The sequence below is a fragment of the Vibrio sp. Isolate24 genome (genome assembly GCF_022398215.1).
GTDB classification, from domain to species: Bacteria; Pseudomonadota; Gammaproteobacteria; order Enterobacterales; family Vibrionaceae; genus Vibrio; species Vibrio coralliilyticus_A.
Genome location: NZ_JAKEUU010000006.1, coordinates 1 through 57671 on the forward strand (window position 1 = coordinate 1; position 57671 = coordinate 57671).

Genomic DNA, 57671 nt, shown 5'->3' on the forward strand with positions numbered 1-57671 from the left:
CTCAATGAATACTGAACATTACATAAAGTAATGTTTGAATTGACTGTGCTCTTATTGGTTTTCACTTTTGAAAAAGTAAAACAAAACAGCTCAAGGCTGCTTCCCAATTCGAATGGTCACTTCGTATCATTGAAACCTAAATTGTTTCCGAAGAAACCATTTGGATTATCATCAACGAGTGCCCACACAGATTGATAGGTTTATATTGTTAAAGAGCTGTGCTTTTCAAGAAACTTTCTCTCAAAGCGGAGGTGCATTCTAGCGAGATAATTTGAAGAGTCAAACACTTTTTCAAACTTATTTTCTCAGAAGCTTTTCACCTCTCTAACACTGCTGAAGCCTTGTGGCGTCTGCCGTGTCAGTGGATGCGCATTATAGGGAGTCCTTCTGATAGCGCAAGCCCTTTTTCAAAAAAAATTGAAAAAACTCATCGTTCGTTGAAAATGTGTTCAAAACAACAAAAAAGAGGGCAAAAAGCCCTCTTTTATCTATCTATTTCATTCAGTTTTAAATGAATGCGTACGCGTCAGCAAACATGCGGTCGCTGTTAGCACCTTTGTTCTGGGTAAATTGTTCACGAGCCGCACCCGCCATTTCAAAACGTCCAGCAATGTAGATGTCATATTCTGCAAGAGAATCAAAATCGTCACTGACGGCTTGAAGTACGTTTCCGACTTTGCCTTGCCATTCAGAAGTCGCTTCTTCTACTACTGGAATAAAGTGAACGTTGCGGAACTGAGCTGCGATACCATCCAGTTCATCCTTAGCATATAGCTGGCGCTCATCTCGGCCACCCCAGTAAAGGTGGATCTCATTGGTTTTGTTTTGAGCTACGCAGTGATCCAATATCGAACGCACGTAACTAAAGCCTGTCCCACCAGCAATCAAAAGTAGAGGACGTTCGCTCTCTTCTTTAACCCAGGCATCACCATGAGGTGCATCAATACTGATGTCACCATTATTTTCTAATGCGTTTTGCATCGCTTCGACAACTTCAAGAGCATACGCGTTATGCTCTGCTGCACCAATGTGAAGCTCTAACTCGCCTTCATGACGGCAAGGGCTGCTTGCAATAGAGAATGGACGTTTATCTTTTTCTCCCATCACAACCATTAGATATTGGCCAGCTTTGAAGCTGACTGGTGTCTCTGGATGCAACAGAATTCGATGGGTATTACAAGCTAACGGCTCAATAGACTTTACTTTACATTGGATGGTCATGTTATTCCTCTTACTTACTCCTCAAAAGTAAGTACCAAATTACTTTCTGCGAAGGCCTGACAAGCAAACACCCAGCCTTGTTGCTGCTCTTTCTCTGTGAGCATTGGCTCAAGCTGGTAAGTGACTCGACCTTCTATTTTCCGACACAGACACGCTGTGCACGCTCCCACTTGGCAACGGTTTGGGAAGCTGATGTTATGGTTGAGCGCAGCTTCCAATACCGTTTCCCCTACCTGCACATCGAACTGTATATTCTGCGGCTGCAAGGTCACCAAATGGCTCATAATATTCCCAGCTTACTCCATTTTGCATCGACCTGCGCAACTAACTGAGAATCTTTCTTGATTGGGATGCCCCACTCTCGCTGGACTTCTCCCTCAAACTTGTTGGTCGCATCCAAACCTAACTTAGAACTGCGACCTTCTTTTGCTGCTATTTGTACGGTGTCACGATTAGGATCCATTCTGGTGGTGATCGCCCAGATAATGTCATTCCAATCGTGCACATTGACGTCATCATCGCAGAGAATAACAAACTTGGCATCCGTATACTGCTTGAGAAACTCCCACACACCATTGAGCACCGCTTTCGATTGCATAGCATGCGTTTTCGTCATCGATACCACCATGAAACGATCGGCGCCAGCAGATTCTGGTAAAGCAATATCAACAATTTCCGGGAATGCCTGACGAAGCTGTTGTAGATCCTCACCTGTAATCGCTGTTTGGCTTGCGGATATTAACTCTGGGTCAGAGGCCTTTTCGGCATCCCATTTAATCGTTGCATCCAAGCCCATCTTAGAGCCAAGCCCTACAACTGGTGAGGCGAAGTCGAGAGAATCAATAGGCGTGTTGTCAATCATTAAGGTATCGCGAACAGGTTCCATATGCTCACACATGGCCTTCACGACATCATCCCAACTTCGCGCATTGACACTTTCATCACACACTACAACAAACTTGGTATACATAAACTGGCGAAGGAAAGACCATACCCCCATCATGACTCGCTTAGCATGCCCTGGGTATTGCTTTTTCATTGTTACCACCGCCATGCGGTACGAACAGCCTTCTGGTGGCAAATAGAAATCTTCTATTTCAGGAAACTGCTTTTGCAGAATAGGAACAAACACTTCATTTAACGCAACACCCAATACAGCAGGTTCATCTGGCGGACGCCCTGTGTAGGTGCTGTGATAGATCGGGTCCTTACGCATGGTAATGTGAGTAATGGTAAAGACGTGGTGTTTTTCTTTTTCGTTGTAATAACCAGTGTGGTCACCATAAGGCCCTTCGTCCGCATACTCATTCGGGTCAATATAACCCTCAAGCACGATCTCTGCGCTAGCAGGCACCTCAAGATTATTACTTACAGATTTAACCACTTCAGTTTTGCTGCCACGAAGCAAACCCGCAAACGCATACTCAGATAAGGTATCTGGTACTGGTGTTACCGCGCCTAATATAGTGGCTGGGTCAGCACCAAATGCGACCGAAACAGGGAAAGGCTCTCCTGGGTTGGTTTCCATCCAGTCACGCAGATCAAGGGCGCCACCACGGTGTGCTAGCCAGCGCATGATGATTTTGTTCTTACCAATTTTCTGCTGACGGTAAATTCCTAGATTCTGGCGCTTTTTATGTGGTCCTCGAGTCACGGTTAACCCCCACGTAAGCAGAGGCGCCACATCATCTTGCCAGCAACTCATCACCGGGATTTTATCGAGATCAACTTCGTCACCTTGCCAAACAATCTCCTGACACGCAGCTTTACGTAGCCTTTTGGCAGGCATGTTCAAGACTTGTCTAAAAACAGGCAGTTTCTCTAACGCGTCCTTAAAGCCACGTGGTGGCTCCGGCTCCTTGAGATAAGCCAACAATTTACCCACTTCACGCAGATCTTTGACGTCTTCGCGCCCCATACCTATCGCGACCCGCTCAGGGGTGCCAAACAGGTTGGTCAGCACAGGTACATCGTAGCCAATGGGATTTTCAAACAACAATGCCGGGCCACCTGCACGTAAAGTACGGTCGCTAATCTCTGTCATTTCATAATGTGGATCGACAGGCTCGGAAATGCGTTTAAGCTTCCCCTCCTGCTCAAGGTGAGCGATAAAGTCGCGTAAATCCTTAAAACTCATAGGTCTTCTGTGACTGATTAAAGTGCAAGCAGTATAACAAAAAGAGGAATCTTCCGATCCCTCTTTTCTATAAGGTTATTTTTATTGTGATAATACGTTCAAAATCGCGCTGCTACGTACCTTTTGATTATGGCTAGCAAGCTCTTCTAGCCAAGTGGAATAACCCTGGTTGGCTAATTCCGTGGCCACCATGGAGGCCTCATCACGAATCGCCATTCTATCGATCAAGAAGGCTTTCACTTCTTCAGTCATGGGTTTAATTCGAGTCAACTCTTTAATGGCTTGCTCTTTAAGACTGGGGTTATGAGCAGCATGCATGATCTGGTTAACTGCAAAGACATCACCCACCTTAGCTAATCGGCTTAGCTCCGACTCGCTGTGGAAATCTGCTCGCATCAACCAAAGCAGTTTGTAAACATCAGGGTTTTCACTCACCTGAGCTAAACGAACCATGACTTGAGAAGAGGGTAACCAGCTGGTAACCGCTTCTCCGGTCAACTGAACGACTAAATTATCAACCGCCTCAGGTGATAAGCTGTCCAACTCACGGATGAGTAATGCTTCCCGAGCCTGTACCTGGTAATCACTACCAGACAGCCACTTTTTCAGTTCCAATTCACCGCGCTCGGCACTCAGAACAAAATCGAGCGTGGACTGATCTTGGTGCCACTGCTTGAGCAACCGACTGGCTATTGCCGGATAATTAAACGCAGGAACAGAAAATTCATAGCCGTCCCCTCTTTCCAGCACCTGATAGGTCGGCACCATGGCTTTTTGCTGTTCAACGAACAAAGCCATTTTTGGCGTCAAGATGACGTTTTGATCTTCAATTTTTTTGAGCAGTAGGAAACGCGCCACTTCTTGTTGAGGAAGCGACAATCTTTCGAGAGCGAAATTGAGCGAGTCGATATTATTTTCGACAGCGTATTGGAGAAGTTCAGCGACTTTATAGTGAATCTGCTGATCCTGAAGTAACTGTTCGGCTTTGTCTGGATGCATTTCCATCGCAGCAACCGTTGGCGCTCCAATCAATAAAGATGTGCATAGGAGAACCGACGACAACATTCCTTGTTGCATGTTAACCTCCTCTTAACATTCTCGCTCATTGTGAGCCCTATCAAATGAGAATGCAAACAAAAACGCCACCGACAATGTCGATGGCGTTTGGAATCACAAATTCTTACTGACGACGCATAGCATCAAAGAACTCATCATTGGTCTTAGTCATTGCGAGCTTATCGATTAGGAATTCCATCGCGTCGATCTCACCCATCGGATGAACAATCTTACGCAAAATCCACATCTTCTGCAGCTCTTCATTCTTAGTCAAAAGTTCTTCACGACGAGTGCCTGAACGGTTGAAGTCGATAGCAGGGAAAACACGTTTCTCAGCGATCTTACGGTTCAGGTGGATTTCCATGTTACCTGTACCTTTAAATTCTTCGTAGATAACTTCATCCATCTTAGAACCAGTATCAACTAGAGCCGTTGCTAGAATCGTCAGGCTACCACCTTCTTCTACATTACGTGCAGCACCGAAGAAGCGCTTAGGTCGATGTAGGGCGTTTGCATCGACACCACCAGTCAGAACTTTACCTGATGAAGGAACTACCGTGTTGTATGCACGAGCTAGACGAGTGATAGAGTCAAGTAAGATAACCACGTCTTTTTTGTGTTCAACCAAGCGTTTCGCTTTCTCGATCACCATTTCAGCAACTTGTACGTGACGAGACGCTGGCTCATCAAACGTTGACGCAACCACTTCACCTTTAACCAGGCGCTGCATCTCAGTTACTTCTTCTGGACGCTCGTCGATAAGCAGTACCATTAGCTCACACTCAGGGTGGTTGTAAGCAATGCTTTGAGCAATGTTTTGCAGCAGCATTGTTTTACCCGCTTTTGGCGGAGCTACGATTAGACCACGCTGACCTTTACCGATTGGAGAGGCTAAGTCTAAAACACGAGCTGTAATATCTTCTGTCGAACCGTTACCACGTTCCATCACCATACGCTCATTGGCGTGCAATGGCGTTAAGTTTTCAAATAGAATCTTATTACGTGCGTTATCCGGCTTGTCATCATTAACTGTATTAACTTTCAACAGAGCAAAGTAACGCTCGCCGTCTTTTGGTGGACGAATCTTACCGGCAATCGAGTCACCAGTACGAAGGTTGAAACGGCGGATTTGACTTGGAGAGACATAGATATCGTCTGGACCTGCCAAGTAAGAACTGTCTGCGCTACGCAAGAAGCCAAAACCGTCTTGAAGTATTTCCAGAACCCCGTCGCCAAAAATATCTTCACCACTTTTTGCATGTGCTTTAAGGATGGCGAAGATGATGTCTTGCTTTCTTAGACGTGCCAGGTTTTCAAGGCCCAAGCTTTCGCCAAGTTTGACAAGATCAGACACAGGTCTGTTCTTCAGTTCTGTTAGATTCATTGTGGTGGATACTTTTTTAGTCAAAATAGGATCTGTTATTTAGTTAAGATGAATTTGGTCACAGGATCGACCAAGAAGAGATACTTGTTTATTTAACGTGCGATAAATTAGCACTAAATACTAGCCTAGTCTAGATTTTGTTAGCCTTCAAAAACAAAACCGCACATTGAGGTCAATGTACGGTCTTATCTGAACAACTTATTTATAGGTTCGCGTCCAAAAACTCTTTTAGTTGAGTCTTAGATAAAGCACCTACTTTCGTCGCTGCCACGCTACCATCTTTGAAAAGTAGTAACGTTGGGATACCACGAATACCAAATTTCGGTGGAGTACCTGCGTTTTGGTCGATATTCAGTTTACCGATAGTGAGTTTGCCTTCGTACTCGTCGGCGATTTCGTCCAAAATAGGAGCAATCATCTTACAAGGACCGCACCATTCTGCCCAAAAATCAACAAGAACCGGGCCTGCAGCGTTTAGCACGTCGGCTTCAAAACCTTCATCAGTTAGCTGCAAAATCTTATCACTCATCTTCCACTCCAATGTGTTTTTTCGGAACTGGTTGGATGATAACCAGTATTTAGATGCCCTATTGGAATGTATTTACTTTCGTATTGCAAGCTTAAGCTGATATTCTATAGCCATGAAAAAGACGCATATCACAGAGCAAAAGTTCGCCAATTTGGGTTTACACCCCCAAGTTACTGAAGGTTTGGAGAAAAAAGGGTTCGAGTTTTGCACCCCAATTCAAGCTTTGGCGTTGCCGGTACTGCTCACCGGCCAAGACATCGCAGGTCAGGCTCAAACAGGTACAGGGAAAACCCTTGCCTTCCTGACGGCTACTTTTAACCATTTGCTGAACACTCCAGAGCACGAGGGTCGTAAACCAACGCAACCACGTGCCATCATCATGGCACCGACCCGTGAACTGGCAATTCAGATTTACAACGATGCAGAACCTCTCACCCAAAGCACAGGCATCAAAGCAGCTTTAGCTTACGGTGGTGAAAGCTACGACAAGCAGTTGGCGAAGCTTGAGCAAGGCGTCGATGTACTCATTGGCACCACAGGTCGCATTATTGATTTCTATAAGCAACGAGTCTTCAACCTGAACAATATTCAGGCGGTTGTGCTTGATGAAGCTGATCGCATGTTCGACCTTGGTTTCATCAAAGACATCCGTTTCCTATTCCGCCGTATGCCTGAACCCAAAGAGCGCTTGAACATGTTGTTCTCAGCAACACTGTCATACCGTGTTCAAGAGCTGGCTTTCGAACATATGCACAACCCAGAGCACGTTGTGGTGGAACCGGAAGTCAAAACCGGTCACCGCATTCAGGAAGAGCTGTTTTACCCGTCTAACGAACACAAGATGTCTCTGCTACAAACTCTTATTGAAGAAGAGTGGCCAGAGCGCGCGATCATCTTTGCTAATACCAAACACAAATGTGAATCCGTATGGGGTCACCTAGCCGCTGATGGCCACCGTGTAGGCCTATTGACGGGCGATGTACCACAGAAGAAGCGCGAACGCATCTTAGAGCAGTTCACTAAAGGTGAAGTTGACCTGCTAGTGGCGACAGACGTGGCAGCTCGTGGTCTCCACATCCCTCAAGTGACTCACGTGTTTAACTTCGACCTACCTGACGATTGCGAAGATTACGTACACCGCATCGGTCGTACAGGTCGAGCAGGAGCCAGTGGTCACTCAATCAGCTTTGCGTGTGAAGATTATGCGATTAACCTTCCGCCAATTGAAGAGTATATTGAACACACGATTCCTGTGTCTGACTACGACCCAAGTGCTTTGATTGAAGATCTACCAGCACCGTTACGTCTGCGCTCTAACCGTCCGCAGCAACGTCGCACTAATACTGGTGGCTCACGCTCAGGCAACCGTCGTAACCACAACCGCTCTCGTCAACGTCAACAAAAGGATTCTTAAGTCGTCTATGAGCCAAGCAGTTTCTTCTCCGCTCTACGCTGCCATCGACCTCGGGTCGAACAGTTTTCACATGCTCGTTGTGCGTCATATTGATGGCAGCGTTCAAACTATGGCCAAAATCAAACGTAAGGTTCGTCTTGCCGCAGGGTTAGACAGCAACAATGCGTTAAGCCAAGAGGCCATGCAACGCGGGTGGGACTGCTTGAGTCTCTTTGCCGAGCGACTTCAGGATATCCCAGCTCAACACATTCGCATTGTGGGTACCGCTACACTGCGCACCGCAACCAATGCGGATATCTTTGTTGAGAAAGCGAATCAGATTCTCGGCCACAAGATTGACGTTATCTGCGGTGAGGAGGAAGCCGCGACCATTTATAAAGGGGTCGCCCACACATCAGGTGGCTGCGGACGACGTTTGGTGGTCGATATTGGCGGTGCCAGTACTGAACTTATTATCGGTCAAGGTTTTGAAGCCAAAGCGCTGACCAGCCTGAAGATGGGTTGTGTTACTTGGCTAGAGCGTCACTTTAAAGACCGTCAGCTCACCGTAACCAACTTTAACAATGCAATAGAAGCCGCTAAAGAAACGCTGAGACCTATCCTTGAGCAATACACTCAAATTGGTTGGGACGTGTGTGTCGGTGCTTCTGGTACGGTTCAGGCTTTGCAAGAAATTATGCTGGCACAAGGTATGGACGAGGTCATTACTCACGCCAAACTCAAGCGTCTGCAAAAACAAGCCATGCTGGCGGATCATTTGGAAGAGTTGGAGATAGAAGGGCTAACACTAGAGCGCGCATTGGTATTCCCAAGCGGTCTTTCGATTCTCATCGCTATCTTTGAACTGCTTGAAATTGATTCGATGACACTAGCTGGCGGCGCACTGCGCGAAGGCCTAGTGTATGAAATGGTCGATGAACTCAAACAAGACGACATTCGTGCGCGCACAATTGCCAGTGTACAAAGTCGCTATCAGATTGATACCGCATACGGGGAGCAAGTGGCTACTTTAGCCAGTAAATTACTTGAGCAATGTGAAGCCCAGTGGATTACAGAAGCTCAGGGAAGTATTTTGCTCGAAACGGCGGCCAAGCTGCACGAGATCGGTCTGACGATTGATTTCAAGAAAGGCGGCGAACACAGTGCTTACCTGCTACAAAACCTTGATCTTCCGGGTTATACCCGAGCACAAAAACACTTTCTAGGTGAAATCTCGCGTCGTTACCGTGAGCAGCTCACGTCTCTACCAGAGCAACACGCCCTGTCGGGTAATAGTGCTAAACGAGTCCTGCGCCTGTTGCGTTTGGCGGTTCTTCTCACTCATCGTCGCAACCCAGATTTAGAACCAAGCATCACTCTTCAATCTCAAGGCGATAAGCTAACTTTGACTATCGCGGAACAATGGCTGAAAGCCAACCCTCTGACTGCCGCAGAGTTAGAAATTGAAGCCAACCGCCAAAGTGATATTGGCTGGCCCTTAAATATCATTGCTAAGTAGCAAGCCCAATAAAAAAGCCCGGTCAGAGTATTCTCTACCGGGCTTTGTTTTGATTCACACTTACTGAGCGCCGACCACTTTAAATTCTGGGTTAACGGCTGTCAGCTTCTTCACCAAATAATTCAATAAGACGCCATACATAGGCACAAACAGACCTAAGCTGATCACCAGTTTGAATCCATAATCCACCAGCGCAATTTCTGTCCAGTGCTCGGCCATAAATGGATCAGGACTCTGGTAAAACGCAATCGCAAAAAACGCGATGGTGTCGAGCGCATTACCAAATAAGGTTGAACACGTTGGGGCAACCCACCACTGCTTTAGCTGGCGTAGACGGTTAAATACGTGCACATCCAAAATCTGACCCAGCAAATAAGCCATAAAGCTCGCAATCGCGATTCGTGCCACAAACAAGTTAAACTCGCCTAATTGGATAAAGCCTTGGAATGCGCCTTCATAGAAGAGAACGGATAGGCCGTAAGACACCGCAAGAGCTGGCAGCATCACCAAGAAGATAATCTTACGAGCTAGTTGCGCGCCAAAGATCCGCACCGTCAAATCGGTCGCTAGGAAGATAAATGGGAAAGTGAAAGCGCCCCAAGTGGTATGAAACCCGAACACGGTAAACGGAAGCTGAACCAGATAGTTACTTGATGCAATAATGATCAGGTGGAACAGGACTAATAAGAAAAGGGCTTTGCGCTGCTGCGCAGGGGTAAAGTTACTCATGCGATACCTTTTTAGTTTGGTTTGGGGGTGAGGGAACCCAAATCGAATCACTTCCAAGCCACGGAAGGACTCTGACCAACAATGTAAAATGAAAAATCAATGTGATATTTAAGTCGTGCCGTTTCTGCAAACTGACACTCAGCCATTACATTGCAAAAACCTCCAACACGACAAATATCGCGGCGGGCGATTATACATTAACCAATATGAGTCGCAATAGGCAGGTTTTACGCAATCGTTAACCTAGCTAAAATCCACGCTGAAACAGGCCCGCTAGGTAATCTAACTCTTCTTTGCTGGCATCTATACTCAGAGCTTCCAACCAGATACTTTCGCTGTAATGCTCGGACTTAAGAAACAGCTGACACCCCTCAAAATCAATCAACCATGAGTGAATATCAGCATCCCATTGCTTTTCAATCACAGACGCAGAAAGGAGTGTAATCAACTTATCAGCCAGTTGAGGAAAACTATCAAAATCAAAACGCGGAGCTCGAATGATGATACGCCCTTGTTGCGCTTGATACTCAAGTAAACCAAATTCCGTTTGCTGCACTGAATCAACCATGATGAGTAATGTGCTCCTGAATTAAATCTAAGAATGGATCCGCGTATTTTTCTAACTTACGTTGCCCTACTCCATTGACCGCTAGCATTTCACCATAAGAGGTTGGCAAGATTTCCGCCATATCAATCAAGGTGGCATCACTGAACACCACGTACGGTGGTAAGCCATCTTCATCGGCAATCGCTTTGCGTAACTTACGCAACTTGGCAAACAACTTTTTGTCGTAGTTTTTACTGGTGAGTTTGTCGGACTTAGCCGCTCTTGCGGCGGTGTCCAGACGAGGCACGGCTAATTCAAGAGCAGTATCTCCACGCAATAGAGGGCGCGCTTCCTCAGTAAGTTGTAAGGTCGAGTTGCGAGTAATGTTCTGGAACAGCATCCCTTTATGGATCAACTGACGGAAAATACTCACCCAGTAGTCGTGGCTGTTCTCACGCCCGATACCATAGGTAGTGAGCTTGTCGTGGCCATTTTCACGGATGCGGATATTCTGCATTCCGCGCAGGACTTCAACCACATAACCCATACCAAAGCTCTGATTAACCCGGTAGACACAAGACAACGCTTTACGTGCCTGTTCAGTGGCATCAAAATGCTTGGGCGGGTCCAAACAGATGTCGCAGTTGCCACAAGGCTGCTCACGGTACTCACCAAAATAATTCAATAACACCTGACGGCGGCACGTCTGCGCTTCAGCAAAAGCACTCATCGCATTGAGTTTATGCGCTTCCACCTGCTTTTGCGGCCCGTCATCTTTTTCATCCAACATACGCCTTAACCAGCTGATGTCTGCTGGGTCATACAGCATCATCGCTTCCGCAGGTAAGGCATCCCGACCTGCACGACCAGTTTCTTGATAATAGGATTCAATGTTGCGCGGAATATCAAAGTGAACCACAAAGCGCACGTTGGGTTTGTTGATCCCCATACCAAACGCCACAGTCGCGACGACAATTTGAATATCATCACGCTGAAACGCTTCTTGCACATAGGCACGTTCATCAACCTCCAACCCAGCATGATAACTGGCCGCACGTATATGGTTGTTGCACAGTTTTTCTGTCACCATCTCGACTTTCTTGCGGCTACCACAATAAATAATGCCACAGTGGCCTTTATGTGTATCGAGAAACCGGATCACCTGAGAAATCGGTTTGTGCTTTTCCACTAAGGTGTAGCGGATGTTAGGGCGATCAAAACTGCCCAAATAGATGTGTGGGCCTTTGAGCTGAAGACGGTGCATGATGTCACTGCGTGTTGCATCATCGGCCGTTGCTGTCAGCGCCATAAAAGGCACATGAGGAAACTGTCGTTTTATTTGCCCTAGTGAAGCGTATTCCGGCCTGAAGTCATGCCCCCACTGGGAGATACAGTGTGCTTCGTCAACGGCGATCATGGACAGTGACAGACTTTCAAGGCGTTCGAGAAAGTCACGCATCAAGACACGCTCTGGTGACACATACACCAGTTTAAGCTGACCTGAACGCATACGGTTATATACAGAAACCAAATCTTCACGAGGCATAGCTGAGTTGACACACTCCGCCGCCACACCATTGGCTTTAAGCTGATCGACTTGGTCTTTCATTAATGAAATCAGCGGCGAAATCACTAAAGTTAGACCATCACGGACAAGTGCTGGGATCTGATAACAGAGTGACTTACCGCCACCCGTCGGCATGATGACTAAACTGTCCTGTCCATCAACAGCGGCATCGATTACTTCCTGTTGGCCGTCTCGGAATGACTGATAACCAAACACATCCTCAAGTACGCTTTGTGGTGTCAGTGAAGGGTCAGATTGTTCAGCAAGCAGCGTCGCGGTCATTGATATCTCGATAGCGCCAAGAGTGGAGGAAAGCAAAGGGCACATTGTAGTAGTGTTACGATATGAATAAAACCGCAAATTGCTAGGTGATTAACTGACTCATTCGTATACTGGATGCTTCCTTTTTAAAAATCACCCTTTGAGTAAACGTCAATGACAGCAGAAGAGCAACAGAGAGCACGGCAAGGCGTCCTTCTCGCCATCGGTGCCTACACCATGTGGGGGATTGCACCGATCTATTTTAAAACCATCAGTGAAGTTTCACCGTTTGAAATCTTAGGTCACCGCGTTGTGTGGTCTTTTGTTCTACTGGCCGTGTTACTGCACGTTGGCCGTCGCTGGCGTGGTGTGCGCGATGTGATCCGATCCAAAACCAAAATGCTATTTCTGGTTTCCACCTCACTGCTCGTGGGAGTGAACTGGTTAATTTTCATCTGGTCAGTGAATGCCAATCATATGTTAGATGCCAGCCTCGGTTACTACATCAACCCCTTGATTAATGTCCTGCTCGGTATGCTGTTCTTAGGCGAAAGACTGCGCAAGCTACAATGGTTTGCCGTTGCACTTGCGGCTTGCGGTGTCATGGTTCAGTTGATCGCTTTTGGTTCAGTCCCCACCGTCGCCATTGCTCTGGCACTGACGTTTGGTTTTTACGGACTATTACGTAAGAAAGTCAGCCTAGATGCCCAAACAGGCTTATTCATTGAGACTTTGATCATGCTACCTGCCGCCGCGGTGTATTTACTGTGGATTGCTGACTCTTCCACTTCTGATTTTGCAGCGAACCCGATGAACCTAAACCTGCTGCTAATCTCCGCTGGAATCATTACGACCTTGCCACTACTGTGTTTCACTGGGGCTGCTACCCGTCTTAAGCTCTCCACTTTGGGCTTTTTTCAGTACATTGGCCCAAGCCTGATGTTCTTACTGGCAGTACTGGTATATGGCGAAGCCTTTACCACAGATAAAGCCATTACCTTTGCCTTTATCTGGGGCGCACTCATGGTATTTAGCTTTGACGGGCTTAAGACCAATAAACAATCACGAAAAATCGCAACGGTAAAGTGATCGTTTTTTACAAGACAATGTGACACAGCCGATATAAGCTTGATGAAAGTTTCACCAAGCTTTTTTGTTTTATGGATCAGGTCAACTACCACACGACACAAAATAAAGAGATTAGCCTGATTGAAGCCAACTATCAGAAGTTTGCCTTTCAGCGCCACTATCATCTTGATTTTCATATCGGGTTGATCACACATGGCCAGCAAAAATTCCATTATCAAGGTCAGAGCCACAATGTTGGTGCCGGGCAAATCGTCATCATGCCACCAGATGAACTGCATGATGGGCGCTCAATGCTCGACAGCGGCTATCAAGTACGTGTGTTCTCCGTCGAGCCGGAATGGTTCAGTGAATTAGCCGAGCTGAAGCAAAACAATGCTCAGATCCAATTCAATCAGTTGATTGTCTCCGATTCGCGAATCTTCAACCCTCTCGCTCAGCTGCACAGTGCATTAGCCGATAACCAATTGAGTCAGCTGGCGAAAGACTGCCTGCCTTATGAAGGCTTTGAACAGCTTTTCACTCATTATGGCGCTTTGGAGCAAAAGCCTATCGTCCCGCTAGGTAATCAGTCAGTCTCAACGTTAAAAGACTATCTGATGGAGAATCTGGCGCAGCCGGTCAGACTTGAACAACTCTCCCAGTTGTGTGACCTCAGCCCAACGCAATTCCAGCGCCACTTCAAAGCCAAAGTAGGTCTGACACCTTACGCCTGGCTGAGCCGCCTGCGCTTAGAGCAGGGGTTTAAGCTACTCAAAAGCGGTGTCTGCGGTACCGAAGTGGCACACCAGATTGGCTTCTACGACCAAGCCCATTTCAGCAAAGCGTTTAAAGCCACTTATGGTGTTCCCCCTTCTAAGGTTCAGTGCCAATAATTTACAATCATTACTCTTTCGAACAGGGCACAATCCGGTCATCAATTATCAAAGAGCCTTACCATGAACGAACTGACCATTCTTGCCACGTTAGCCACTGTACACTTTATCGCTTTAATGAGCCCTGGGCCGGATTTCGCGCTAGTGGTACAAAACGCAACACGTTACGGTCGCCAGACCGGTTTATACATTGCACTTGGCTTATCGTTTGGCATTCTGCTTCACTCAGTACTGAGCCTAACCGGCGTCAGCTACCTTGTTCACCAGCAGCCGACTTTATTCGCGGTGCTGCAACTCGCTGGCGGCAGCTACTTATTCTACCTAGGCTACGGCGCACTCAAGGCCAGTTGGTCAACCCTACGTAATAACAAGCAAAACGACGAACCATCCGCTCAAACCAGCTTATTACTGAGCAACAAGCGTCAGGCTTTCTCGCGCGGCTTTGCCACCAACATCCTCAACCCAAAGGCGTTGGTGTTCTTTGTCAGCCTGATGTCGAGCTTAGTGCCAGCCAGCATGTCACTAACCGGTAAAGGAATGGCATTGGTTATTCTTTGGGGGCTGTCTTTACTGTGGTTCTCATTTCTTGCTTGGGCCTTATCAACTCAACGTATGCAACGAAAAATTCATTCTCTGGCCGTATATATCGATAGCCTTTGTGGCGTCCTATTCACCCTTATCGGCCTGAGCATTTTGTGGCAATCCCTGTCTGCCCTGCTCTCAAGTGTCTAAAATTTGATTCAAGATTACATTTCCATAACAAATCCTTAGACTCAAAGTTACTCCACTGTCACTCTTGTCGCTGCATAAATAACAAGGAGAACAAGATGCAGTGGAAACGTACTTTCCTAACGACGTGCCTATTACTAACGTCCGTTGGTGCTGCCGCAAATCAGGCTGCCGATTCAGTTGCCCCAGAACACAGTAGTGGCTTAGAACAAAAGCAACTGGTTAAGGCCAAAGACTGGATGATCACCGCCGCCAACCCGCTAGCGACACAAGCGGGCGCTGATATCCTCAAGCAAGGCGGTAACGCTATCGATGCTATGGTCACCACTCAGCTCATGCTGGGTCTGGTTGAACCGCAGTCCTCAGGGATTGGTGGCGGCGCGTTCTTGGTTTACTGGGATGCTAAAAAGCAGCAGTTAACGACTTATGATGGCCGTGAAACCGCGCCTCTCGCCGCCACCCCTCGCCTTTTCCAAGATGAGAATGGCGAACCAATGCAGTTTTACGACGCCGTCGTGGGTGGCCGTTCTGTTGGTACACCAGGTACCGTAAAACTGATGTGGGATACTCATCAGAAATACGGCAAGCTTGAATGGAAAAAGCTAATTGAGCCTGTGGTCGAAGTCGCTAAGAACGGTTTTACCATTAGCCCTCGTCTAGCAACCTTAATTGAAAAGGATGAAGAGCGCTTGTCGCGTTTCCCTGCCACAAAAGCTTACTTCTTTAATAGTGATGGCTCTGCCAAACAGCAAGGCACATTACTTAAGAACCCTGAATATGCAGCGACACTCGAAGCCATCGCCAAAGGTGGTGCGGATGCGTTTTATCAAGGCAAGATTGCAAGCGATATTATCAACACCGTTCAGTCAGCCGCTGGCAACCCGGGCGTACTGGCACAAGCTGATTTCGATGCTTACCAAATCAAACAGCGTCAACCTGTCTGCTCTGCGTATCAAAGCTACGACATCTGTGGAATGGGTCCACCAAGTTCTGGCGCCCTTACCGTGGGTCAGATTCTGGCGATGACAGAGCAGTTTGATCTCAAAAACTGGGGCCCTGATAACGCTAAATCTTGGCAGGTTATCGCCGATGCTTCACGCTTAGCCTTTGCGGATCGCGGCATGTACATGGCCGATGAAGATTTTGTCCCTATGCCAACTCAAGGTTTGATCAACTCAGACTACCTTAAGCAGCGCGCGAAACTGATCACGCCAGGGAAAGCACTAGAGTCAGCACCAGCGGGCACACCACCTTGGGACTACGCTCAGCGCCAAAGCCGTGATGAATCCATCGAACTGCCATCTACCAGCCACTTCAATGTGGTTGATAAAGAGGGCAACGTGGTGTCGATCACCACCACGATTGAGAACGTGTTTGGCTCACGCTTGATGACCAATGGGTTCCTGCTCAATAACGAGCTGACCGACTTCTCTTTCCGTACCCACAAAGACGGTTACCCTATCGCCAACCGCTTAGAGCCGGGCAAACGCCCTCGCTCCTCAATGGCACCGACCATCATCATGCAAGACGATAAACCTTATATGGCTATCGGTTCTCCGGGTGGCAGCCGTATCATAGGTTATGTTGCCCAAGCGATCATTGCTCACACGCAATGGGATATGGATATTCAACAAGCCATCAACCAGCCACACTTGCTAAATCGCTTCGGTACATTAGATATTGAGCAAGGAACAGAGGCAGAAAAATTCAAATCAGAGTTAGAGAAAATGGGTTTCGAAGTGAATATTCGTGACTTGAATTCTGGCCTACACGCAATTCTATTCAAAAATAATGAATTAGAAGGCGCTGCAGACCCAAGACGCGAAGGTGCCGCTATCGGCCAATAGCGTCGATCTGCTCACCAGCTTGTGCGAGATCTCTTACAGGCTGGTGAGCAAAAATAGCTTTTTTAGTGAGAAGATTACAACTTACGAAGCGTATGTCATTGTAATAAAAGAAAACGTTCTAATTTTAACCAAACTTTTATTCAATAAGTCAAATTCTGTGCTATTGCTGAATACCGTCAAAAACGTAATATTAAACCTGTCGGAAGGATGCTGACACGGAACAGGAATTACCACGGATTTGGTAATCTTCAGGAAGAAGATTCGGTTGTTCAGGATGAACAATCGGCAAGGATAGCAAATAGGACATTGAACGGACTCAATAGTAACTAGGATGGTTACTACTAAGGATGGGAAATGGACACCTCTGGACGAGGAAAGGACTTATCATCAGGATGATGAAAAGGACACCGCTCAAGGAACAAGCGAAGTGAGCTAACGAGGATTGTTAGCAGACCAGGATAGGGTCAAGGACACCGCTAGGATGGCGATGAATGGACTAAGCTGAAGGACGTCAGCATACTATCAAGGATTTGATGCATGGAGCACTTCTAGTAGCCGGATTGCTGCGAGTAAGACTATAACCCCGATGGGCGCAAGCCCTCGGGGTTTTTCTTTATCTATTTTTCTTCAGGTTTTGCCCCTGTACATTGGCTTCCTATGCAGGCTTCCTATGCACAGAGGCAGGCTCGATGTAGTCGAGTCAAAGAGCCATCCTCTGAAACATCTCTCTAATCTACATCTTTTCCAGTTTGGCATAAGCCGTCACCAGCCACTTAATGCCTTCACCATTAAAAGCGACTTGAACTCGGCTCTGTGGACCGCTACCTTCAAAATTGATGATCGTCCCTTCACCAAACTTAGGATGCATCACTCTTGCACCTAGGCTGAAGCCCGTTTCATTGAAGCTCTCTTTGACCACAGTCTGGCTAAAGCGCCCCGAACTTGCCGGGCGACTGACTTGTGCTTTCATACGCACTTCATCTAAGCAGCCTTCTGGTAATTCGCGAATAAAGCGCGATGGTTTATGGTATTTGTCCTGACCGTACAAGCGACGCATCTCAGCGTAAGTGATGTAGAGTTTCTCCATCGCTCGTGTCATCCCCACATAGCAAAGCCGACGTTCCTCTTCCAATCGACCCGCTTCTTCAGCGGACATCTGGCTTGGGAACATGCCCTCTTCGACGCCGACCATAAACACCAATGGGAACTCCAGGCCTTTCGCGCTGTGCAAGGTCATCAGTTGCACCGCATCGTCGAATTCATCGGCCTGACCTTCACCCGCCTCTAGTGCAGCATGGGTCAGGAATGCCGTAAGCAAGGTCATCTCTTCCGCTTCTTCCGGCTTTTCAAACTGACGCGTTGCCGTTACCAGCTCTTCCAAGTTCTCAATGCGTGCTTTGGACTTCTCACCTTTTTCCTGCTCGTACATGGCAAACAAACCAGAGTACTTGATCACGTGGTCGGTCTGTTCATGCAGTGACATTTCACAGGTATCATCTTCCAATGCATTAACCAGCTCAACAAAACGGCCCAAAGCACCCGCCGCTCGACCCGCCAAGACTTTTTCATCCAACAAAGCAACACTGGCTTCCCACATAGTGCAGCCACGATCACGAGCCGCGAAGCGAATCGTCTCTAGGGTTTTATCCCCGAGACCACGTGTTGGCGTATTAACCACACGCTCAAACGCCGCGTCATCATTGCGGTTCGCCATCAAGCGTAGATAGCTCAGCGCATCTTTGATCTCCTGACGCTCGAAGAATCGCATGCCACCGTAAATACGATATGGCAAGCCGGCCTGAATTAACGCTTCTTCCAGTACACGAGACTGGGCGTTGTTACGATAAAGCATGGCAGCATCATTCAGTGCACCACCTTTTTCCTGCCATTCTTTAACTTTGTTGACTGCGAAGCGGGCTTCATCCAACTCATTGTAAGCAGAGTAAACAGAGATGGGCTCACCTTCGACACCATCAGTCCATAGCTCTTTACCCATACGCTCTGTGTTATTGGCAATCAGAGTGTTGGAAGCTTCCAGAATAGTTTTGGTCGAGCGGTAGTTTTGCTCCAGACGAATGGTATTTACACTTGGGAACTCGCGGGTGAACTTCTCAATGTTTTCAATCTTAGCGCCACGCCAACCATATATAGACTGGTCATCGTCTCCGACAATAATCACGTGTGACTCTGGACCAGCCATCATTCGCAGCCAAGCGTACTGAATGTTATTGGTATCCTGAAACTCATCTACCAAGATATGTTTAAAGCGTGCCTGATAGTGCTCGCGGATAAACTTGTTATCACGCAACAACTCATGAGCACGTAGAAGAATTTCAGCGAAATCGACCAAACCCGCACGGTCACACGCTTCCTGATAAGCCGTATAGAGCTGCAGATAGGTTTTGGTCACAGGATCATGGTAAGCATCAATATGATTTGGACGCAGGCCTTCGTCTTTCTTGCCGTTGATCCACCAGCTCACCTGGCGCGCTGGCCACTGCTTCTCATCCAAGTTTTGCGCTTTGATAAGACGGCGCAGCAGTCTTTGCTGGTCATCCGTATCGATGATCTGAAAGTCTTCCGGCAATTTGGCATCGAGGTAATGCGCGCGCAGAATGCGATGACAGATACCGTGGAAGGTACCGTTCCACATCCCAGAAGCACTGCCCATCATCAGCTCTTCAATACGGCCTCGCATTTCCGCTGCGGCTTTATTGGTAAACGTCACCGACATAATGGAAAAAGGAGACGCCTGCTCCACCGACATCAGCCACGCGATACGGTGCACCAGCACCCGGGTTTTACCACTCCCCGCGCCCGCTAGGACAAGTAAATTTTCAAGTGGAGCGGCAACGGCTTCGCGCTGCTTATCGTTAAGGCCGTCAAGAAGTAATGAAGGATCCATTATGAGTTCAGCCACTGGTTATCTATACATGAAAATCGATTATACCCTAAACACCCTGCCTATTTCAGAAGAAAAAACACAAAATTTTTATGTTGCATTTTCTTTATAAAACATAGCCTTAAATAAACAAAACTAATAACAATGCGTTTTTTTATAATTTTTCTGAAAGTTTATTTGTGCTTTTTCTATCCTTTTAATTAAGCAAGTTGATGAATTAGCTTGTGAAAAATACCCAAGTGACCTCTAAAGAACCGTTTTGACGGAGATTACTTGGGTATTCACTAAGAAAGGAAAAGTCTGAGGAAATTACTATGAAAAAGTCTAATCTTGCTGTTACTGCTGCTGTTACTGGTCTACTAGCTCTAGGTGGCACAATGCTCACTGCGGCACCGGCTGTCGCTGCAGAAAAAGAGAAATGCTACGGCGTTTCAAAAGCAGGTAAAAATGATTGTGCAACCAAAACCAGTTCTTGTGCAGGTACTGCAAAAGAAGATAACCAGAAAGATGCCTTCGTAGTCGTTCCTAAAGGACTATGTGGCAAGCTAGCTGGCGGTAGCACTCAGTCTTCTTAATCGATTGGATAAGGCGGCCTAGGCTCAACCCGGTCGCCTTTATTTTTGTTTTACTCGCATAGGAAGAGTTCGTGAATAAGGACAACTACCACGACCAGGTGGGTGTAGGACTGCGCTCTCCTCATATCGATTATTTCACTGACAATAAGCCTGCCTTATCTTGGCTGGAGATCCACAGTGAAAACTACTTTCAGCCCTATTCACCAGCCAGACAAAGCCTGCGCAAACTGATGGATGACTACCAGATCAGCTGTCACGGTATTGGTTTATCGCTAGGTAGCGTTGAAAGAGTCAATCCCAATCACCTTAAACAGCTCAAATCGCTCATTGATGAAGTCGACCCATTTTTGGTCTCCGATCATCTCAGCTGGAGTGAAAATGGCGGCCACTATTTCAATGATCTTCTGCCACTGCCTTATACAGAAGAAGCCTTGGAAGTGTTTTGTCGCAATGTCATCGAAGTTCAGGATTATATTCAGCACCCAATGCTGATAGAAAACCCTTCGAGCTATGTGAAATTTGCTCACTCTACGATTGCCGAGTGGGAATTTCTGGCTGAAGTACAAAAGCGCACCGACTGCCGACTACTGCTTGATCTCAACAATATTCACGTTTCCGCCTTTAATCACGGTTTTGATAGCCAGACCTACATCAACGCGATTCCCGCCGATAAAGTCGATGAAATTCATTTGGCAGGCTTTACGATTAAGCAGCTGGAAAAAGGTGAAATCTGGATTGATACCCACAGTCAGCCTGTTTCTGATGAAGTATGGACACTCTACGAACAATGGCTGACAACTCACGGTCCGCGCAATACGCTGATTGAATGGGATCTGGATATTCCTCAGCCTGACGTGTTACTGGCAGAGTGCCATAAAGCCAGTGAGAGGCTGATTCAGTTTGACGCTCTGCAGGGGAGAAAGGCGTCATGAGTCAATCTCTAGCAGAACTGCAAAAAAACTTCGCCAGTGCTCTGCACTATCAGGCGACGGGTGATGCCTGTGATATCTGCTCTGATACCTTCAGTGCCGACGAACGAATGCAGATTTACCGCAACAATTTCATCATCAGCTTAAGCGAAGTACTTCAGGCCACTTACCCTATGGTACTAGCGCTGGTGGGTGAAGAGTGCTTTGAACAATTAGCTCGTCAGCATGTGCTCGACCACCCTCTTCGCTCTGGTGACGTGACTTACTATGGTGAACATTTCGCAACCACCATAGAAGCTTTCCCTGCCGTGGTTGAGGCTGCGCCTTATCTGGCGGATGTGGCGCGTTTTGAATGGCAAATCGATGTCTCTCAACAGCTCCAAGGTGGTGTCAAAGCACCAGAGGCTATTCTACCAATTGCTCGCCTGGCGGAAGTCGCAGAACAACAGCAGCCTTACATCCATTTTCATCTTTCGCCCGGCACTTTGCCTTTTCATTCGCCCTACGCGGTGTACTCGCTGCGTCTGGCCATTGAGAATAATGATTTCGAACAGCTGACGCTCAATCAGGCTGAATATGGCGTGATCATCAGTCAACCCGACGGTCAATGTTGGACTATGTCACTCGAACAGCTGCCTTTTGAACTGCTTCAGTATCTCAGCTCAGGTTGCACGCTAGGGGAAATCCCGGAAACACACCTGCCTTATCTGGGAGTGCTGCTGGAGAACCAGTTAATTTCTGGGTTTTCTCTCGCCCAATAAGAATAAGGATTGTTACTATGTCTAACGCAATAAAAAATATGATCGAGAGCTACGACGCCTTAGTCGATAAAGCCCAATGCGTCTTTGTGCCTCTGCTACTGCTGTTTTGTCGGCTCTGGGTTGCTTGGGTCTTTTTTAATTCTGGCCTGACCAAAATTGCCTCTTGGGACAGTACTCTGTACCTATTTGAGTACGAATATCAGGTGCCGATTTTACCTTGGCAATTAGCGGCTTACATGGGTACCGCCGCTGAGCTGATCTTGCCTGTCTTTATCGCCTTCGGCCTGTTGACCCGCCCAATGGCGGCCATCTTGTTCGTGTTCAATATCATTGCCGTCGTATCCTACCCACTGCTGTGGGAGAAAGGCTTTTACGACCATCAGCTGTGGGGCCTGATGATTCTCAACGTTGTAGTCTGGGGACCGGGCTTGGTTTCTCTTGATAAGCTAATTAAGAGTAAGTTACAAGGCTAAACCCCCATACGAAAATGCCCTCCTAGTTGGAGGGCGATTTTAGTCTCAAACCTTAGTGCTTAAGCACGAATCCCTGAATGACGCAGCAAGGCATCGATTTGCGGCTCACGGCCACGGAACCGCTTGAATAGCTCCATTGGCTCTTCACTACCACCCATTTCAAGAATGTTGTTTAGGAAGCTCTTACCGGTTTCTGTGTTAAAGATACCCTCTTCTTCAAAGCGGGAGAACGCGTCCGAAGAAAGCACTTCTGCCCATAGGTAGCTGTAATAACCTGCACTGTAACCACCGGCAAAAATATGGCTAAAGCTGTGTGAGAATCGATTCCACTCTAGGCTTGGCAAGACTGCGACCTTAGATTTGACCTCAGCCAAGGTTTCTAGCACGCGAGGCCCCATTTCTGGGTCAAATTCGGTGTGCAGCGTGAAATCAAATAAACCGAATTCTAGCTGACGAAGAATAAACATCGCCGACTGGAAATTCTTCGCTGCCAACATCTTATCCAACATCGATTTTGGTAATGGCTCCCCCGTTTCAAAGTGACCGGAGATAAACGCCAGTGCCTCTTCCTCCCAACACCAGTTCTCTAGGAACTGACTTGGCAGTTCGACCGCATCCCATGGCACGCCATTAATACCTGAAACTGCCCCAGTATCGACCTGAGTCAGCATGTGGTGAATACCGTGGCCAAACTCATGGAATAAAGTCACCACTTCATCGTGAGTAAACAACGCAGGCTTATCACCAATCGGTTTATTAAAATTACAAGTAAGATACGCCACCGGTGATTGCAGCTCACCTTTGGCATTGATTCGACGCACACGGCATTCGTCCATCCATGCACCGCCACGCTTGTGCTCACGCGCATACAGGTCAAGGTAGAAGCTGCCTCGAAGCTGATCATTGGCATCGAAAATATCAAAGAATCGTACTGACTCATGCCAAACATCAACGCCCTCTCGCTCTTTGACACTCATACCGAATACGCGGTTGAGGACTTCAAACAAGCCACTGACGGCTCTTTGTTCGGGGAAGTAAGGGCGCAATTCTTCATCCGAAATCTGGAACAGGTGCTGCTTCTGCTTTTCACTGTAGTAAGCAATGTCCCATAAGTTGAGCTCTTCAACACCAAATTCACTCTTGGCAAACTGACGTAGCTCTTCAACTTCACGCTCGCCTTGCGGCTTGGCTTTGCTGGCAAGGTCATTGAGGAAACCCAAGACTTGCGATGGCGTTTCGGCCATCTTGGTCGCCAGAGACTTCTCACTGTAAGTATTGAAGCCCAGCATACGGGCAATTTCATAACGCAGCTTTAGCTGCTCGTTAATGACTTCACTGTTGTCCCACTCTCCCGCGTTAGGGCCACGATCTGAGGCGCGGGTGACGTAAGCTTCATACAGCTCTTTACGTAATTCCTGATTGTCACAGTAAGTCATCACCGGAAGGTAAGACGGAATATCCAGCGTCAGCAGGTAACCTTCCAGCTCTTTAGACTCCGCTGCTGCTTTGGCGGCTGCCAGCGCAGACTCCGGCATACCTGCCAACTGTTTTTCATCTTCAACATGTTTGGTCCAACCCATAGTCGCGTCCAATACATTGTTGGAGAACTTAGAACCCAACTCAGACATACGCTTGCTGATCTCACCATAGCGGTGCTGTTCATCCGCTGGCAAACCAATGCCTGATAGCTCAAAATCACGCAAGGAATCAGTGATGGTTTTCTGCTGTGCCTGCGTCAGACCTGCAAACGCTTCGCTCGCTTTAATTGCTTTGTAAGCCTCGAATAAACCTTTGTGCTGACCAACCCAAGTGCCGTATTCAGACAGTAGCGGTAAGCAGCTTTCGTACGCTTCACGCAGCTCATCGCTATTCATCACCGAATTCATATGACTCACGGGTGACCAAATGCGGCTGAGACGATCATCCACTTCTTCAATTGGCGCAACGACATTTTCCCAACTTGGGTCGCTGTTTCCTTCTAATACCTGTTCGATTTTTGCACGGCAATCTGCTATCGCCTGTTCAACGGCTGGTTTCACATGTTCAGGTTTTATTTCAGAAAACGGGGGCAAATCGGTAAAGCTAAGAAGAGGATTAGACATAAAGATTCCTTTTATTGGCAAAGCGAACTGACGAGTTCGTCTAGGTTATTGCTAGTTCGTCTTAAATAGTAAATATAGGTAGGTTCAGCAATTTTCAATAGTGGCGTATACTATCAGCCATTAAATTACCCAGTGCGGTCACCCGTTAGAGAGTGTCAATTTGTTAAGTTATCGCCACAGTTTCCACGCAGGCAACCATGCTGACGTGGTTAAGCATATTGTTCAAAGCCTTATCCTTAATGCGCTCAAGCAAAAAGATAAACCATTTGTTTACCATGATACCCACTCAGGAGTGGGTCGCTATGACTTAACCCACGAATGGTCAGAAAAGACAGGTGAATACAAACACGGTATCGCACGTGTCTGGCAACAAACTGAGATTCCAGAAGATATCCAAAGCTACCTTGCATCTATCAAGGCACTGAATAACGGTGACAAACTGCGTTACTACCCTGGTTCACCGCGAGTGGCTCGCGCGCACCTGCGCCCACAGGACCGCATGGTCTTGACGGAACTTCACCCAAGCGATTACCCACTTTTGGAGCAGGAATTTCATCGCGACCGTCAGGTCAGTATTTATAAGGAAGATGGCTTCAAGCGCCTCAAGGCAAGTTTACCGCCACAGGAGCGTCGTGGGCTGGTACTGATTGACCCGCCTTACGAACTGGCGAAGGAATACCGTGATGTCGTCCAAGCGATTTATCAGAGCTATAAACGCTGGGCCACGGGCATCTATGCTATCTGGTATCCGGTCGTTAATCGCTGCGACATTGAAGACATGATTGAAGGTCTTGAAGGCCTTGGCATCCGTAAGATCTTACAAATTGAGCTGGGTGTCGCGGCAGACAGCAATGCGCACGGAATGACCGCATCAGGCATGATTGTGATTAATCCGCCATGGAAGCTGGAGAGCCAGATGAACGCCATTCTGCCTTTCCTCAAAGAAGCCATCGCGCCTGCAACCGGTCATTTCAAAGTAGACTGGATCGTACCGGAATAACGGACACTCGCGCTCAATGTACAGCGCAGGCCGAAGAAAAATTAAACAGGATAGATTGAGTTCAACCGATCTATCCTCCATATCAAAGACAATGAATTAAAACTCGCAGGGAGTTTGTCGCTGGGCAGCTCATATCGCACAGCAGCTTCATCCCGCAAATAATTGGAGAAAGTAATGGCGACTCATTTTGACTATATCTGTATCGGTGGCGGTAGTGGTGGTATTGCTTCAGCAAACCGAGCAGCGATGTATGGTGCTAAAGTTGCGTTGATTGAAGCTCAGGATCTAGGCGGTACGTGTGTCAACGTTGGTTGTGTTCCGAAGAAAGTCATGTGGCATGGTGCGCAGGTGGCCGAAGCGATGAACCTATACGCTGAAGACTACGGCTTTGATGTTGATGTGAAAGGCTTCGACTGGAGCAAACTGGTTGAAAGTCGTCAAGCTTACATCGGTCGCATTCACCAATCTTACGATCGCGTACTTGGCAACAACAAAGTTAATGTTATTAAAGGTTTCGCTAAGTTTGTTGATGAGAAAACGGTAGAAGTGAACGGCGAGCACTACACCGCTGATCACATCCTAATCGCTGTAGGTGGTCGCCCGACGATTCCTAACATCCCAGGTGCAGAGCACGGCATCGATTCAAACGGTTTCTTCGAGCTGAGCGAGCAACCAAAACGCGTAGCAGTTATTGGCGCGGGTTACATCGCCGTTGAAATTGCTGGCGTACTAAGCGCTCTTGGCACAGAAACTCACCTGTTCTGCCGTAAAGAATCACCACTGCGTAGCTTTGATCCGATGATCATTGAGACGCTGGTTGAAGTGATGGAAGCGGAAGGCCCAACACTGCACACTTACTCAGTACCAAAAGAAGTGGTTAAGGAAGCCGATGGCAGCCTAACGCTTCACCTAGAGAACGGCAATACTCAAAACGTCGATACGCTGATCTGGGCGATTGGTCGTCATCCGGCAACCGATGCTATCAACCTAGCTTCAACAGGTGTTGAAACCAATGACCGTGGTTACATCAAAGTCGATGAATACCAGCAGACCAACGTGCCTGGTATCTACTGTGTCGGTGACATCATGGAAGGCGGTATTGAGCTAACGCCAGTGGCCGTTAAAGCGGGTCGTCAGCTATCTGAGCGTCTGTTTAACAACAAACCAGAAGCCAAGATGGACTACAACCTAGTGCCAACGGTGGTATTCAGCCACCCGCCAATCGGCACTATCGGCCTAACAACCCAAGAAGCCGAAGAGAAGTACGGTAAAGACAACGTTAAAGTCTACACGTCTGGCTTTACCGCAATGTACACAGCGGTTACTAAGCATCGTCAACCATGTAAGATGAAACTAGTCTGCGCCGGTGAAGAAGAAACCGTCGTCGGCCTACACGGTATCGGCTTCACGGTCGATGAAATGATCCAAGGCTTCGGCGTAGCAATGAAGATGGGCGCAACCAAAGCCGACTTCGACTCTGTAGTGGCTATCCACCCAACAGGCTCAGAAGAGTTTGTTACTATGTAGATCGTAGTCTGGAAAAACATCCTACACAGGTAAATAATACTGGAAGCAGCACAGCAATCAGGTCTTGCTGTGCTGCTTGATTTTCACTACTTCAATACTCATGCCGTTCCAAACCATCACACACGAGTTTTAATCCTCTTAGCCTCTTATCTAACATTAGTCAAAAAGTTCGCGTCATTCGTTTCAAATTCCCTCATTAAAAACAAAAATATCATTTAAAAGCAAACACTTAAAAAAATAGGCAGTCGTTAAGGAGCTATTGATACTGCTGAAGTTTAAGTGGGCATTTATTGTGCTTTAAATCTAATACTTGAATATATTTTGACCATTCCAAGCCAAATAATCCTCCCTTAACCGGCCAACCATAAGCTCCGGCCTATACTCAACCCTGAATAATAAACCAGTTGAATATAAACATTCACACGGAGATAAAAAATGCTCAACAAAATACACTGCGCATGGCTAGGCCTACTATGTACCCTTACTGCTCCCGTCGCATACGCCGACTCAGAGCCTCCCGCTTCCGATAAGCAATGTGTCGCCGAAACCAATTGGTTTCCACACGAACAAACCCCGTTCCCTGATGGTAATGAATTTTCAGATGACACTAGCTGCGACTTTCATCGCTGGTCTTGGCAAATGTTTTTATGGCTAACGCAAGAAGAAAACGGTAAACCCAGGTTTCTTGGCTTCGACACTCCCTATGATCTACTTGGAATTTCTGATCGCGAACATTTAATGCCTCGCATGACGAAAACCATGACCGCTCACAGTATGGATGAATACCTACAAGCAGGTACGGAAGGGATATTAGTGGACCAAGATGGTCGTGCCGTTTACTACTCTCAATACATCAACCCCGAATTCGTTAACTTCATGAAAGATAGAGACTTAACCAACTATAAAACGGTTCAAAAGCTTGCAAAAGAGCATCCTGAAACTACTTTCCCTATCAATGTGGCTGAATTTAAAGCTTCTTGGAAAATAGTTCAGCCGAATGAGGATGTTTCGGGTTTTTATACTATGGACTCATCAGTCTATGCGCTAAAAAACTCAGGAGGCAAAATTGTCGTTGATGATTCCAAATCACTTAACGTTAAATTGGCACTAGTCGGTTTTCATATTGCAGGCGTCGTTAAAAACCACCCTGAAATGATCTGGGCAACGTTCGAACATAAAAATAATGCTCCTAACGTTCCCTCTAAACATTCACCAAGCACCATTATATCTGACAAGGATTGGACGTTTTATCAAGCGAAGACTCCATTTTCGCAATGTAATTTAAACCAAGGCGGTGCACTCACCCTCGATGAAGCAACACAAGAGCTATCGCCAGTAACGCAAGTGTGTCGACAATTCGAAGATGGCAATCTCGCAACCCAAATGTCGTTTGCAGTTCCAACGAATATCAAAGTCGTCAATCAACTGAATGAAAGTGTTCTCGGTAAACTGAATAAGAATGATGTTTGGTCAAACTACTTCGAGGTTTCTGCAATTTGGTTCCGCCAAGAGAACGCCCTCGTCCCTGATATGGATCTACAGACTGATGTCGACTCATCAGGTAACCAGTTGCTTATTGGAGGGTTACGTTTATCAAACTCAACTATTGAAACCTTTACTCAAAGCCAGAGCACAATGAACAACTGCTTTCGCTGTCACAATACATCACAACGTTTTCCCCCGGCCGTCAATTTGGATCCCCTACCCGGAACGAACCTTAATATCAGCCATGCCTTTATGAATGTCTACTTCTGGGATCAAGAGTTGAAGCAAGCCAAAAAAGCTAAGTAATGACGGGCAATAGTCAAACACTAAGGAAAGACAATTATGACAAGTATTTTTAGAGTACATCCGGCTATCAATTTCGCACGAGTCGGAAACAGTGAAGAGTATTACATTGCGCCAGAGACCGCTGCGGGCGAGTTGTTAGACAAAGACACAGGGCTCTTCGGTGGATTACCAATCAAACCAGGCACTGAAGATACCCCTATCACTGCCGAAGACTTCCGTGACTCCACTCCCGACAAAAAAGTGAAACGTCAAGCAGCTCGTTTTCGTATTTTCGCCTACAGTGACGAGCAACATAGCTATCCGAGTAATACTGCCGGTAAAGAAGTGAAAATTGGTGATGTAGTCAATGGCAAAACCATCGAAGACATTATCTGGTCAGTACATGTTGCCAACAAAAAGAACAACAACTGGGGAATCCAGAGCTCCAATGGGCAAGAAGAAGGCATAAATGCCTATCGCAATGGTCAGACACCACCAATTCGTAATCCTTCTTACGGCACTGTACTAAACACCAATGACAGAATGACAAAACTGGTCATTGACCCAGGACCACGCACTATTCAATCTTCCGAGTCAGGAAAAATTGTCGAGTTTGACGCCAAAACACCGAGCACCTATATCAACAGTGAAGGTAATATAGCCAGTTGCGATTACCCAGTTAGCTTCCCCGCCGATCATTTTGAAAATCAAAACCCAAGCTCAGGGGACATTACCACTCTTGGACAATTACAAATTGAGCCAGATACCGGCAGATTGATCATTACAGGGGGCTACGGTAACGCATTTGCCTTTGTCGATGCAGATGGCAATAAGCCAACATTAGAAGATCCACTCGATAACGATGGTTGGTTCGATGATGTCTCAGACGGTCCGGTAAACGCGATCATTAAATTTAATGATGGTAGCCAAGCAAGCGTTGTTGCAGGATGGTTTGTCTGCACCGATCCAAGCTACGCGCCACAGACACGTAATGTCGTCTCAACCTGGGATGATATTTTCAATACTTGGGTTGAACAGCTAGATCTCATCCCAAACCTTTTTGCTGATGGCAAATACAACCCTGAATACGCCGCCTCTTTCTATGGAGATGTACTCCCAGTATTTCACGGCGCTTTTTTGCAACAGTGGAATACCAATCTTCCCGGACAAGCGATTAATGGTCACCGGTTTGTAGCTGCAATCAAACCGTCTGACGATCCTAAGGTAAAATTTCCCAACTTTGACAGTTTGATTCGCAATCCCAACGATCCCGCTCAAAGTGAGCAAGGTCGTATGATGCCGCTTTCATTAGGTGATGCGCAAAAAAGCTTTTTATCACTTTCCACAACTCAATATTTTCTTTTAAAGCAATGGCATAACGGCATAAGCGAAGCTGAAGCCCCATCACTCAGCCTTGGGGAAAAACTGGATAAAGTGGTTTTAGAAAACTGCTTGGGAGGACGTTATTCACCCGGAATCGATCTCACCTTCATTGTTCGTGATGTAAACCTTTACCAGCAGAAGTGGCAAGGAGAAGCAGGGCCATTTCGCATTAACCAACAAAGACTCGATTATCAAGATGCCACTCCTGATCAACCCTTCCTAAACATAGGTTACATTCCACTAAACAAAGACCCTGTCGAGCCTGGGGATCTATCTAAATTCATGGCTCAGCCTTGGCATACCGACTACAACAGTTGTGCAGTACACGAGCCAGATCCTAATCCACCGGGGAACAATACGCTTTATTGGTCTTGGCCGGCGCAGCGCCCTGTACAAGTCTATCCCGTAGATTTATGCACATTCGACGAGAGCAGCCAGACTTGGTCTCTCGGCAGGCAGCTATTCAGCGTTCGCGGGGAAGGAACAGAAACCGATTACCCACAAAATCGTGGTCGCTTTCAAAGATACATTGATTACGTTGAAAACTGGCACAAAACAGGTTTCGTGATCCAAGGGATACAAGTCAAAGCTGAGCAAGGGAACAACTACGGAGTAGACAAGTTCATTGAAGTCGCTAGCCAGTATAAGTCTGAGGGTGATCTAGTACAGCCAGGCTTAACCTCTGCCATTCCAGAAGATTAACTGGCCATCGGCGATTGTCACCTACTGCGGGCAAGCAAAGGTTTGCCCGCTTGTTAAAAGAAGAGCTGTCATAACCCTATGAAAGATTACCACGTATCAATAATTGGTGGCGGACCTGCAGGACTTGCTACCGCGTTGGCTCTGAAAAATCACGCCAATGCTTCAGGTGAAAAGTTTCATATCGACGTATTTGAAGCCAACGGCAAGGCCAAAGCAAAAATTGGTGAAACCATTCCACCTGCCGCCACACCGATACTACGCGATCTAGTTGGTGAACACCTAGATCGCATGCTAGCAGAACATACCGTGTGTCCAGGCTCCCTCTCCCTGTGGGGAAGTGATCAGCCGGGTATGAACGATTTTATGTTCGACCTTGATGGGCAAGGCTACCACTTAGATAGAAAGCGATTTGAAGAACAACTGAGTGACATTGCTCAACATAAAGGAATCCATCTCAATCCACACTCGCGACTAGCACAACTCTCCAAAAACAAGCACGGCTTTAGTTTACAACTAAACAAAAAAACAGAGAGACAAACCATCAATACTGATTTTGTTGTCGATGCGACTGGTTGTGCCGCTGTATCGGCTCGCAGACTAGATATAGCGCGTAATACCTTTGATGAAGTGCTTTATATTGGTGCGCTTATTGATGATCAGGCGACACAAATACAGCCAGTATTAATGCCTACGCGTACTCTGGTTGAGTCTTGTTCGTATGGGTGGTGGTATGCAGCAAAGCTACCCGGGAATAAGCTTATAGTGACGCTTTGCACTGACACACAGCAAATGCAGGAACAAAATCTCGATAACCTAAATGTCTGGTACTCTCTGCTCAACCAAACTCAGCTCATCAGAGAAACACTGAAAGAGCGACTCACTGAAAGATTGACCGACCAAGTTACTCTTTTCAAACGTGGGGCGAGCTCCAGCATCTTAAGTGCAGTGGTAGCTCAAAACTGGCTGGCTGTAGGCGATGCAGCATCTAGCTATGATCCCATCAGTTCAGCAGGAATTACCAAAGCACTCATGCATGGACAGCTTGCAGGGTCGAGTGTTCACGATGCACTAGCTAAACGTTCAACCTCTACACTTTCGCACTATCAAGACCAAGTTTTTTCAGATTTTAATCAGTATGTTGGCCTTAGATACTCTCTCTACGCTAGCGAGCAGCGCTTCATGCAATCCGGATACTGGCAAAGAAGGCTAGGCCTATCCAATACCGACTAGTATCAATGACTAACTATGCCATCGGTATGGTCAGTGGTTTCTTGGCCAATGTAGGGGATGTCAATCCAATCAAGTCATGTCTATGAACAGACAAACTGACCATTAAAAATACCGTGCATAAGTCTGATATTGATTACATGTGTTAGGCATGCAAGCGATCATGTTTAAGGCTATTCATGCATCGAATACTGGTATTAATTAAGGGGTGATGATGATGGCTATCCCATACCAATGCGACCTGACTGACAAAAGGCATATCATTGATTTGCTGTATAACGACTGACTGATCAAGATGTTCAGTTAAAGATAACGGTACTATCGCAATGCCAAAGCCGGCTTGTGCCATGGTAATTGCGGTGCGCAATTGTGGCGCAGCATAAGGTCGAGCAATATGTACTCCCGCATTATGTAAAGCCGCCTCAATACGGTCATACAGCGCTGGGCCAGCATCACGAGGGAACATTAAGACATTCTCATTATTTAACTGGGTCAAGTCGAGTGTTGAATGAGCAACCAAACGATAGCTAGCCGGAGTAACTGCCACAAGAGGATCATCAAATAAGACCTGCCGGTTAAGTGACTCACAGGCATAGCAAGGCAGGCGCATAAAAGCGAATTCCAAACGCCGCTGTTTAATCAATGTGACCAACTCGGGCATTGAGTGCTCAACAGCCACTAAATTAAGCGTCGGATATTGCTCATGTAACCTGCGAATATTTTCTAAAACTTCACTGCTACTCGCCGTTGAAGAAGCAAGTCCGATACGTAACTCCTGTTTTTCCCCTCGCGCAATTTGCTCTAGCTTACGCTGACAACACTCCACCTCTTGTAAAATGTGCTGTGCATCATGATAAAACTCTTCACCCGCTGCGGTCAGCTCAACACCGCGAGATAAGCGCTTAAATAAAGTAACGCCTAACTCCTCTTCTAGTTTCTTTATCTGTTGACTTAACGGTGGTTGAGCGATGCCTAACTGCTCTGCTGCACGGGTAAAATGTTTCGCTTTAGCTACTGCGACGAAGTACTTCATGTAGCGAAATTCCATCATTCATCCATATATTTTTCATATCAAAATAAATCTTTTTTATATTGGATTTGTTGGGCGCCTCAAGTCAATCTAAATATACATATTGATTCATATTTAGGTTCAGTTATGCAACGTTCTATCTCTTCAGTCTGTTCTTGCTCTCAGCAAATTTCAGAACAGTTTGCTCGCTATCAGCAAGGCTCAGGAGAAGGCGAGATTTATCAAACTTCACTGATGAGTGCTTTGATTGCTGGTGTTTATGAAGGGTCAACAACTATTGCTGAATTGCTTGAACACGGTGATTTTGGTTTAGGGACTTTTAATCAATTAGATGGCGAATTGATTGCTTTTGATAATCAAGTGTTCCAACTGCACGCGAATGGCTCAGCACATCCTGCTCAGCTTGATCAAAAAACCCCTTTCGCGGTGTTCACTTTTTTCAAACCAGACATTGAGCTGCCAATTAATGACACGTTAACCCGTCAAGAAGTCCATCGACTTATCGATCGTCTGATTCCTAGTGACAACATCTTTTGTGCGATTCGGCTTGAAGGGAGTTTTCCACTCGTCCAAACCCGCACGGTGCCTAAACAGCAACGTCCGTATCGGCCAATGCTCGAAGCAATAAAACAGCAACCCACGTTTCATTTTAAGCATCAATCCGGTGTGATGGCAGGATTTCGCAGTCCTAGGTACACCACTGGAATTAATGTCCCCGGCTATCACGAACATTTTATTAATCGAGCGAGAACAGGCGGAGGCCATGTTCAGGACTACCTAATTTCATCGGGTTTTCTACAAATCGGTCGTGTCTCACGTCTTGTGATTGATACACCAGTATCAAGCGATTTTCTTGATGCCGACCTAGTACCAAAAGATCTTCATGCCGCTATCGAAGCGGCTGAAAAATAACTCAACACATAGTCAGTCAAAAGGAAATGTTATGTCATCCCCTCACGCTTTGCGCAGTGGCGCGCAGTTAATTGCCCAGCAGCTAGAAACCTCAGGTGTTCGGTATGTCTTTGGTATACCCGGAGCTAAAATTGATCGCTTATTTGACGCTCTGGAAGACACTAAAGTGCAACTGATTCCGGTAAGACACGAAGCCAATGGCGCGTTTATGGCAGGCATCATGGGACGTTTGACGGGTAAAGCGGGCGTGACCTTGGCGACTTCAGGTCCGGGATGTGGGAATTTAGTCACCGGTGTTGCAACAGCCAACGCAGAGGGTGATCCGATACTGGCTATTGGTGGCGCGGTAAAACGAACTTACCAGCAAAAACAAACTCACCAGAGCATGGACACGGTGAGCATTTTTCGCTCAGTAACCAAATACAGCGCTGAGATCCAGCATATTGACGCAGCGAGTGAAATCATGGCCAATGCATTTCGAATTGCTGAGTCTGGACGCCAAGGCGCATGTTTTATCAGCGTTCCACAAGATGTCTTAAGTGAGCAAACGGATACAGACTTAGTTATCCCACCTAGTTTTCGCCCAAGCGGTTATGCGGATCGGGTCGCCATTGAAGAAGCCGCTCATCGGATTAATAAAGCACAGCGCTGCGTGGTACTGCTTGGCTTACATGCCAGCGATCAAGCCAACGCCTCTACGATCAGTCAATTTTTACAAAAAACGCAATTACCAGTGGTGGGGACTTATCAAGCGGCAGGGGCCGTCGATATTCACTATTATCACCATTTCGCTGGCCGAGTCGGGCTATTCAATAATCAACCGGGGGATGTGCTACTGCAAGATGCCGATTTGATTATCACCATCGGCTTTAACCCTATCGAATACGACCCAGAACTATGGAATGCTCGCCGTTGTTCAATCATTCATATTGATATTGAGCCTGCGCAGTATCAACAGCACTATCAACCCTGTCTCGAAATTGTTGGCGATATTGGTTCGACATTACAAACACTTTGTACACAGATCCGCGAATGCTCCCGTTTATCGTCTACGGCCGTATCGATTCTAGAAGAAGTGGCGCAACAAAGGCATATCATCAAAAGCTCTCCGATTAAGCAGCGAGTAGCAGGTTTTCACCCGTTAAGCTTGCTCAAAACCATGCAGGCAATCATCACACCCGATACCACCTTGTGTCTCGATATGGGGAGTTTTCATATTTGGATAGCACGCTATTTAAGCTGTTTTCGCGCTCGACAGATGTTGGTCTCGAACGGTCAGCAAACGATGGGAGTGGCGCTACCTTGGGCAATTGCTGCGAGCTTATTAAAACCTGGGCATAAGGTAGTGTCAGTTTCTGGTGATGGTGGCTTTATGCAGTCGAGCATGGAGCTGGAAACCGCAGTGCGCTTAAATTGCAACATAGTTCATATCATTTGGGTCGATAATGCTTACAACATGGTGGAAATACAGGAGCAGAAAAAATATCAACGCATCTCAGGCGTAAAGTTTGGACCGATAGACTTTCAAGCTTACGCGCAGTCGTTTGGTACGCATGGGTTTGCCGTGACACAAGCGGATCAATTAATGCCTATTCTCCGCCAAGCAATGGAAGTAGAAGGGCCAGCAGTCGTCGCGATTCCCGTCGACTACTCAGACAACTACAAACTCATGCAAGCCAGAAGCGAAGAGCAACAAGATCCTGTTTTTCAAATTAACAACGAAGGAGTTTTTCTATGAAAGGTTTAACCAACAAAGTGGCAATCATCACTGGTGCCGCGAATGGTATTGGTTTAGCTATTGCGCAACGTCTCTATGATGAAGGGGCTCAATTGATGCTAGCAGACTGGGAGCAAGAGCAGTTGCTAAAAGCTTTAGAGCACTTTGATCAGTCTCGCGTGGCCGCGCAGAAAGTCGATGTCTCAGATGCTCAACAAGTGGCAGCCTTAATCCAAACTTGTGTCGAACACTTCGGGCAACTGGATATTCTAGTCAACAATGCGGGCATTCATATTCCCGGAAATGTGCTGGAATGTAGTGTAGAAGATTGGCGTAAAATTTCGGCAGTGAATATCGATGGTGTGGTTTACTGTGCAAAATTTGCCTTACCAGAGTTACTGAAATCCCGCGGCTGCATCATCAACACAGCGTCGGTGTCTGGTTTAGGTGGTGATTGGGGTGCAGCATTTTATTGTGCAACGAAAGGAGCGGTGGTGAATCTAACACGTGCAATGGCGCTGGACCATGGTTTGGACGGGGTTCGCATCAATGCCGTATGCCCAAGCTTAGTCAAAACCAATATGACTAATGGTTGGCCAGACTCAGTGCGCGACAAGTTTAATGAACGTATCCCTTTGGGGCGTGCAGCTGAACCAAAAGAAATTGCTGCGGTAGTCGCGTTTTTAGCCAGTGAGGATGCCTCGTTTATTAATGGTGTGAATTTACCCGTTGATGGTGGTGCCACCGCTTCAGACGGACAACCTAAAATCGTGTAATCTAACCAAGCTTCAGCACCAGATGCGAATTATTCTGTGTTCGTCTGTACTAACGCAGCAGCGTTAAGCATGGCGTCTTTGGTACTCACATCAATAACTCGCATCTTTTTGAAACGCTCAGGCTCTTTGATTGCAACATCATGAGCAAATATCACCAATTTAGCCTTTTCGATGTCAGCGGGAGTAATTCGGTTGATGATGCCATTTGCTCCTTGGGTTTCGACCTTAATCTTAACCCCCACAGCACCTGCTGCTTTTTCCAAAGATTTCGCCGCCAGAAAAGTATGCGCTACCCCTGACGGACATGAAGTCACCGCAAGAATATCCGCTTCGCCCTCACCTATAACGGATGAATAAGCTGGCGACTGAGCAATAAGGCTCTCACCTTCCACTACGTGTTTCTTCAAAGCAATGGCTATCAGAGCTGTTGTCAGTGAGCCTGCAACCGTGCCCACAATATAGCCAACCTTGCCATCAACGACAGGTAACACAATCCAGCCCCCCCATGGTGCGTGGTTGGTCACGTGGAACATAAAACCCACCACATTTCCCACAACACCACCAGCCACAATCGCAGGGAGTACTCGCGCGGGATCGCCAGCGGCAAAAGGAATCGCGCCTTCACTGATCCCGATCATCCCCATGAGACCCGCCGCCTTTCCTGCTTCTCGTTCTTCACGTTTGAATTTATTCGGTGACAGGAAGGTTGCTAATGCCATGCCTAATGGCGGGGTACATATGGCAATACCCACTCCGCCCATCAGCCAAGGCTGGGTATGGACTTGGGTTTGGGCGAACAAGGTCGCGACTTTATTGATCGGCCCTCCCATATCAAAGGCGGTCATCGCCCCTAATACCGTACCTAACATCACCTTACCAGAACCTGCCATACCAGTGAGCACGTCATTCATTACCGTCATGGCTGTGGCAATGGGTGATCCTATCAGCCACATCACCGCCCCGCAGGTGACAAACGTACCAATCAACGGATAAATAAAAATGGAGCCAAGCGACATCATGCTGTCTGGCAACTGAATCTTCTTTAGCAACCAAACCACAAACCCGGCGAAAAAACCGACGACAATTGCCCCTAAAAAACCAGTATTGTAATGACTCACGGCGATCCAAGCGCCTATCATTCCAGGGGCCAAACCAGGTTTATCCGCTATAGAATAAGCGATGTAACCACCCAATACCGCTGTAAAGAGTGTGAGGCCAGCCATGCCCATCTCTGCAATATCAGCAAGAACACCTTCCTCGGGCACACCACCATGTCCGGATAACATCACCGAAAGGGAAAGCAGCACCCCACCCGCGACTATAAACGGGATCATATGAGAGGTACCAAACAACAGGTGCTCTTTGATACGACTGAGCTTTCGAGCCCATGGGCTCACAGGCACATACTCAGAAGAGCCTAATGCACTCTCATTAGCATTGTTCTGAGTACCAGTCAGTAACTCTAGCGCCTCTGAGGCAGTATCAACCGCTTTGAGCTGCTCAACAAAACCATCTTCAATGATCTTGGTAGAAATTTGTGCCAATACTTCAATATGGTGGTGCTCGTCATTATTTGGCGATGCCAGCATAAAAAAAACATCTGATAGCTCACCGTCATCAGCACCGTAATCGATGCCTTTACGACTAATGCCCACAGCAACAGATGGCTGAACTACCGCATCGCTTTTGGCATGCGGAATGGCGATCCCCTCATCAAAGCCGGTATTGCCAATCTCCTCCCGCCGCCAAACATCAGAGAGGAACCTTTCTTTGCTCTCAAGCTTACCTGCAGCATCGAGCATGCCCACAAGCTCCTTGAGCACTTCCTCTTTGGTTTCGGCCTTAAGATCTAAGCAAATGGTCTCCGGCTTTATTAGGTTGGTTATGTCCATTATTGGTACCTTGAAACGCTCCACGCGGTATATACCCTAGCGACCCCGCTTCCCTCGATATACAGGACAGAAGGTGCATTTACTGGATTAATGTAACGTGAAATTTAAACTGTGATAGTGCTCTTGTGTTTATTGATATTAAATCAATTCCCCTCCAAAGCGCTGTGATAATATCCCCCAAAAATAGGTGGATAAACTATGAAAATCGTAGCGGTGACAGCGTGCCCTACAGGCATCGCTCATACTTATATGGCAGCGGATGCTCTCATCAAAGCAGCCCCAAAGTATAACGTACAGATTAAAGTTGAAACTCAAGGCGCGATGGGGATAGAAAACCAACTCACCCCCCATGATATTGATCAAGCGGATCGCGTATTGATTGTGTCCGATATTGAGATTGAACAGCCCGGCCGTTTTGAAGGTTCCAACCAAGTTCAAATCTCAATCGAAAGTGTGTTACTTAATGTCGATAAAGTATTCCTAGTGCATTGCCGTGGCTAAGTCTGTTGATGAGCGAATACCAAATCACCTTTTTTGTCGACAATAGCAATGCCAGCGCCTACGTGAGCTTGCCCCTTAATCGGGTAGCCAAAAAGTTCAAAAGTACGTTACGTATCATCAATATCACGCAAAACCGCAGTGCTAACCTCACCAAGTCCGTTGCCATGTTGCAAGTGGGTCTTCAACATGGTGACCTTTGCCAGATCACCGCAAAGGGTATTGATGCGGAGCTAGCCTGTTTTGTCATCAAAGATATCATCGCGGAACACTTTACTGTGGTTGGCTCTCATATCGACTATCAGTTTTGCAGCCAACTAGCTGAACGCATACCCCAAATATGCCCACCCTGTGAGATCCAATGGTACTACGCCAAAGCCTACACTGAGCTCAATAAGTTCGAATGCCTCAAAGGATTAGCCCAGCTCATTCATCCACTCCAAGCCGATAAGCTCGTTCTCGACCTCATTAAGCGAGAGGAGCGCTCATCCACATGTGTCACACCTGGTATCGCTCTCCCCCATGTCATGTTTGCGGATGCAGAGCACCTTGCTGTCGCTGTTATTGCCAGTGAAGCACCAATAGATTGGGCGTCCAAAATGGGCAACGTCAATCTCGCCATAGCTCTGGTTATGCCAACCAAACCAACGCCTGAGCAAATCATGGCAGCAACCAACCTCACCCGTAATCTACTGACAGGCCAAGTCGCTGAGCGGTTGCTACTAACAAGAAGCAGTGTCGACTTACAAGCGCTACTTATGTACGCCATGTCAAGGTTACTTGTTTAATATTAACTAGATAGACGCGCGGTATTCTGTAGGTGTTTTGCCAGTTCGATTTTTAAACACACGACAAAAGTAATTCACATCTTTAAATCCACAGCGGATAGATACCTCATTCAGCTTAAAGTTATACTTCTTCAACATGAATTTAGCGCGATCGATCCTGACCCATGTAATGTAGTCCGCGAGTGTCATGTGCCCCTGCTGGCGGAACAAACGAGAGAGGTGGTTAGAGGAGATACTGAAACGTGATGCAATACTGACACGGGTAATTGGGCGATGAAAGTTCTCTTGAATATAGATACAAATCCCCTGATACAGATCCTGAACACGATTATGGGATTTCTTCTCAACTGGAGTGTCCAGCATACTCTTTGAATACTGCAGTAGTGCCTGTAGTAAAAGCTCATCCATGGGTTTCTTGTTGCTTTCACGAGCTAAAGCACTGAGTGCCTCTAGAATGTTATCAATAGCAAAGCCGGAACGAGTTTGAATACTATGCTTTTGGATATCGAAAAAGCTTGCTTCATTTTTTCTCTTACTGACTAGGCTAAAGCCCATTTGGCGGCGACCAAATAGAATGCTTAACACAGAACAATCGGTATCCCAATCCGGCTTATTCCAGCAATTGGGAGGAATAAATATCGCGTCCCCTTGTTGAGCAATAACTTGAGTCACTTTGAGGTCATGACTCTCCATTTCATTAATATATTCCCCACTAAGAACCAATTCTAAACGGGGGAAATTAACCTGATAGCTAAATTCTGGCGGTGTATGAAAATCCCCCGCAAACCATATGTTATGAAATGGCTCTCGCTCATTTAATACCGATGAAATTAAGTCATTAAAAATCATTAGCTACACTCTACGCATAGGGTTCTATACACAAAGCTAATTCAAGATAACCCATGTTTGAATTAGTTCTGCCTACAGGTATACACCCTACCGGTCTTTTGTACTAATGAGCCATCTCACACTTTCATTTTAAGGTTACAAAAATCCAGAAAGCACACCAATCTTACAGTAAACGCTACGCCACAAACTGCCTAGAATATAATAATGTTAACGATCTTATTATTTGCTTTACAGATATCTCCACCATTAGGAAAGGTTACATATATACAGTTTTATCCCTTTAGTATTTTTACCCCGGCCACTCGCTAATAAAAATGGCTTGGACAGATTGCCAAGCCATTTTCTTATATTGCTATCACAGCTTACTGCGCTTTCATCGCTTCAGATTTGTCAGACGTCATCACAAAGTGCAACTCACCACCATCTCTAAATTCGCTGTGAGCAAAAGTGAAATTCTCTCCCAGCTCTTTGCCATTAATCGTGACAGATTTGATGTACATGTTGTCATCGGCATTGTTTTCCGTCGTAATAGTAAAGGTGCCATCTTTGACAGGTATAACAGCTTTGTCGAACAGTGGGCGGCCAACAGTATAGATAGGTTCAGCGGCATTCACTTGATAGAAACCCAATGCTGACATCACATACCATGCTGACATCGCCCCAACATCCTCGTTACCGATTACTCCCTCAGGTGCAGCTAGGTACATATCATCCAAAATATGGTCAACCACTTGCTGTGTTTTCCACGGCTCTGCCGTCCAGTTAAATAGGTAAGGAATGTGGTGCGACGGCTCATTACCAAATGCCACTTGTCCAATCAAACCAGACATATCCGGTGTTTCTGTACCTTCACTTTCTGCGGTAAATGTCGCTTCCAGATTCGACTGGAATTGGGCTTCCCCGCCCATAATCGCCTTCAAGCCCGCGATATCATGCGGGACAAACCATGTCCATTGCCATGCGTTACCTTCCGTATAGTTGCCCGTCTCATGCTCCGTGCCATAAGGGTCAAATGGGTCCATGAAAGTTTCATCAATCATTACTGGGCGCATAAAACCGGTCACACCATACTCGGCATACTCAACCGGGTTATAATCAAAGTATTTCTGGTACCCCTTGGCACGCTCCAGATAGTCGGCTTCAGCTTGAGTATTACCCGCGGCCTTAGCAATTTGAGCAATAGCCCAGTCATAGAACGCGTTTTCTAAGCCGTAAGAAACAGATTCAAGCGTATAGTCTTCAAACACAGGCTCATCGTCGATGCGTTGTATAGCCGGTGCAAAGCCGACTTGCTCAATGTAATCAATATGATTGGTTAGGGTGCGATCCAACACAGCTTGATCCCACTCGGCCTGCAGCAGGACATAATTTTCATATTTTGACGAATCGATAGCGGCTTGTAAGGCCAGTTCTTTTTCTTGTTGCGTGAACTCACCTGGGAACTTGGCAATCGCATCAGCGATCACTGCCACCGCGGGGTAACCCACCATGGTGCCCGTCTCATCCCCCAAATGCTCCCATTTCGGCAATAAACCGCTCTCGCTATACTTTTGTACGAGGTTTTTCGCGTACTGCACCGCGCGCATTGGCTCGGTAATGGTTTTCAATGGATGCAACGCCCTGTGAGTATCCCACAAAGAGTAAACGGAAAAGTTCGGTTGACTGTCAGTTGTTTGCCCATAAGTGATTGAATACTCTCCTTCACCTTCACCAATCGACCCTTTACCCATCCCGCGGAATCGACCATCAACATCTTGATGAACGATAGGGGCTATCTTGGTATGGTAAAGCGCGGTGTAGAAGATCTCTTTTTGCACTTCGGTGCCCCCCTCAATCGTCATATTGAGGGCGTTGGCCCATTTTTCACGCGCATTGCTACGGGCAACATCAAAGGAAACATTCGCTTCGGTTTGATGGTTTATCTCAGCACCTTGCGGATCAACCGCTGACAGTGCTACTTGAGCATTGAGTTGTTGCGAGCCTTCTTCTTCAAATTCCAAATACGCAGTAACATCTGCCTTTTCGCGCCCCACTGGCTCTCCGTTGTCATCGTAAATCAACTCAGAAATGTGCTCGGCGCTCAGGCCATCGACCGCTTCTCCATTGGCAAGAATGTAAACATCTTTAATTTTCTTATCAAAAGTGGCGTGAAAAAAGATCTTCTGATTCTTTGCCCACCCAGAAAAGTGCGACGCATCTCGCTCACCAGTAACCGTGTAACCATCTTCACTCACCGTCAGCTTGTTACGCAAAGAGGTCGAGCCCCAGTCACTGTTGAGGATAGAGTTTAAATCAATCTTCAACCGCTGTGGCTGCCCCTCTGGATAAGTGTAGCGGTGGAAACCAACACGCTCTGAAGAAGTCAGTTCTGCTTGGATACCATTCTCCGCAATGGTTACTGAGTAATAGCCGGGCTCCGCCACTTCGGATGTTTTATCCATAATCACCGAAATAGCTTCGTTGTAATCATCGCTTTCTTCAATGTACTTGGCTTTATCCTCAACAAATGGCAGAAACAGAACATCACCCAAGCCACCCATACCCGTACCAGAAAGGTGTGTATGGGAAAAGCCAAATAGAGTATTTTTATCGTAATGGTAACCCGATGATGAGTGCCAGCCTATCAGCTCAGTATCCGGAGAGAGCTGCACCATACCTTCAGGTACAACAGGGCCAGGAAAAGTATGGCCGTTAAAGCCTGTACCGATGAATGGGTCAACGTATTGTAGAATATTGTTGGTTTCAGCCGTTCGGGAGGCAGTATCATCATCATTGCAACCCGTAAGACCAACCATGCACGACATCAAGGCCACTGTGATGGCATTTTTATTATATTTCATTGAATCACTCCTAAATCAGGGAGCGCATTGCTCCCTATTTTGTAGGTTTTAAAGGGCGTTATTTGGAAACTTACTGCGGTTGAAGCGCCTGTAACTTATCGCCGGTCATCACAAAATGGAGTGTACCTCCAGCTTTAATTTCATCGTGCTTGAAGGTGAAGTTCTCACCCAGAGGCTGACCATTGATGGTGGCTGACTTGACGTATTTGTTATGAGGACTGTTATTGTCCGCAATAATCTTAAACTCACCGCCTTCTACCGGAATGGTAATTTCGTCAAACAGTGGGCGGCCAATAGTGTAAGTTGGATCAGCTGGGGTCACTTGATAGAAGCCCATGGCGGACATCAGATACCAAGAACTCATTTGACCTACATCTTCGTTACCAATCAGTCCGGTAGGCTCAGTGGTGTACATCTCGGACATGATTTGGTCGAGATATTCCTGCGTCTTCCAAGGTTCATCGGTAAGCGCATACAGGTATGGGATATGATGCGATGGCTCATTGCCATGCATGTATTGACCAATGTAGCCCGTCAAATCAGGTAATTCTTCGCCAGTATTGGATGAACTGGCATTAAAGAGCTCATCCAAATCTTCACGGAAGGCTATCTCTGGAGTAGTGTCTTTACCTCGTATTGCATCCGCATTATAGATCTCTTCTTTTAAACGCTTGTAGTCATGCATCGGCTGAAACTTCCACTGCCATGCATTGCCCTCGGTATAGGCAAACTCGTCGACGTAATAAGGGTCAAACGGCAATAACGGGCATTGCGGTTTCATTTCGCCAGAACCGCTAGGGAACTCCACCAAAACACACTCATCCAATCTTTCCTCATCCACTGGCTGATAAAACTCGAGTGGTGGTTTGTTAGGTGATGTGCTGTCAGGATGGTTTTTCGCGCGTAAGAACCCCGTTCTTGGGTCCCAATGGTTCAGCCAGTTTTCCGCCCGAGTTAAGAACTCGTTCTGCAGATCCGTATCACCCGCCATGCGGGCAATTTCTGACATCGCCCAGTCGCCATAAGCAAACTCTAGGGTATAAGAAGCACTGTTCCAGTAGCCGTGGTGGACAAAGCCATTATCCTCGTACGCTTGTACCTGCACCACACTTGCCGCGCCGATATTGTTATCTTCGCTCCAGTCTGGGAACTCCTCCGGTTCGTGGTAACGAACGGTGAACTCCGCCGCTTCTTTGGCAAGCTGTGGGTCGACATCCAAGCCTTTCGCCATTGCGTCCGCAATGATGGAAACGGCAGGGAAGCCAATCATGGTGCCGGTGTAATGGCTGTGCAACTCCCATTTGGGCAAAATTCCCCCATCTTGATACTTACGAATCAAGTCATTAGCAAATTCTTCGGCTCGCTCAGGATCTATGATGCTCTTTAGCGGGTGAGCGGCACGGAAGGTATCCCACATTGAGTAGACGGAATAGTTCGGTGTCTCTCCGGCATCTTTTTGAATACGGGTGCGCATCGCCGGATATTGACCGTCTACATCTTGGAAAATCATAGGGGCAATCGAGGCATGATAAAGCGCGGTGTAGAAGATTTCTTTCTGATCTTCTGAGCCACCCGAAACTATCATTCTGCTCAGCTCTTGGTGCCACGCATCATTGGCTTTTTCACGTGCCATATCAAAAGAGACACCTTGTGCTTCGGCTTCTAAGTTCTTTTGAGCGCCTTCGACACCTGTCGGAGACAAGCCGACTTGAATTTCCAGCGGTACCGATGAAGGCGCAAAATCTAAATAGGCGATGGTTTTGGTGGCATCTATATTGTCATTTTCAACATCAATTTCAGTCTCTACGCCATCCACCATCGCCATTGCCTTGACGATAGGCTGATTGAACTTCGCATAGAAATAGACATGCTGGTTGTTCGCCCAACCATTTGAGCTACGCATACCGCGTATGGTGTAAGCATCAATAAACTCAAGGTCGCCATTCATTGTACGGTTATCAAAATGACCCTTGTTTAGGGTGTGGTCAAGGTCGAACTTGATGCGTGGAATTGTGCCTTGTTTAAACGTGTAGCGATGAAAACCAACACGTTGAGTCGTTGTCAGCTCAGCTTGGATTTTGCCTTCGTTTAGCTCCACAGCGTAATATCCAGCTGCTGCAGTTTCGTTTTTCTTATCGAAAGTGTTGTAAACCGCATTTTCTTTCTCGGTAAAGGGCAAAACGAGGATGTCTCCAAGATCGGTAATTCCGGTGCCTGAGAGGTGAGTGTGAGAGAAACCGTAAACAGGAATTTCAGTCAGCTCACCATGATCAAAGTAACCCGCGGCTGATCCCCAGCCCTCCATCTCAGTATCGGGGGAAAGTTGAACCAAGCCATAAGGCACGACCGCGCCAGGAAAGGTGTGGCCATCAGCTCCGGTACCTATCATTGGGTTGACATATTGAGTCAGAGTGGTGTCTAAAACCGTGCCGGAGCCGCTGCTGTCCTCTTCAGGATTACAGCCAGCGAGCCCCAACATCACAGCGATGATTGCAGTAGAGACGAGCGTTCTTTTTAGTTTCATGTTTCTATTCCATAGTGATTAAAGTGTCTACAGAAAGAGAGGGGCTGGCTTGCCCCTCTTTTTGCGATTGTGGAGAGGCTGGATTACTGTGCTTGCATCGCTTCAGATTGATCGGATGTCATCACAAAATGCAATTCACCACCGTCCCTAAGCTCGTTGTGGGCAAAAGTAAAATTTTCCCCAAGAGGCTGACCATTGATAGTGGCGGACTTGACGTAGATATTCTCGTCACTGTTGTTTTCCGCCGTAATAGTGAACTGACCGCCATCAACAGGGATCACTGCTTTATCAAATAGCGGGCGTCCGATAGTGTAAGTCGCATCACCCGGCGTCACTTGGTAAAAACCCAAAGCGGACATCACATACCAAGCCGACATCTGACCGACATCTTCATTGCCAATCAAGCCATCGTGGGTCGGGTGATAAAACGTGTTCATGGCTTGATCAATGACCTCTTGGGTCTTCCATGGCTGTGCCGTCCAGTTGTAGAGATAAGGCACATGGTGATCGGGCTCATTACCCATCACAAATTGGCCAATGTAGCCCGACATGTCGTGAGATTGGCTGGTATCTGCATTTGGATCCGCATTGAACAAGGCGTTCAAATTGGTCAAAAATGCCGCTTTGCCTTTTGGTGTGACATCTTCAGGTAACGAAAAGTCATCACGTTCAATGAATTCGCCCGCCATGACATTAGCTAAACCATTGAGGTTGTGCGGTGCAAACCAAGTCCACTGCCAGCTATTGCCTTCGGTGAAGTCTTCACCACGGTGCTCGGCGCGATATGGCCAGAACGTGTCGTAAGGCTTGAGATCCGCGCGGTCTTTACACTGGTCGTAATCCATATGATCTGGAATCGCGAGCACCAGATTGTCATCCAGACATTGTACTTTCAGGTTATTTGCCCACTCCTTCGAGCCATTATTGAGATAAACAGGGCGCATAAATCCGGTCACACCCAAGGTATTGCCATCGGGATCTTGCAGCTTACCGTAGTAGGTTGGATTGAAGTCGAAGTAGTTTTTGAACGACTCTGAACGTGCCATATAACGTTGATACTGGGCATCATCACCCGCTAGCTTGGCAATTTGCGCGATACACCAGTCGTAGTACGCATTTTCTAAACCATAAGAAACAGACTCGCTGACCAGTTCATCGTACTTATCCATTTTCAAACCATCGACATAGCCTGGCTTATCGCCCGCATCAGCGGCCCACTTCGTATTAGCTGGAATAAAGCCATTGTCTTCTTGGTACTCATTGTGGCGGGTCATGATGGTGAAACGTTTGTCACCATTCCATGCGTCTTGGTAAGGAACCCAAGTTTCGGTTTTGTTCAGGTCAAAATTCACCGACTCTTCAGCTGCTTGCAGCGCCAAATCAAACTCTTCGGCTGAAAAAGCGTCAGGGTATTTCACCATGACATCAGCAATCACAGCCATAGCAGGATGACCGACCATCTCCCCTGTATAATCTGAGTGCAGTTCCCACTTAGGTAGTACGCCGCCAGTGCGGTATTTATTCAAGAGGTCACGGACATATTCGATGGCACGCTCTTTATCTACGATGGTTTTCAACGGTTGAGCAGCGCGGAAGGTATCCCACATCGAATAGACAGAATAATTCACCGAGCCCTCTTTCGCTTGGTGAACTTTGCCATCCATACCACGGTACTTTCCATCCACATCTTGGTAGACAAATGGCGCGATGAAAGTGCGATACAAAGAAGTATAAAAGAGGGTTTTATCTGCCTGATTGCTCCCCTCTAATTCAAAATCACCCAGCACGTTTTGCCATGCAGTGCGATTTTTGGCGACCACACGCTCAAAATCCCAGCCATTAGTATCTGCGGCTAAGTTTTTCAGTGCGCCGTCCACTCCCGTTCCAGACACAGCGACTTTGACCACTAGCGCCTCGTCACCCTTACCAAAGTTCAAATGTGTCATTACATCATTGGCCATCCGAGCCAAACGATCCGGATCTGGTTCCGGCTCGCCCGGAACGGACTCATGCTCAGCGTACCCTCGGTAGTCTTCTAACCCCACCTCAGTAGCGTCCGTCTCTGTCAGCTCCGTTTCTGAGACCAACTTTGAATACAAGTTTTCCTCAACGATAGGCTCGGAAAACTCAGCAGCAAAGAAGACAGTTTGCCACTGTCCCCACTCATTAGAAGTACGGGCACCGACCACGGTAGTATCATTGACCCTTTTGTAATAGATATTGCGCGAATGGTTGCCGTACTGTTCTAGCAACTCATGCTGCAGATCAATGCGGATTTTTCGGTCTTCTCCGGGCTCGAAGGTATAGCGCTGGAATGCCACACGATCTGTGGCCGAAAGTTCAGCTTTAACACCCGTCTCCACCAGATCCACGGCGTAGTAACCCACTTCCGCCACTTCAGAGGCTTTATCCATCGTTACTGGGTCAGTGTCGAACCCGGTGTAAGGTAAAAAGGCAAAATCGTTTAAATCCCCTTTACCCGCACCAGAAATATGGGTCATGGAAAAGCCAGACAGCAAATCGTGTACTGGGTCATACTCCACGGGTGACCCTTTACCCTCCCACCCTGTCGGGTCAAAGTTATCCGGTGAGGGCTGGATCATCCCCTCAGGCATCACGGGGGAAGGGTTTACATTGCCTAAGCCCTCGGTACCAATCAAGGTATCAACGTATGCCAGAGTGGGCGTAGCAGTCACATCAAATCCGGATTCGTCATCGCTGTTACAAGCAGCCAGACTAAACACAGCACTGAGCACTGCGATTGAGAGAAGTGTTTTCTTAAATTGCATGGTTATTGTCCAAGATTGAGTTTGCACACAAAAAAGGGAGCACTTAGCCCCCTTAGAAATGATTACTCGCCAAGATTGGCTTTCATTGCCTGAGACTTGTCACCCGTCATGACGAAATGGAGTTCGCCACCCGCTTTGAATTCGCTGTGCTGGAAGGTGTTGTACTTATCTAAAGGCTTACCGTTAATGGTCACCTCTTTGATGTACATGTTGTCTGGGCCGTTATTTTCCGCCGTCACCGTAAAGGTACCCAAGCCGATATCTACGGTGGCTTTGTCGAAAATAGGTCGGCCTATGCTGTAGGTAGGATCCGTAGGGGAAATTTGGTAAAAACCGAGGGCAGACATTAAGTACCACGCCGACATTTGGCCAACATCCTCATTACCGATAATGCCATCCGGAGTAGGCTTGTAGAATTCGTCATAGACTTGATCCAGATACTCCTGCGCCTTGTACGATTCTTCCGTACGGTTATAGAGATAAATCACATGGTGCGATGGCTCGTTACCATGAATGTACTGGCCAATGTAACCGGTCATATCTTGATGGGCATCACCGCCATTTGGATCAGCATTAAACAGGTTGTTGAGTTTATCGTTTAAACCTGACGTGCCCCCCATGATCTCGGTTAGCTTGTCCAAGTCCTGCATAAAGGTCCATTGCCATTGCCATGCATTTCCTTCAGTGTAGTAATAAGCATCTGATAGATAAGGGTCAAAATTGGCTGAGGCATATTTCAGCTCACATGGGTCAACGCCACCCTTTTTCAGCTCGGTAGGTACAAAGAAACCTGTGCCATCAGCATTACCGGCATCAGCATCCCAATGATTAAGCGAGTAATAGGAACGCTCTTTAAACTCTTCGTAGCCGTCCATATCGCCTGCGGCTTTGGCCATTTCGGCAATGGTCCAATCGTAGAAGGAGTACTCCAACGAGTATGAGACTGAGTTCCAATTCGGATACCGAACACACTGTTCATCTTCGTGATAGCTCAATTGACCAGCCATCACTGAACTTAAAATATCATCGTGGATCTGCGGATATTCATCTGGAGCGTAACGTGCAGACTTCACCGAGGCGGAATACGCCGCTTCAGCATCAACTAAGCCTTTGGTCACTGCATCACCCAAAATCGCAGCCGCGGGATAACCAATCATGGTGCCCGTTTCTGAGCCGTGCCCTTCCCATTTAGGCACTAACCCAAATTCCTGATTGGATTTGCGAATTAAATCTTTGGCGTACAAAGTCGCTTGTTTAGGATCGATAATGGTCCACATCGGGTGAACAGCACGGAACGTATCCCAAGTGGAGTAGATAGAGTAGTTAGGGGTATCCCCTGCTTCCAACTGACGCAAACCGCCCAACATATCCACATACTGCCCATCGACATCATAGAACTCTATCGGGGCGATCATCATGTGATACATACCGGTGTAGAAGTTGGTTTTCTCTGCGTCACTGCCTCCTTCTAGCTTGATTTTGGCTAACTTTTCAGCCCATGCATACTCTGCGTCTTCTTTCGTTTGCGCAAAATCAAACTCAGGCACTTCGGCTTCTAAGTTCTTCTGTGCGCCTTGCCAGCTCACTGGTGAGATACCCACTCGAATTTCAATAGCTTCATCACCCGCGCCAAAATTTAGATAGGCGGTCAGATCGTCACCTTCGTAAACCGAACTCTGAGCCATCTGTTGAGTAGGCAAACTGTCACTTTCGCCCAACATTGCCCTAGCAATTGGCTGACTAAATTTGGCATAGAAGAAGATATCGTGACCTTGATGATCTTGGCCTTGGAACCAACCAGTGGATTTTTTGCTACCGCGAAGCGTGTAGTCATCCACCACTTCCAGCTTGTTGTTGAGTGATTCACCGTTATTGTTCAAAAGGGTATGGCCTAAATCGAACTTAACGTTTCGCTCAGCACCTTCAGCAAAGACATATCGGTGTAAACCAACGCGCTTGGTTGCGCTCAGCTCAACCTCAATTTGGCCTTGGTTTAGCTTAGTTTTGTAGTAGCCCGCGCTTGCTTCTTCATTGACTTTGTCAAAGGAGTTTATCTGGGTATCGGCTAAATCAGCATAAGGTAAAACTAGGATATCACCCAAGTCGGTGGCACCTGTGCCAGAGAGATGAGTATGGGAGAAACCGTAAAGTGGCACATCAGTATCGACTATTTCACCGGTTTCGTAATTTGATGAATCCCAATAACCAGAAGCTGAATGCCAAGGGTTCATGCCAGATTCATGGTCCGTTTCAGAGCCGATAAACGTATCGGGGGACAACTGCACCATGCCTGCCGGTACTGTCGCTCCGGGGAAGGTATGTCCCGATGCCGCGGTGCCAATCATGGGATCGACATATTCCAACACTGTCAAATCAACAGGTTTTTTTTCTCTGTTGTCATTGTCACTGTTACAACCGACTAACCCGCCAGAAAGGCCGACTAGAATGGCGAGTGAAAGTAAACTACGTCTATACATGTACTTACCGTATTATCGTTATATTTAGTAGGGAGGAGAGCCCTTTGGGGGAAAGGGCTCTTAATTAGGAGCTTAACGTTATGGGTACTTATGAATTAATCAGTGTTGCTGCCTTGCGCATAGCCTCTTTGGTTGAACATTCCACCACCTTGGCGTTTGCAAAACGGTGAACATCTTTCACTTGGATATCATGAGCCAGAATAACCAGCTTCGCATTGGCAACATCTAGGTCAGTAATACGGTTCTGAATGCCGTTCTGACCTTGGGTTTCAACCTTGATTTTGATGCCTGCCGCGGCGCCTGCTTTTTCCAGTGCTTTTGCCGCCATAAAGGTATGTGCAACGCCTGAAGGACAGCACGTTACTGCCACAATGTCATACTCGCCTTCGCCAGCTACAGGTGTAGGTTTTGCCTGAACAGGCTCAGCCTCTTGCGTGTCGTCTTCTGATTCTTCAGCAACAGGCTTCCAGAAACCGACGATCAGAGCAGTGGTCATGGAACCTAATGCGATACCGACAACGTACATTGGAATATTGCTAGATACAGGCGCAGTAATCAGGCCTCCCCATGGGGCATGCAGCAATACGTCAGTTAAGAAGCCAAATACACAGCCAACCACACCACCCACTACAATCGAAGGCAGAACTCGAACAGGGTCATTTGCGGCAAATGGAATGGCACCTTCCGAGATACCGATTGAGCCCATGATTGCTGCCGCTTTACCCGCTTCTTGCTCTTGCTTGGTGAATTTTTTCTTAAATAGGAAGGTAGCAAGTGCCATACCCAGTGGTGGCGTACAAATAGCGATACCAACGCCACCCATTAGCCAAGGCTGAGTATCCACTTGGGTTTGAGCGAACAGTGTTGCTACTTTGTTGATTGGGCCGCCCATATCAAAGGCTGTCATCGCACCCAGAATCGTTCCCAGCACTACTTTTGATGCCCCAGCCATTGAAGCCAAGAACTCATTCATTGACGCCATGAAAACCTTAATAGGTTCACCTATCCCCCACAGCACAATACCCGCCGAGATCAGTGTGCCAAGAAGAGGGTAAATAAAGTACGCACCCAACGCGGTCATGTTGGTAGAAAGCGGTATCTTCTTAAGCTGAAGCACGACACCGCCAGCAAGGAAGCCCGCTACGATGCAGCCAAGAAAGCCACCGCCCATATCAGCCATAATGCCAGAAGCGATCATCGCTGGTGCTAATGCCGGTTTATCAGCAATTGAGTAACCGATAAAGCCACCAAGAATAATAGGAAACAGCACCAAACCTTTAATACCGATATTAGAAATATCAGCTAATAGGCCGTCTGCTGGCACCGCACCTTTACCTGATGCCATTACTGCAAGAGCGAGTAGTACACCACCAGCCACAATAAAGGGCAACATATGTGAAGTACCAAATAAAAGATGGCCTTTCATCGTAGTTAATATTTTTTTATAGTCACTACTATTATTTTCTTGAGCTATAATTGCCGTCATAATTTCACGCCTTAAGAATTAATTAAAACATTTAATATTTGTTGTTCGTCTTGTGCGTTATGAATTTCTCCAATAAATTCTTCGCTAAACTTGCCAAATAGTTCTTGGAGGACATAGATATGATGATCTGCACCATTATCAGGAGAAGCGATCATAAAAAAGACTGTTGGTTCAACACCTTCTTCATCAGCGTAATCAATACCTTCACGCTTGACACCAACCGCAATAGCAGGGTTAACCACCGCTTTACTTTTCGAATGGGGATAAGCAATACCATCCATTGACGTCACGCTTAATGATTCACGTGCTTCAATATCAGATAAAAAATTCTCTTTACTATTAATGTTGCCATTTTCAAATAGCATGCTGGAAAGCTCTTCAAAAACTTCTTTTTTATTGTTGGCCTGAAGCTTTCCTTTAATTAAATTGACGTTAGTTAGTTCTGTAATCATTATTTAACTCATTGGTGCTGAAGTAATGAGTTAAATTTAAAGAATGTCGGATATTTCTTAAATAGCAAAAAAAATCCAATAACTATATTTTTGTATCACTTAAACTCTATTGTGAGCAATGTCATAAGGCTCGAAATAGGCATGGGAAAAATGATAGGGCTATCACAAACCTCGACTCTTCGCTAATGACCAGAGGTCGAGTGGAATCATTGTTGGGGGGAACAAAACCAGAAAATGGCCATGTATAGATTGGTAAAGCGTCAGCGCTATAGACCACACAGAGCTTTGTGAGTTAAAGCTTTGCGTGGTTTAAAAATCACTCAGTTTAAAGCTGCTTGGTTTATAGTGACCAAGAAAGAGGTCACTAAGCTAGGGGTTACTCCCCAGCAGTCAGTGGCTGGCTTTGTAGTTTTGTGATTTCTTCTTTAGTACGAAATTTTCCCTGATAAAGGTACTTCCAATCAGGAAGAGAAGCATTAGTCCGATTCAATTCCATAGCTTCAGCGACTGGATAAAGCTTAGTCCTAGACGGGGTATCTAGTAGCTTAGAAGGTTTGAAGCACTCTATGCCAAACATGTCACGATGATTTTCAATTTCAACACACTCAATAAAATAATACTGAGTAAGTTGATCGATAACCGTATCCATCTCTTCATTGGTCTTAAAAAAGAGGTGGCTACCACCACGATTATGGCTACGCACTACGCTTGTCTTTGCTACATCAGTATAGCGACAGGTATCATATTTAAAGTAGAGTATTAATACTTTTCGTTTTCTATTGTATTGAGCAAATAACCAGTCTTCACGATAGCCAGTTCGTACCTCTGCTTTCTCATCCGGTTGACGCTTTAACCCAGTAAAAGAAAGCAAAATTAGCCCACCCGCACCAGCAAGAACCATAGGACCTGCTACTGAAACTGCAAAAATGCACACAATGGCACCAAACCATGCCGCCACTTGAGAGGCACTATTCACCCAACGGGGCATATTACGCCGCTTTTTCACAACCAAGCCTAGTTCAGAGAGCTGGTAATCGTAGCGATAATCAAGACCAAAGAGTAAATAACAATAGCCATAGCCAAACACCAAAAGAACAAGGGAGCCAAAACCCATAAAGGCATCTTTGCCACTAGCAAGCCAAAAATAACCCAGCATCACCGACAATAAAGAAATAGGTACGAGGCTCATCAATATATTGTGATATCTATTTGGCTCCTCAATATCGTATTTATACCAACTTATCTGATTGCGACCAGAGGCAATCTCCTGCTCTTGCTGCTTTTGCTTCTCCGCAAACTCTTCTGGAGTTATATAAAAGGGTAAATAAGCCAAGGGTTACTCCTCGGCGGTCAGTGGCTGGTTTTGGAGTTGCTCTATTTCAGCTTTAGTCTTCCACTGACCATCGCACAAGTATTTCCATCTTGGTGGTGGCTCTTTTCTCGCTTTAATACTGTCTAGCTCTGCCTTTGAAAACTCAAGATAACGGGTGGGAATCCCTGCCAACTTCGGTTCAACCTTGGCCGTAAATATTTCTTTATGCTCAACAACCTCGATACATTCTAGTTGGTACTGATTAGATAGCCTCTCTAACATACCTTCCAATTCATTCTGAGATCTAAAAAATAGATAGCTGTCACCTCTACTGTTGGAGCGGAAGACCTTTGTTCTATCCGTATCGCGATAAAAGCACAGATCAAACTTATGAAAAAACTGTATAACTCTACGTTTTTTATTGTAGTAAGCGAATAACCAGTCTTCACTATGCCCAATTCGTACTTCGGCTTCTTCATCCGGCTGGCGTTTGAGCATACCAAAAGAAAGTAAAATCAACCCGCCTGCACCGGCAAGAATCATAGGGCCAACCGTGACAACCATAAAGATACAAACACCCGCCCCCAGCCATGCCATCACCTGCGCAGCACTATTCACCCATCGTGGCATATTGCGCCGTTTCTTTACCACTAACCCTCTCTCTGAAAGCGTATAGTCATAACGATAATCAAGGCCAAACATAAGGTAAGCAAGGCCGGATAAGAAAATCGCCTGTCCGAACATCAATACATTAAAAAAAGTTTCACCACGCTCAAAAAGCACGTAGGCAAGAAGGTAAGCAGGAGAACTAACAGCAATAGATATACAATAATTGAAATAACGAAAAGGCTCTTCAACATCGTATTTATGCCAACTTATCTGATTACGACCAGAGGCAATCTCCTGCTCTTGCTGCTTTTGTTTCTCCGCAAACTCTTCTGGAGTTATATAAAAGGGTAAATAAGCCAAGGGTTACTCCTATAACACGGTTTCGCCTTGCGTATCGCTTAGCGTCTGAATGATGGCCGCTTGTTTGCTGCTTTCTGAAATCACACTGTAAGAAGCGGTTTGTTTAATCGCATGTTGTAACCAGTAGTGACGTTCCCCTTCCTCACTTGGATAGCTGATTTGCAGTGCCAAATACTGCATATTATCACGGACTGGCAGCGTCACACTGTACACGCTTTTACCTGGGGTCGCACTGGCGGCTAAGCTCTCTAGCTCCGCATTTGGGTACCAACGCCCAGCAGTAAGCTCTTCTGCACTGGCTTGGGTATTAGTGCGCAGTTTTACCCCTTGCTTAGCCACCGAGTTCGGCAGCTGAATATGAACTTCAATCCCCACCATCGTTTTATGACTATACCTAGGGAAGGCTTGCACTTGCTCAATCGGCTTATGATATACCGTAGGCTGCTGCACAATGCTGCGCAGCTCAAATAAGGCTTCTTGAACCAGTTGACTATCCTGCTGTTCCCGCTCTGCCAGTGTCGCGGCTTGGCTCCAACGCGCGCGCTCAGGGTGATAACCCCAAGGTAAGCGATCCAGCCACTTTTGATATCGGTCTTGTTTTAGATCACCGAGTGCGGAGTTAGCCCAGAGATACACTAAGGTAAGAGTAAGCAGCGCTGCCATAACGGGGCCACCAAAGAGAATATTGGCTGACAAGGCTCCAGTAGACGCGCCAGTAGCTTGGAATAAACCAACAAGGGTCATAGCACCCAGTGAAGAAAAGTGGATCCGCTGGATTGTTTTTTCAACACCATGGCTTTGATCTATTTTCTGGAATGAACGGTAAGCTTCAATCCCAGAAGCTAACATACCAAAGCTTGCGGTGATGGCTAACCACTTATTAAACCTTTTAAGATCATCAACTGCTAAGCCTGTAAAACCTTCGGCTTTTTTATCTACCAACTGTTGCAATGACTTCATTGAATGAGTTCTAAGCTGGCTTTCTGCTTTTACATTATTCCATAAAGTCCCTGTCCGTATCCCAGTCCATGCTGCTGCGACATAAAACAGCTTTTGTTGCACATCAAGGAAGTCATCCTCTGACATCAGCCCGGTTTCTTCAATCGTAATGATTGCATCCCCAAGCGCGATGGCGTTAAAGAGAAAGGCCAGAAAACTTAGGCCCCCGACATTTTCAAATAAGGTATGCAGATTTTTGACTTGATTGCTCAAGATCTTGCGCTGCAACTCTAATGTGCGCTGCACTAGGTTACCTTCCAGCACAATCCGCTGCGGGTACCCCAAGGCATTGGCATTGACCACTTTTTGTAGGTGACGTTTTTTGTCCAGCAAAGCTTGGCGCTGCTTGCTTGATACCTTATTACTGCGTTGGGCAGCAAGCTCTTGGTTGACCAGTTTTAACTCTTTGTGAGATTGATTCATACGCTCACGCCAATCTGCAAACTTGGCCGCATAGTCATTAGGTATAGTCACAGCAGTGGCATGGGCGACGATTTCAGCGAAGGCAGCACGCCAGTGGAAGTGGTGGCGCTGCATGGGCTTAGAAAGCGTAGCCATCAGTAGCGAAGAGGCCTGAGCGCTATAGCTCAATGAAAACTCAGCCACACCCCGCATTGCCGCGCTCGCAGCAGCTTTAAAGATTTTATCCAACTCTTGGAAGCCTTGCGCTAGATCTTTAAGGATCATGGTCTCCGAACTGTTGGGGTTCGACATAAAGTCGATGATTTTGGCATACATACCAGTGCGATTGCTCCACGCCGATACATGCTCCATGATGCCTTCTTGAGATTCACTATTGACCTCAAGTGGGGACGGTAACGCCCCTTCCAGCTTTTTATAGATGCTTCGGCTGAAGCCCGCTGTATAAAGTGGCAACATACTGGTGGGCTTTGACCACTGACTTTCCGCCCAGCCTCTATCGTCTTCTTCTATCACCAAACTGAAAGACTCGACTGCTTCAAGGTGAAGCTGACTAAGGCTCCATTGCGTCTCTTCGCTGTATAAATCGAATATCTGCTCAAGGTGGTGTGGCGACAATGCTTCCAGTGCCGCGATAAAATCCTGCTTAGCGGCTACAACCTGAGCTAACATCGCTTCCTTCTGCTCAGATAACGCTTGCATTTCACTGA

At 46.7% G+C, this 57671-nt stretch carries 43 protein-coding genes (1 of these 43 running past the window's edge); 20 read left to right on the forward strand and 23 right to left on the reverse strand.

The window, feature by feature from the left end; translation table 11 throughout:
* Nucleotides 1-507: 507 nt before the first annotated feature.
* The 6 genes from fre to trxA all read right to left on the reverse strand — a co-directional run bounded on the left by fre (nucleotide 508) and on the right by trxA (nucleotide 6327).
* The gene (gene fre / locus L1D23_RS18090) at nucleotides 508-1221 is read right to left on the reverse strand and encodes an NAD(P)H-flavin reductase (RefSeq protein ID WP_239869671.1); all 714 of its coding nucleotides are present in this window, start codon (nucleotides 1219-1221) and stop codon (nucleotides 508-510) included.
* A 14-nt stretch (nucleotides 1222-1235) separates the two neighbouring features.
* Nucleotides 1236-1505, reverse strand: a complete 270-nt coding sequence (locus L1D23_RS18095) for a 2Fe-2S iron-sulfur cluster-binding protein (protein ID WP_239869674.1) — start codon at nucleotides 1503-1505, stop codon at nucleotides 1236-1238.
* A complete protein-coding gene (ubiD, locus tag L1D23_RS18100; protein ID WP_239869684.1) occupies nucleotides 1502-3358 on the reverse strand; it encodes a 4-hydroxy-3-polyprenylbenzoate decarboxylase in 1857 nt (618 codons plus the stop codon). Before ubiD ends, L1D23_RS18095 begins: the two co-directional genes overlap by 4 nt.
* A gap of 81 nt (nucleotides 3359-3439) precedes the next feature.
* Complete coding sequence (locus L1D23_RS18105; protein ID WP_239869686.1) at nucleotides 3440-4435, reverse strand: hypothetical protein; 996 nt, start codon at nucleotides 4433-4435, stop codon at nucleotides 3440-3442.
* 103 nt (nucleotides 4436-4538) lie between these two features.
* The gene (rho, locus tag L1D23_RS18110; protein WP_004745495.1) at nucleotides 4539-5798 is read right to left on the reverse strand and encodes a transcription termination factor Rho; all 1260 of its coding nucleotides are present in this window, start codon (nucleotides 5796-5798) and stop codon (nucleotides 4539-4541) included.
* 202 nt (nucleotides 5799-6000) lie between these two features.
* Nucleotides 6001-6327: a thioredoxin TrxA gene (gene trxA, locus L1D23_RS18115; RefSeq protein ID WP_239869688.1), complete on the reverse strand. Its 327-nt coding sequence runs from the start codon at nucleotides 6325-6327 to the stop codon at nucleotides 6001-6003.
* A 112-nt stretch (nucleotides 6328-6439) separates the two neighbouring features.
* On the opposite strand from trxA, the gene rhlB reads away from it, so the two are divergent.
* Together rhlB and gppA are read left to right on the forward strand one after the other, a co-directional pair.
* On the forward strand, nucleotides 6440-7741 hold the full coding sequence (gene rhlB, locus L1D23_RS18120; RefSeq protein ID WP_239838688.1) for an ATP-dependent RNA helicase RhlB: 1302 nt from the start codon (nucleotides 6440-6442) through the stop codon (nucleotides 7739-7741).
* A 7-nt stretch (nucleotides 7742-7748) separates the two neighbouring features.
* Entirely contained in the window at nucleotides 7749-9239 is a 1491-nt protein-coding gene (gppA, locus tag L1D23_RS18125; protein WP_239869689.1) for a guanosine-5'-triphosphate,3'-diphosphate diphosphatase, read from the forward strand.
* 60 nt (nucleotides 9240-9299) lie between these two features.
* Here the strand turns inward: gppA and L1D23_RS18130 are convergent, their stop codons facing one another.
* The 3 genes from L1D23_RS18130 to recQ all read right to left on the reverse strand — a co-directional run bounded on the left by L1D23_RS18130 (nucleotide 9300) and on the right by recQ (nucleotide 12364).
* Complete coding sequence (locus L1D23_RS18130; RefSeq protein WP_239869699.1) at nucleotides 9300-9968, reverse strand: 7-cyano-7-deazaguanine/7-aminomethyl-7-deazaguanine transporter; 669 nt, start codon at nucleotides 9966-9968, stop codon at nucleotides 9300-9302.
* Between the two features lie 247 nt (nucleotides 9969-10215).
* Entirely contained in the window at nucleotides 10216-10536 is a 321-nt protein-coding gene (locus L1D23_RS18135; protein ID WP_239869702.1) for a DUF3630 family protein, read from the reverse strand.
* Complete coding sequence (gene recQ, locus L1D23_RS18140; protein ID WP_239869704.1) at nucleotides 10529-12364, reverse strand: ATP-dependent DNA helicase RecQ; 1836 nt, start codon at nucleotides 12362-12364, stop codon at nucleotides 10529-10531. The genes L1D23_RS18135 and recQ overlap by 8 nt, the downstream gene beginning before the upstream one ends.
* A gap of 153 nt (nucleotides 12365-12517) precedes the next feature.
* Here recQ and rarD point away from each other — a divergent pair, with 153 nt between their 5' ends.
* From rarD to ggt, 4 genes are all read left to right on the forward strand, one after another.
* The gene (gene rarD, locus L1D23_RS18145; RefSeq protein WP_239869706.1) at nucleotides 12518-13432 is read left to right on the forward strand and encodes an EamA family transporter RarD; all 915 of its coding nucleotides are present in this window, start codon (nucleotides 12518-12520) and stop codon (nucleotides 13430-13432) included.
* Nucleotides 13433-13503: 71 nt separating this feature from the next.
* Nucleotides 13504-14304 (forward strand): AraC family transcriptional regulator, encoded by an 801-nt coding sequence (locus tag L1D23_RS18150; RefSeq protein ID WP_038514416.1) that lies wholly within the window; start codon nucleotides 13504-13506, stop codon nucleotides 14302-14304.
* Between the two features lie 63 nt (nucleotides 14305-14367).
* Nucleotides 14368-15036, forward strand: a complete 669-nt coding sequence (locus tag L1D23_RS18155) for a LysE family translocator (protein WP_239869707.1) — start codon at nucleotides 14368-14370, stop codon at nucleotides 15034-15036.
* A gap of 95 nt (nucleotides 15037-15131) precedes the next feature.
* The gene (ggt, locus tag L1D23_RS18160; RefSeq protein WP_239869708.1) at nucleotides 15132-16880 is read left to right on the forward strand and encodes a gamma-glutamyltransferase; all 1749 of its coding nucleotides are present in this window, start codon (nucleotides 15132-15134) and stop codon (nucleotides 16878-16880) included.
* Between the two features lie 733 nt (nucleotides 16881-17613).
* On the opposite strand, the gene uvrD is transcribed toward ggt, so the two are convergent.
* On the reverse strand, nucleotides 17614-19788 hold the full coding sequence (gene uvrD / locus L1D23_RS18165) for a DNA helicase II (RefSeq protein ID WP_239870208.1): 2175 nt from the start codon (nucleotides 19786-19788) through the stop codon (nucleotides 17614-17616).
* Between the two features lie 308 nt (nucleotides 19789-20096).
* On the opposite strand from uvrD, the gene L1D23_RS18170 reads away from it, so the two are divergent.
* The 4 genes from L1D23_RS18170 (at nucleotide 20097) to L1D23_RS18185 (ending at nucleotide 22520) form a co-directional block, all read left to right on the forward strand.
* Nucleotides 20097-20357: a DUF2282 domain-containing protein gene (locus L1D23_RS18170; protein ID WP_006957632.1), complete on the forward strand. Its 261-nt coding sequence runs from the start codon at nucleotides 20097-20099 to the stop codon at nucleotides 20355-20357.
* Nucleotides 20358-20428: 71 nt separating this feature from the next.
* Nucleotides 20429-21289, forward strand: a complete 861-nt coding sequence (locus L1D23_RS18175; protein ID WP_239869710.1) for a DUF692 domain-containing protein — start codon at nucleotides 20429-20431, stop codon at nucleotides 21287-21289.
* The gene (locus L1D23_RS18180; RefSeq protein ID WP_239869718.1) at nucleotides 21286-22047 is read left to right on the forward strand and encodes a DNA-binding domain-containing protein; all 762 of its coding nucleotides are present in this window, start codon (nucleotides 21286-21288) and stop codon (nucleotides 22045-22047) included. The genes L1D23_RS18175 and L1D23_RS18180 overlap by 4 nt, the downstream gene beginning before the upstream one ends.
* 17 nt (nucleotides 22048-22064) lie before the next feature.
* Entirely contained in the window at nucleotides 22065-22520 is a 456-nt protein-coding gene (locus tag L1D23_RS18185; RefSeq protein ID WP_239869720.1) for a DoxX family protein, read from the forward strand.
* 59 nt (nucleotides 22521-22579) lie between these two features.
* On the opposite strand, the gene prlC is transcribed toward L1D23_RS18185, so the two are convergent.
* On the reverse strand, nucleotides 22580-24622 hold the full coding sequence (prlC, locus tag L1D23_RS18190; RefSeq protein WP_239869729.1) for an oligopeptidase A: 2043 nt from the start codon (nucleotides 24620-24622) through the stop codon (nucleotides 22580-22582).
* Between the two features lie 160 nt (nucleotides 24623-24782).
* On the opposite strand from prlC, the gene L1D23_RS18195 reads away from it, so the two are divergent.
* The 5 genes from L1D23_RS18195 to L1D23_RS18215 all read left to right on the forward strand — a co-directional run bounded on the left by L1D23_RS18195 (nucleotide 24783) and on the right by L1D23_RS18215 (nucleotide 32234).
* Nucleotides 24783-25622 carry a 23S rRNA (adenine(2030)-N(6))-methyltransferase RlmJ gene (locus L1D23_RS18195; protein ID WP_239869731.1) on the forward strand — a complete coding sequence of 280 codons (840 nt, stop codon included), beginning with the start codon at nucleotides 24783-24785 and terminating at the stop codon, nucleotides 25620-25622.
* 174 nt (nucleotides 25623-25796) lie between these two features.
* Nucleotides 25797-27149, forward strand: a complete 1353-nt coding sequence (gene gorA, locus L1D23_RS18200) for a glutathione-disulfide reductase (protein WP_239869740.1) — start codon at nucleotides 25797-25799, stop codon at nucleotides 27147-27149.
* Nucleotides 27150-27584: 435 nt separating this feature from the next.
* Complete coding sequence (locus L1D23_RS18205) at nucleotides 27585-28940, forward strand: hypothetical protein (protein WP_239869743.1); 1356 nt, start codon at nucleotides 27585-27587, stop codon at nucleotides 28938-28940.
* A 36-nt stretch (nucleotides 28941-28976) separates the two neighbouring features.
* Nucleotides 28977-31004 carry a LodA/GoxA family CTQ-dependent oxidase gene (locus L1D23_RS18210; RefSeq protein WP_239869745.1) on the forward strand — a complete coding sequence of 676 codons (2028 nt, stop codon included), beginning with the start codon at nucleotides 28977-28979 and terminating at the stop codon, nucleotides 31002-31004.
* 78 nt (nucleotides 31005-31082) lie between these two features.
* Nucleotides 31083-32234, forward strand: coding sequence for a tryptophan 7-halogenase (locus tag L1D23_RS18215; protein ID WP_239869747.1), 1152 nt, complete (start codon nucleotides 31083-31085; stop codon nucleotides 32232-32234).
* A gap of 142 nt (nucleotides 32235-32376) precedes the next feature.
* On the opposite strand, the gene L1D23_RS18220 is transcribed toward L1D23_RS18215, so the two are convergent.
* On the reverse strand, nucleotides 32377-33279 hold the full coding sequence (locus L1D23_RS18220; protein ID WP_239870210.1) for a LysR family transcriptional regulator: 903 nt from the start codon (nucleotides 33277-33279) through the stop codon (nucleotides 32377-32379).
* A 108-nt stretch (nucleotides 33280-33387) separates the two neighbouring features.
* Here L1D23_RS18220 and budA point away from each other — a divergent pair, with 108 nt between their 5' ends.
* The 3 genes from budA to L1D23_RS18235 are packed head-to-tail and all read left to right on the forward strand — an operon-like array spanning nucleotide 33388 to nucleotide 36666.
* A complete protein-coding gene (gene budA / locus L1D23_RS18225) occupies nucleotides 33388-34173 on the forward strand; it encodes an acetolactate decarboxylase (protein WP_239869749.1) in 786 nt (261 codons plus the stop codon).
* Between the two features lie 31 nt (nucleotides 34174-34204).
* Entirely contained in the window at nucleotides 34205-35911 is a 1707-nt protein-coding gene (alsS, locus tag L1D23_RS18230; RefSeq protein WP_239869768.1) for an acetolactate synthase AlsS, read from the forward strand.
* A complete protein-coding gene (locus L1D23_RS18235) occupies nucleotides 35908-36666 on the forward strand; it encodes an SDR family oxidoreductase (protein WP_239869777.1) in 759 nt (252 codons plus the stop codon). Before alsS ends, L1D23_RS18235 begins: the two co-directional genes overlap by 4 nt.
* A gap of 29 nt (nucleotides 36667-36695) precedes the next feature.
* Here the strand turns inward: L1D23_RS18235 and L1D23_RS18240 are convergent, their stop codons facing one another.
* Entirely contained in the window at nucleotides 36696-38558 is a 1863-nt protein-coding gene (locus L1D23_RS18240; protein WP_239869779.1) for a fructose-specific PTS transporter subunit EIIC, read from the reverse strand.
* 198 nt (nucleotides 38559-38756) lie between these two features.
* On the opposite strand from L1D23_RS18240, the gene L1D23_RS18245 reads away from it, so the two are divergent.
* The gene (locus L1D23_RS18245; protein ID WP_239838707.1) at nucleotides 38757-39059 is read left to right on the forward strand and encodes a PTS fructose transporter subunit IIB; all 303 of its coding nucleotides are present in this window, start codon (nucleotides 38757-38759) and stop codon (nucleotides 39057-39059) included.
* Between the two features lie 8 nt (nucleotides 39060-39067).
* Nucleotides 39068-39844, forward strand: coding sequence for a PTS sugar transporter subunit IIA (locus tag L1D23_RS18250; protein ID WP_239869781.1), 777 nt, complete (start codon nucleotides 39068-39070; stop codon nucleotides 39842-39844).
* Nucleotides 39845-39850: 6 nt separating this feature from the next.
* On the opposite strand, the gene L1D23_RS18255 is transcribed toward L1D23_RS18250, so the two are convergent.
* From L1D23_RS18255 to L1D23_RS18300, 10 genes are all read right to left on the reverse strand, one after another.
* Nucleotides 39851-40693, reverse strand: a complete 843-nt coding sequence (locus tag L1D23_RS18255) for an AraC family transcriptional regulator (protein WP_239869783.1) — start codon at nucleotides 40691-40693, stop codon at nucleotides 39851-39853.
* A 362-nt stretch (nucleotides 40694-41055) separates the two neighbouring features.
* Nucleotides 41056-43533 carry a GH92 family glycosyl hydrolase gene (locus L1D23_RS18260; RefSeq protein WP_239869785.1) on the reverse strand — a complete coding sequence of 826 codons (2478 nt, stop codon included), beginning with the start codon at nucleotides 43531-43533 and terminating at the stop codon, nucleotides 41056-41058.
* Nucleotides 43534-43603: 70 nt separating this feature from the next.
* The gene (locus tag L1D23_RS18265; protein ID WP_239869794.1) at nucleotides 43604-46057 is read right to left on the reverse strand and encodes a GH92 family glycosyl hydrolase; all 2454 of its coding nucleotides are present in this window, start codon (nucleotides 46055-46057) and stop codon (nucleotides 43604-43606) included.
* A gap of 83 nt (nucleotides 46058-46140) precedes the next feature.
* Nucleotides 46141-48846 (reverse strand): GH92 family glycosyl hydrolase, encoded by a 2706-nt coding sequence (locus L1D23_RS18270; protein WP_239869804.1) that lies wholly within the window; start codon nucleotides 48844-48846, stop codon nucleotides 46141-46143.
* Between the two features lie 62 nt (nucleotides 48847-48908).
* Nucleotides 48909-51323, reverse strand: a complete 2415-nt coding sequence (locus L1D23_RS18275) for a GH92 family glycosyl hydrolase (protein WP_239869805.1) — start codon at nucleotides 51321-51323, stop codon at nucleotides 48909-48911.
* A gap of 88 nt (nucleotides 51324-51411) precedes the next feature.
* Complete coding sequence (locus L1D23_RS18280) at nucleotides 51412-52809, reverse strand: fructose-specific PTS transporter subunit EIIC (RefSeq protein ID WP_239869809.1); 1398 nt, start codon at nucleotides 52807-52809, stop codon at nucleotides 51412-51414.
* Between the two features lie 11 nt (nucleotides 52810-52820).
* A complete protein-coding gene (locus tag L1D23_RS18285; protein ID WP_239869811.1) occupies nucleotides 52821-53261 on the reverse strand; it encodes a PTS sugar transporter subunit IIA in 441 nt (146 codons plus the stop codon).
* A gap of 376 nt (nucleotides 53262-53637) precedes the next feature.
* A complete protein-coding gene (locus tag L1D23_RS18290) occupies nucleotides 53638-54594 on the reverse strand; it encodes a hypothetical protein (RefSeq protein WP_239869813.1) in 957 nt (318 codons plus the stop codon).
* 3 nt (nucleotides 54595-54597) lie between these two features.
* On the reverse strand, nucleotides 54598-55542 hold the full coding sequence (locus L1D23_RS18295) for a hypothetical protein (protein ID WP_239869815.1): 945 nt from the start codon (nucleotides 55540-55542) through the stop codon (nucleotides 54598-54600).
* Nucleotides 55543-55551: 9 nt separating this feature from the next.
* Nucleotides 55552-57671: the 3' portion of a T6SS effector BTH_I2691 family protein gene (locus L1D23_RS18300; RefSeq protein WP_239869817.1), read on the reverse strand. 1342 nt of this gene lie beyond the right edge of the window; only the last 2120 of its 3462 coding nucleotides appear in the window; the start codon falls outside the window, past its right edge — the gene reads right to left on this strand; the stop codon is at nucleotides 55552-55554.

Excerpts from the sequence above, each read along its gene's own strand:
- fre (WP_239869671.1), bottom strand. The coding sequence starts at position 1,221 with ATGACCATCCAATGTAAAGTAAAGTCTATTGAGCCGTTAGCTTGTAAT.
- L1D23_RS18095 (WP_239869674.1), bottom strand. The coding sequence starts at position 1,505 with ATGAGCCATTTGGTGACCTTGCAGCCGCAGAATATACAGTTCGATGTG.
- ubiD (WP_239869684.1), bottom strand. The coding sequence starts at position 3,358 with ATGAGTTTTAAGGATTTACGCGACTTTATCGCTCACCTTGAGCAGGAG.
- L1D23_RS18105 (WP_239869686.1), bottom strand. The coding sequence starts at position 4,435 with ATGCAACAAGGAATGTTGTCGTCGGTTCTCCTATGCACATCTTTATTG.
- rho (WP_004745495.1), bottom strand. The coding sequence starts at position 5,798 with ATGAATCTAACAGAACTGAAGAACAGACCTGTGTCTGATCTTGTCAAA.
- trxA (WP_239869688.1), bottom strand. The coding sequence starts at position 6,327 with ATGAGTGATAAGATTTTGCAGCTAACTGATGAAGGTTTTGAAGCCGAC.
- rhlB (WP_239838688.1), top strand. The coding sequence starts at position 6,440 with ATGAAAAAGACGCATATCACAGAGCAAAAGTTCGCCAATTTGGGTTTA.
- gppA (WP_239869689.1), top strand. The coding sequence starts at position 7,749 with ATGAGCCAAGCAGTTTCTTCTCCGCTCTACGCTGCCATCGACCTCGGG.
- L1D23_RS18130 (WP_239869699.1), bottom strand. The coding sequence starts at position 9,968 with ATGAGTAACTTTACCCCTGCGCAGCAGCGCAAAGCCCTTTTCTTATTA.
- L1D23_RS18135 (WP_239869702.1), bottom strand. The coding sequence starts at position 10,536 with ATGGTTGATTCAGTGCAGCAAACGGAATTTGGTTTACTTGAGTATCAA.
- recQ (WP_239869704.1), bottom strand. The coding sequence starts at position 12,364 with ATGACCGCGACGCTGCTTGCTGAACAATCTGACCCTTCACTGACACCA.
- rarD (WP_239869706.1), top strand. The coding sequence starts at position 12,518 with ATGACAGCAGAAGAGCAACAGAGAGCACGGCAAGGCGTCCTTCTCGCC.
- L1D23_RS18150 (WP_038514416.1), top strand. The coding sequence starts at position 13,504 with ATGGATCAGGTCAACTACCACACGACACAAAATAAAGAGATTAGCCTG.
- L1D23_RS18155 (WP_239869707.1), top strand. The coding sequence starts at position 14,368 with ATGAACGAACTGACCATTCTTGCCACGTTAGCCACTGTACACTTTATC.
- ggt (WP_239869708.1), top strand. The coding sequence starts at position 15,132 with ATGCAGTGGAAACGTACTTTCCTAACGACGTGCCTATTACTAACGTCC.
- L1D23_RS18170 (WP_006957632.1), top strand. The coding sequence starts at position 20,097 with ATGAAAAAGTCTAATCTTGCTGTTACTGCTGCTGTTACTGGTCTACTA.
- L1D23_RS18180 (WP_239869718.1), top strand. The coding sequence starts at position 21,286 with ATGAGTCAATCTCTAGCAGAACTGCAAAAAAACTTCGCCAGTGCTCTG.
- L1D23_RS18185 (WP_239869720.1), top strand. The coding sequence starts at position 22,065 with ATGTCTAACGCAATAAAAAATATGATCGAGAGCTACGACGCCTTAGTC.
- prlC (WP_239869729.1), bottom strand. The coding sequence starts at position 24,622 with ATGTCTAATCCTCTTCTTAGCTTTACCGATTTGCCCCCGTTTTCTGAA.
- gorA (WP_239869740.1), top strand. The coding sequence starts at position 25,797 with ATGGCGACTCATTTTGACTATATCTGTATCGGTGGCGGTAGTGGTGGT.
- L1D23_RS18205 (WP_239869743.1), top strand. The coding sequence starts at position 27,585 with ATGCTCAACAAAATACACTGCGCATGGCTAGGCCTACTATGTACCCTT.
- L1D23_RS18210 (WP_239869745.1), top strand. The coding sequence starts at position 28,977 with ATGACAAGTATTTTTAGAGTACATCCGGCTATCAATTTCGCACGAGTC.
- L1D23_RS18215 (WP_239869747.1), top strand. The coding sequence starts at position 31,083 with ATGAAAGATTACCACGTATCAATAATTGGTGGCGGACCTGCAGGACTT.
- L1D23_RS18220 (WP_239870210.1), bottom strand. The coding sequence starts at position 33,279 with ATGGAATTTCGCTACATGAAGTACTTCGTCGCAGTAGCTAAAGCGAAA.
- budA (WP_239869749.1), top strand. The coding sequence starts at position 33,388 with ATGCAACGTTCTATCTCTTCAGTCTGTTCTTGCTCTCAGCAAATTTCA.
- alsS (WP_239869768.1), top strand. The coding sequence starts at position 34,205 with ATGTCATCCCCTCACGCTTTGCGCAGTGGCGCGCAGTTAATTGCCCAG.
- L1D23_RS18235 (WP_239869777.1), top strand. The coding sequence starts at position 35,908 with ATGAAAGGTTTAACCAACAAAGTGGCAATCATCACTGGTGCCGCGAAT.
- L1D23_RS18240 (WP_239869779.1), bottom strand. The coding sequence starts at position 38,558 with ATGGACATAACCAACCTAATAAAGCCGGAGACCATTTGCTTAGATCTT.
- L1D23_RS18245 (WP_239838707.1), top strand. The coding sequence starts at position 38,757 with ATGAAAATCGTAGCGGTGACAGCGTGCCCTACAGGCATCGCTCATACT.
- L1D23_RS18250 (WP_239869781.1), top strand. The coding sequence starts at position 39,068 with ATGAGCGAATACCAAATCACCTTTTTTGTCGACAATAGCAATGCCAGC.
- L1D23_RS18255 (WP_239869783.1), bottom strand. The coding sequence starts at position 40,693 with ATGATTTTTAATGACTTAATTTCATCGGTATTAAATGAGCGAGAGCCA.
- L1D23_RS18260 (WP_239869785.1), bottom strand. The coding sequence starts at position 43,533 with ATGAAATATAATAAAAATGCCATCACAGTGGCCTTGATGTCGTGCATG.
- L1D23_RS18265 (WP_239869794.1), bottom strand. The coding sequence starts at position 46,057 with ATGAAACTAAAAAGAACGCTCGTCTCTACTGCAATCATCGCTGTGATG.
- L1D23_RS18270 (WP_239869804.1), bottom strand. The coding sequence starts at position 48,846 with ATGCAATTTAAGAAAACACTTCTCTCAATCGCAGTGCTCAGTGCTGTG.
- L1D23_RS18275 (WP_239869805.1), bottom strand. The coding sequence starts at position 51,323 with ATGTATAGACGTAGTTTACTTTCACTCGCCATTCTAGTCGGCCTTTCT.
- L1D23_RS18280 (WP_239869809.1), bottom strand. The coding sequence starts at position 52,809 with ATGACGGCAATTATAGCTCAAGAAAATAATAGTAGTGACTATAAAAAA.
- L1D23_RS18285 (WP_239869811.1), bottom strand. The coding sequence starts at position 53,261 with ATGATTACAGAACTAACTAACGTCAATTTAATTAAAGGAAAGCTTCAG.